The organism is Novosphingobium sp. ES2-1 (genome assembly GCF_015169775.1).
Lineage (GTDB): Bacteria > Pseudomonadota > Alphaproteobacteria > Sphingomonadales > Sphingomonadaceae > Novosphingobium > Novosphingobium subterraneum.
In genome coordinates, this window is sequence record NZ_CP063449.1 from 169682 (window position 1) to 227352 (window position 57671).

At 63.3% G+C, this 57671-nt stretch carries 47 protein-coding genes and 2 riboswitches (2 of these 49 running past the window's edge); of the genes, 15 read left to right on the forward strand and 32 right to left on the reverse strand.

Features of this window, described 5'->3' with window-relative positions; genetic code table 11:
• The 7 genes from cobI to IM701_RS21515 form a co-directional block, all read right to left on the reverse strand.
• Positions 1-244, reverse strand: the beginning of a protein-coding gene (gene cobI, locus IM701_RS21485) for a precorrin-2 C(20)-methyltransferase (RefSeq protein ID WP_193829216.1). It extends 494 nt beyond the left edge of the window; the window shows 244 of its 738 coding nt (coding positions 1-244); the start codon lies at positions 242-244; its stop codon lies beyond the left edge, outside the window.
• Positions 241-870, reverse strand: a complete 630-nt coding sequence (locus IM701_RS21490; protein ID WP_193829217.1) for a precorrin-8X methylmutase — start codon at positions 868-870, stop codon at positions 241-243. The genes cobI and IM701_RS21490 overlap by 4 nt, the downstream gene beginning before the upstream one ends.
• Positions 870-2000 (reverse strand): cobalamin biosynthesis protein CobG, encoded by a 1131-nt coding sequence (locus tag IM701_RS21495; RefSeq protein ID WP_230487989.1) that lies wholly within the window; start codon positions 1998-2000, stop codon positions 870-872. The genes IM701_RS21490 and IM701_RS21495 overlap by 1 nt, the downstream gene beginning before the upstream one ends.
• Positions 1997-5278, reverse strand: coding sequence for a cobaltochelatase subunit CobN (gene cobN / locus IM701_RS21500; RefSeq protein ID WP_193829218.1), 3282 nt, complete (start codon positions 5276-5278; stop codon positions 1997-1999). The genes IM701_RS21495 and cobN overlap by 4 nt, the downstream gene beginning before the upstream one ends.
• A gap of 9 nt (positions 5279-5287) precedes the next feature.
• Complete coding sequence (gene cobW, locus IM701_RS21505) at positions 5288-6325, reverse strand: cobalamin biosynthesis protein CobW (RefSeq protein ID WP_193829219.1); 1038 nt, start codon at positions 6323-6325, stop codon at positions 5288-5290.
• A gap of 183 nt (positions 6326-6508) precedes the next feature.
• A riboswitch (cobalamin riboswitch) is annotated at positions 6509-6734 on the reverse strand.
• Between the two features lie 68 nt (positions 6735-6802).
• Positions 6803-7831 (reverse strand): HoxN/HupN/NixA family nickel/cobalt transporter, encoded by a 1029-nt coding sequence (locus tag IM701_RS21510; protein ID WP_193829269.1) that lies wholly within the window; start codon positions 7829-7831, stop codon positions 6803-6805.
• A gap of 35 nt (positions 7832-7866) precedes the next feature.
• Positions 7867-9900 (reverse strand): TonB-dependent receptor, encoded by a 2034-nt coding sequence (locus IM701_RS21515; RefSeq protein ID WP_193829220.1) that lies wholly within the window; start codon positions 9898-9900, stop codon positions 7867-7869.
• Between the two features lie 111 nt (positions 9901-10011).
• A riboswitch (cobalamin riboswitch) is annotated at positions 10012-10256 on the reverse strand.
• Between the two features lie 398 nt (positions 10257-10654).
• Between IM701_RS21515 and IM701_RS21520 the strand changes: the two genes are divergently transcribed.
• From IM701_RS21520 to IM701_RS21530, 3 genes are all read left to right on the forward strand, one after another.
• A complete protein-coding gene (locus tag IM701_RS21520) occupies positions 10655-11479 on the forward strand; it encodes a transporter (protein WP_193829221.1) in 825 nt (274 codons plus the stop codon).
• Between the two features lie 374 nt (positions 11480-11853).
• A complete protein-coding gene (locus IM701_RS21525) occupies positions 11854-12153 on the forward strand; it encodes a DUF1153 domain-containing protein (RefSeq protein ID WP_169494929.1) in 300 nt (99 codons plus the stop codon).
• A 208-nt stretch (positions 12154-12361) separates the two neighbouring features.
• Positions 12362-13306, forward strand: coding sequence for a sensor histidine kinase (locus IM701_RS21530; RefSeq protein WP_193829222.1), 945 nt, complete (start codon positions 12362-12364; stop codon positions 13304-13306).
• A 142-nt stretch (positions 13307-13448) separates the two neighbouring features.
• Here the strand turns inward: IM701_RS21530 and IM701_RS21535 are convergent, their stop codons facing one another.
• The 15 genes from IM701_RS21535 to IM701_RS21605 form a co-directional block, all read right to left on the reverse strand.
• Positions 13449-13820: a copper-binding protein gene (locus tag IM701_RS21535; protein WP_193829223.1), complete on the reverse strand. Its 372-nt coding sequence runs from the start codon at positions 13818-13820 to the stop codon at positions 13449-13451.
• The gene (locus IM701_RS21540) at positions 13817-16951 is read right to left on the reverse strand and encodes an efflux RND transporter permease subunit (RefSeq protein WP_193829224.1); all 3135 of its coding nucleotides are present in this window, start codon (positions 16949-16951) and stop codon (positions 13817-13819) included. The genes IM701_RS21535 and IM701_RS21540 overlap by 4 nt, the downstream gene beginning before the upstream one ends.
• Positions 16948-18177 carry an efflux RND transporter periplasmic adaptor subunit gene (locus IM701_RS21545; RefSeq protein WP_230487990.1) on the reverse strand — a complete coding sequence of 410 codons (1230 nt, stop codon included), beginning with the start codon at positions 18175-18177 and terminating at the stop codon, positions 16948-16950. The genes IM701_RS21540 and IM701_RS21545 overlap by 4 nt, the downstream gene beginning before the upstream one ends.
• On the reverse strand, positions 18174-19403 hold the full coding sequence (locus IM701_RS21550) for a TolC family protein (RefSeq protein ID WP_193829225.1): 1230 nt from the start codon (positions 19401-19403) through the stop codon (positions 18174-18176). The genes IM701_RS21545 and IM701_RS21550 overlap by 4 nt, the downstream gene beginning before the upstream one ends.
• Before the next feature lie 134 nt (positions 19404-19537).
• Positions 19538-19804: a hypothetical protein gene (locus tag IM701_RS21555; protein WP_193829226.1), complete on the reverse strand. Its 267-nt coding sequence runs from the start codon at positions 19802-19804 to the stop codon at positions 19538-19540.
• 72 nt (positions 19805-19876) lie between these two features.
• Positions 19877-20260, reverse strand: coding sequence for a hypothetical protein (locus IM701_RS21560; RefSeq protein ID WP_193829227.1), 384 nt, complete (start codon positions 20258-20260; stop codon positions 19877-19879).
• 205 nt (positions 20261-20465) lie between these two features.
• The gene (locus IM701_RS22190) at positions 20466-20612 is read right to left on the reverse strand and encodes an OmpA family protein (RefSeq protein WP_193829228.1); all 147 of its coding nucleotides are present in this window, start codon (positions 20610-20612) and stop codon (positions 20466-20468) included.
• Between the two features lie 869 nt (positions 20613-21481).
• Positions 21482-23017, reverse strand: coding sequence for a SpoVR family protein (locus tag IM701_RS21570; protein ID WP_193829229.1), 1536 nt, complete (start codon positions 23015-23017; stop codon positions 21482-21484).
• Entirely contained in the window at positions 23014-24330 is a 1317-nt protein-coding gene (locus IM701_RS21575; RefSeq protein WP_193829230.1) for a YeaH/YhbH family protein, read from the reverse strand. The genes IM701_RS21570 and IM701_RS21575 overlap by 4 nt, the downstream gene beginning before the upstream one ends.
• Before the next feature lie 21 nt (positions 24331-24351).
• Positions 24352-26295 carry a PrkA family serine protein kinase gene (locus IM701_RS21580; protein ID WP_193829231.1) on the reverse strand — a complete coding sequence of 648 codons (1944 nt, stop codon included), beginning with the start codon at positions 26293-26295 and terminating at the stop codon, positions 24352-24354.
• A gap of 744 nt (positions 26296-27039) precedes the next feature.
• On the reverse strand, positions 27040-27819 hold the full coding sequence (locus tag IM701_RS21585; protein ID WP_193829232.1) for a ThuA domain-containing protein: 780 nt from the start codon (positions 27817-27819) through the stop codon (positions 27040-27042).
• A complete protein-coding gene (locus IM701_RS21590; RefSeq protein ID WP_193829233.1) occupies positions 27816-28349 on the reverse strand; it encodes a VOC family protein in 534 nt (177 codons plus the stop codon). Before IM701_RS21590 ends, IM701_RS21585 begins: the two co-directional genes overlap by 4 nt.
• A 5-nt stretch (positions 28350-28354) precedes the next feature.
• Complete coding sequence (locus IM701_RS21595) at positions 28355-29026, reverse strand: glutathione S-transferase family protein (protein ID WP_193829234.1); 672 nt, start codon at positions 29024-29026, stop codon at positions 28355-28357.
• 34 nt (positions 29027-29060) lie between these two features.
• Positions 29061-31253 carry a TonB-dependent receptor gene (locus IM701_RS21600; protein WP_193829235.1) on the reverse strand — a complete coding sequence of 731 codons (2193 nt, stop codon included), beginning with the start codon at positions 31251-31253 and terminating at the stop codon, positions 29061-29063.
• Positions 31254-31311: 58 nt separating this feature from the next.
• A complete protein-coding gene (locus IM701_RS21605) occupies positions 31312-32694 on the reverse strand; it encodes an aromatic ring-hydroxylating dioxygenase subunit alpha (protein ID WP_193829236.1) in 1383 nt (460 codons plus the stop codon).
• Positions 32695-32925: 231 nt separating this feature from the next.
• On the opposite strand from IM701_RS21605, the gene IM701_RS21610 reads away from it, so the two are divergent.
• The 3 genes from IM701_RS21610 to IM701_RS21620 all read left to right on the forward strand — a co-directional run bounded on the left by IM701_RS21610 (position 32926) and on the right by IM701_RS21620 (position 35819).
• Positions 32926-33957 (forward strand): IS110 family transposase, encoded by a 1032-nt coding sequence (locus tag IM701_RS21610; protein WP_062345709.1) that lies wholly within the window; start codon positions 32926-32928, stop codon positions 33955-33957.
• 414 nt (positions 33958-34371) lie between these two features.
• Positions 34372-35043: a TetR/AcrR family transcriptional regulator gene (locus IM701_RS21615; protein WP_193829237.1), complete on the forward strand. Its 672-nt coding sequence runs from the start codon at positions 34372-34374 to the stop codon at positions 35041-35043.
• Positions 35044-35078: 35 nt separating this feature from the next.
• Complete coding sequence (locus tag IM701_RS21620; RefSeq protein WP_193829238.1) at positions 35079-35819, forward strand: SDR family oxidoreductase; 741 nt, start codon at positions 35079-35081, stop codon at positions 35817-35819.
• Positions 35820-36023: 204 nt separating this feature from the next.
• On the opposite strand, the gene IM701_RS21625 is transcribed toward IM701_RS21620, so the two are convergent.
• From IM701_RS21625 to chrA, 3 genes are read right to left on the reverse strand one after another with little or no spacing between them, the layout of a single operon-like run.
• Positions 36024-36470, reverse strand: coding sequence for a chromate resistance protein ChrB domain-containing protein (locus IM701_RS21625; RefSeq protein WP_193829239.1), 447 nt, complete (start codon positions 36468-36470; stop codon positions 36024-36026).
• 11 nt (positions 36471-36481) lie between these two features.
• The gene (locus tag IM701_RS21630) at positions 36482-37216 is read right to left on the reverse strand and encodes a superoxide dismutase (protein WP_193829240.1); all 735 of its coding nucleotides are present in this window, start codon (positions 37214-37216) and stop codon (positions 36482-36484) included.
• 16 nt (positions 37217-37232) lie between these two features.
• Positions 37233-38558: a chromate efflux transporter gene (chrA, locus tag IM701_RS21635; RefSeq protein ID WP_193829241.1), complete on the reverse strand. Its 1326-nt coding sequence runs from the start codon at positions 38556-38558 to the stop codon at positions 37233-37235.
• A 498-nt stretch (positions 38559-39056) separates the two neighbouring features.
• On the opposite strand from chrA, the gene IM701_RS21640 reads away from it, so the two are divergent.
• The 5 genes from IM701_RS21640 (at position 39057) to mobF (ending at position 46908) form a co-directional block, all read left to right on the forward strand.
• Complete coding sequence (locus IM701_RS21640) at positions 39057-39968, forward strand: HEPN domain-containing protein (protein WP_193829242.1); 912 nt, start codon at positions 39057-39059, stop codon at positions 39966-39968.
• 282 nt (positions 39969-40250) lie between these two features.
• On the forward strand, positions 40251-40664 hold the full coding sequence (locus tag IM701_RS21645; RefSeq protein WP_193829243.1) for a single-stranded DNA-binding protein: 414 nt from the start codon (positions 40251-40253) through the stop codon (positions 40662-40664).
• Between the two features lie 588 nt (positions 40665-41252).
• Positions 41253-41546 carry a hypothetical protein gene (locus IM701_RS21650; protein WP_230487991.1) on the forward strand — a complete coding sequence of 98 codons (294 nt, stop codon included), beginning with the start codon at positions 41253-41255 and terminating at the stop codon, positions 41544-41546.
• Complete coding sequence (locus IM701_RS21655) at positions 41539-43938, forward strand: type IV secretion system DNA-binding domain-containing protein (protein ID WP_062348157.1); 2400 nt, start codon at positions 41539-41541, stop codon at positions 43936-43938. The genes IM701_RS21650 and IM701_RS21655 overlap by 8 nt, the downstream gene beginning before the upstream one ends.
• A 3-nt stretch (positions 43939-43941) precedes the next feature.
• Positions 43942-46908 (forward strand): MobF family relaxase, encoded by a 2967-nt coding sequence (gene mobF, locus IM701_RS21660; RefSeq protein ID WP_062348160.1) that lies wholly within the window; start codon positions 43942-43944, stop codon positions 46906-46908.
• A gap of 18 nt (positions 46909-46926) precedes the next feature.
• Here the strand turns inward: mobF and IM701_RS22340 are convergent, their stop codons facing one another.
• A complete protein-coding gene (locus IM701_RS22340; RefSeq protein ID WP_370584395.1) occupies positions 46927-47757 on the reverse strand; it encodes a hypothetical protein in 831 nt (276 codons plus the stop codon).
• 155 nt (positions 47758-47912) lie between these two features.
• On the opposite strand from IM701_RS22340, the gene IM701_RS21670 reads away from it, so the two are divergent.
• The 3 genes from IM701_RS21670 (at position 47913) to IM701_RS21680 (ending at position 50479) form a co-directional block, all read left to right on the forward strand.
• Positions 47913-48515, forward strand: a complete 603-nt coding sequence (locus tag IM701_RS21670; protein WP_193829244.1) for a MucR family transcriptional regulator — start codon at positions 47913-47915, stop codon at positions 48513-48515.
• A gap of 193 nt (positions 48516-48708) precedes the next feature.
• A complete protein-coding gene (locus tag IM701_RS21675; RefSeq protein ID WP_062348163.1) occupies positions 48709-50046 on the forward strand; it encodes an anti-phage deoxyguanosine triphosphatase in 1338 nt (445 codons plus the stop codon).
• 70 nt (positions 50047-50116) lie between these two features.
• The gene (locus tag IM701_RS21680; protein ID WP_062348165.1) at positions 50117-50479 is read left to right on the forward strand and encodes a hypothetical protein; all 363 of its coding nucleotides are present in this window, start codon (positions 50117-50119) and stop codon (positions 50477-50479) included.
• Positions 50480-50488: 9 nt separating this feature from the next.
• Here IM701_RS21680 and IM701_RS21685 read toward each other — a convergent pair whose 3' ends face one another.
• The 6 genes from IM701_RS21685 to IM701_RS21710 form a co-directional block, all read right to left on the reverse strand.
• Positions 50489-50686: an AbrB family transcriptional regulator gene (locus IM701_RS21685; protein ID WP_231735700.1), complete on the reverse strand. Its 198-nt coding sequence runs from the start codon at positions 50684-50686 to the stop codon at positions 50489-50491.
• Between the two features lie 699 nt (positions 50687-51385).
• Positions 51386-52714, reverse strand: coding sequence for a type II toxin-antitoxin system HipA family toxin (locus IM701_RS21690; RefSeq protein WP_062348169.1), 1329 nt, complete (start codon positions 52712-52714; stop codon positions 51386-51388).
• A 2-nt stretch (positions 52715-52716) separates the two neighbouring features.
• On the reverse strand, positions 52717-52965 hold the full coding sequence (locus IM701_RS21695) for a helix-turn-helix transcriptional regulator (protein WP_062348171.1): 249 nt from the start codon (positions 52963-52965) through the stop codon (positions 52717-52719).
• Between the two features lie 442 nt (positions 52966-53407).
• On the reverse strand, positions 53408-53887 hold the full coding sequence (locus IM701_RS21700; RefSeq protein ID WP_011445585.1) for a hypothetical protein: 480 nt from the start codon (positions 53885-53887) through the stop codon (positions 53408-53410).
• Complete coding sequence (locus tag IM701_RS21705) at positions 53884-56016, reverse strand: tyrosine-type recombinase/integrase (RefSeq protein WP_010890943.1); 2133 nt, start codon at positions 56014-56016, stop codon at positions 53884-53886. Before IM701_RS21705 ends, IM701_RS21700 begins: the two co-directional genes overlap by 4 nt.
• The gene (locus IM701_RS21710; RefSeq protein ID WP_010890944.1) at positions 56007-57221 is read right to left on the reverse strand and encodes a tyrosine-type recombinase/integrase; all 1215 of its coding nucleotides are present in this window, start codon (positions 57219-57221) and stop codon (positions 56007-56009) included. The genes IM701_RS21705 and IM701_RS21710 overlap by 10 nt, the downstream gene beginning before the upstream one ends.
• 232 nt (positions 57222-57453) lie before the next feature.
• Here IM701_RS21710 and IM701_RS21715 point away from each other — a divergent pair, with 232 nt between their 5' ends.
• On the forward strand, positions 57454-57671 hold the 5' portion of the coding sequence (locus IM701_RS21715; RefSeq protein WP_193829245.1) for an ISNCY family transposase. 1177 nt of this gene lie beyond the right edge of the window; only the first 218 of its 1395 coding nucleotides appear in the window; its start codon is at positions 57454-57456; its stop codon lies beyond the right edge, outside the window.

A 57671-nucleotide genomic window follows, 5' to 3' on the forward strand; every position in this document is an offset into this window, starting at 1 on the left:
TGTAGCGCGGGTCGGAGACCGGGATCTCGGTCGTCACCGGATATTCCATGGCGATCTCGATGGCATCGTCGCGCAACATGCCCTCGGCAATGCGCCGTGCCTGTCCGGGGCGGCCCGCCTTGCGGAAATAGGCGATGTGGCGGGTGCCGCGCACCAGCCGGTCGGCGCGCACGCTCAGCAGGTCGGGCGCGCCGGGACCAAGGCCGACGCCGTGGATCGTGCCTGCGGTGAGGGCGGCGCTCATTCCGCGCGGCTCGCAAGGGCGTTGACTGCCGCCACGGTGATGGCGCTGCCGCCGAGGCGCCCCTCCACGATGCAGCAGGGCACGGGCTGCGCGTCCCACAACGCGGCTTTGGATTCCACCGCGCCCACGAACCCGACAGGACAGCCGATGATCGCGGCCGGGCGCGGGCAGTCCGGATCCTCCAGCATGTTCAGCAGGTGGAACAGGGCGGTGGGGGCGTTGCCGATGGCCACCACCGCGCCCGCCAGATGGGGCCGCCACAGTTCCAGCGCGGCGGCCGAGCGGGTGTTGGCCATGGTGCGCGCCAGATCGGGCACTTGCGGATCGTGCAGGGTGCACAGCACCGCGTTATCGGCGGGGAGGCGCGGGCGGGTGACCCCTTCGGAGACCATCCGGGCATCGCACAGGATGGGTGCGCCTGCCGCCAGCGCGCCGCGGGCGGCATCGGCAAAGCCGGGCGACAAGCGGATATGCCGGGCGAGGTCCACCATCCCGGCGGCATGGATCATGCGCACGGCCACCGGTTCTTCCTCGGCGGAAAAGCGCGCCAGATCAGCCTCGGCACGGATCATGGCGAAGGACTGGCGATAGATCGCCGCGCCACAGGTTTCATAGGCATGGGGCATCAGGCGACTCCAAAATGCGCAAGGACCGCTGCGGGGCCGAGATCGGTCACGGCGGCGGGCGATCCGGCGCGGTCGTTGTGGGCAAGGTCGAACCGGCCATCGCGGCCGGTCAGGACGACGGCGGCGGGCTGCGGGCAGGCACAGCCCTTGGCGCAGCCGGAAACGTGCAGGTTGCCCGAAACGGCGGGCGCCAGCCGCCGCGCCAGCTCGCGCGTGGCCACGTTCGCCTGAGGGCAGAACGGGGCACCGGGGCAGGCATAAGCGCGCAGGAGCGGGTCGGCGGCATCGGCGATCAGGCCGGGGATGGCACCGCTCTGCGTCCCTTCGAGCAGCAACACGCGCCATGGCGTGATCCGCAGGCCCTCGACGGCAGGATCGGCAACGGCGCGGGCCAGAACGGCCGCTTCCACCTGCCCGAACGGCGCGCCATGCGCTGTGCCTTGCGGCGTGCTGCCCGGCACCATCGGAGAAACGGGCGGTGCGGGCGGCACTTTTCCCGTCGCCCAATCCGGCAAGGGCGCATCGTGGCGAGCCATGCGGCCTGCCAGCGTGCCGCCGCTCTCGTGGAACCAGTGTGCGAGCGCGATCAGCATGCCTGCTTCGCTGCCTGCGGCGAGTTCAACGCCCGTGGACCGCCCGGCGGCGCGCAGGATCAAGCCGCCTGTGGCACCGCGTTCGACGCGGAAATCGCCCGGTTCGTCGAGCAGGGCCGGAGCGGCACCGGCGTCGACCACGAAGCCGACCTTGCCAGGCAGGTCGGGCAACTGGCCCAGCCGCGCCAGCAGGTCGCAGGCAATACGATGGCTGTCGTCGCCCAGCGTCCAATCGGGCGCCACCAGCAGGTTGCTCCGGGTTTCGATACGGCGATCGGCGTCCACCAACCCCAACCCGACCAGTTCACGCACCAGATCGCGCCAGCCGGTTTCGTGGACGCCGCGGACCTGGAGATTGGCGCGACGCGTGACGTCGATGATGCCGTTGCCGAAGCGGTCGGCCAGCGCGCACAGGGCGCGTGCTTGTCCACGGGTCAGGCGCGCGAGACGTGGCTTGATCCGCACCAGCAGGCCGTCGCCCGTTTCCATCGGTCGCCACGCATCGGGGCACCAGCCCTTGATCTCGAAGCCGCTCACGCCTCGGTTTCCGGCGCGGACGACAGGGGCAGGGTGGCGAGGATCGAATTTCGCCGTGTAGGCCAAAGTCCTGCGGCATGGAGTGCGGCAAAGCGCGCTTCCATTGCTGCCAGCGCCTGCGGGTTTTCCCGTTCCAGAAAGGCGCGCACCTCGCTCTGCCCCAGCGTAGCCTCGTGATAGAGGTCGAACAGTTGTGGCGGCACGCTGCCGGAAAGATGCGCAATTGCGCCCAGATGATCCAGCGTTGCGGCCAGTTCCGCGCCTCCGCGAAAGCCGTGGCGCATCATCCCGGCGATCCATCCCGGATGCGCGGCGCGGGCGCGCACCACGCGCGCGATTTCCTCGGTCAGCGCGCGCGCGACCGGGCGTTCGGGGTTGCGGCTGTCGAGGTGATAGAGCGCCGCATTGCCGCCGGTGACGGCCTGCGCAGCGGCAAAGCCAGCCTCGTGCGCGGCATAGTCCGCCGCCAGCAACAGGTCTGTTTCGGCAAGATCCTGCAAATGCACAAAGGCATCGGCTCCGGCCACCCGTTCACGCAGGCCCCGGCTGTCCGCCTGCGCATCGGCGGTGTCGAGTGCGTGGCCGGATGCTGCCAGCCAGGCTTCCCCCGCCGCGCGGCGTGCCGCGTCGGTATAGGTTTCCGCTGCTGCCCCCATGTCCAGGCCATAGCGACCGGGCTGCGGACCATAGACGCGCGGGGTTGCCTGTGTATTGGCAAAAGGGTTCCATTCCGGCTCTTCGTCCCGTTCGCACAGCGCGCGCACCGCTTGCCCGAACAGCATGGGCAACGCAGGGAAGGCATCGCGAAACAGCCCCGACACGCGCAGCGTCACGTCGATGCGTGGTCGGTCGAGCAGGGCAAGGGGCAGGATCTCGATCCCGGTCACGCGCTCGGACGCCGGATCCCACAGCGGCTTTGCGCCCAGCAGATGCAGCGCCATGGCGAATTCCTCGCCCGCTGTGCGCATCGTGGCCGAACCCCACAGGTCCACCACCAGACCGTGGGGGTAGTCGCCGTGATCCTGCAAGTGCCGGCGCAGCAGTTCCTCGGCCAGCGTCACGCCCTGCGCATGGGCGGCGCGCGAGGGCACCGCGCGCGGATCGATGGTGTAAAGGTTGCGCCCCGTCGGCAGCACGTCGCTGCGCCCGCGATGGGGCGATCCCGAAGGTCCGGCAGGCACGCGCCGTCCCGCCAGCGCCGCAAGGAGGCCCGCACGCTCGGACGCACCCTGTTCGCCACGGCCGAACACATGCAGGCCGTCGCCGAACTGGCTCTCCTTCACATCGCACACGAAGCGGTCGATGCGCGTGATCGCTTCGCCCAGCGTGGTTGCGGCATCAAGACCCAGTTCCGCCTCCAGCCCCAGCGCCTGCGCCTCGGCGCGGATGGCGCCTTGCAGGCGATCGCGGCGGGCAGGATCGAGGCCATCGGCGTTGGAAAACTCGTCGAGCAGCGTCTCAATCCGTTCCAGCCCGGCGCCATGCCGGGTTGGTGCCAGCGGTGGCGGGGCATGGCCCAGCGTGACTGCACCGATGCGGCGCTTGGCTTGCGCGGCTTCGCCCGGATCGTTGACGATGAACGGGTAGATCACCGGCAGGGCGCCAACCAGCGCTTCGGGCCAGCAGGCTTCCGACAGCGCCACCGATTTGCCCGGCAGCCATTCCAGCGTGCCGTGCGCGCCGACGTGCACCAGCGCATCGATTCCCAGTGCGCGCAGCCAGAGGTAGAAGGCTACATAGGCATGGCGAGGGCATCGTGTCGTATCGTGATAGGCCTCGTCCCGGTCGGCCAGATTGCCGCGTTCGGGTTGCAGCGCGACCAGCGCCTGGCCCGTCGTCACGGCGGCAAACCGGAACGCGCCATCCACCACGGCAGGGTCGCTCTCCGGATCGCCCCAGGTCTCGGCCAGCGCGGCGCGCAAGGGCGCGGGCAGGGTGGTCAACGCCGCCCGATACGCGGCCAGTGGCCAGTGAAGGGTCTCCTGCCCCAGCGCGGTCGCCAGATCGGGAACGGCGCCCGTCGCATAGCCCGCATCGGCCAGATCATGGAGGATCGCCTCGGCCGAGGCGAGCGCATCCAGCCCCACGGCGTGCGCCATCTGGTGCGCCTTGCCCGGATAGGTCGACAGGACCAGCGCTACACGGCGTTCGCGGGCGGGCTTCCTTGCCAACGCGATTGCGCCCGCCACGCGCGCCGCGATGGCCGCGATGCGATCCGGGTCGGCGCGGTGCCGGTTCTGGGCAAACTCCAGCGCGGGGTCTGCCACATCGGCTTGCTTGAAGCTGGCCACGCCCGCGAACACGCGACCATCGATTTCAGGCAGAACCACGTGCATCGCCAGATCCGCGGGCGACAGCCCGCGCGCGGCATTCGTCCACGCTTCACGCGCTCCGGTGGCCAGCGCCAATTGGAACACGGGCACGCCAGCGCCATCCAGCGGGCTGTGGCCCTGATCATCCCGCGCGGAAAAGGCGGTCGCATTGACGATCGCAGCGGGGGCCAGCTGCCGCACCCAGCGATCGACTTGCGCGCGCGATTGCGGCTCCTTCAGCGACGTGACGTAGAGCGACAGCGTGGCAAAGCCCGCCGCCTCGAACGCCCGATGCAGAGCCTCGAACGGGTCGAGATCGTGGGCCGCAAGATAGGACCTGTAGAACACGATCAGCACCAGCGGGCGTGTTGCGTCGGGGATCAGCGCCAGCGGATCGCACAGGCCATGGAGCGGGTGCCAGCCACCGGCCATGGGCAGCGCCGTGCTCGGGATTTCTGTGGCCGTGACAAGCCGGGCTGCGCGTGCCAGCTCGCCCAGCGCCGCGCGCGCCGCATCCGCTCCACCAGAATCGCAAAGCTGGCCCAGCGTGCGCAGCACCGCGGGCGGAACCGTGGAGGCTTCGTCCAGCCTGTGATCCGGCCGCCCATCGCCGGACAACACCGCCAGCGCGATCCCGCGCGAGCGCGCCAGCAACGCCACCTGTTGCAGCCCATAGCTCCAATAGGGCGTGCCGCCGATCAGCCGGATCAGGATCGCCCGCGCCCCGCCCAGCGTGCGTTCGATATACGTATCGACGGAAAGCGGGTGCATCAGCGCCGCCAGATTGGCGAGGCGCAGCGACGGAAACGCCGGGTTCGCCAGTCTCGCCTGATGCCAGCCGCCCGCGAACGCGCCAAGGTCGCTGTCGGAAAAAGACAGCACCACGAGATCCGCAGGCGTCTGCCCCAGATCCTGCGGGACGGCGGTTTCCTCCATCCCGTGCGTTTCGCGGAAGATGACGTGCATTGCGCTGGCTCAGCCGGCGAGAACCGCCTTGATCGCAGGCGCATCCACGTGCTCGCGCTCGGCAATGGCGACCAGCGTGGTATGGCGGGTTTCCCCTGCGCGCCATGGTCGGTCGTAGTGATGGCGCACGCGCGATCCCACCGCCTGCACCAGCAGTCGCATCGGCTTGCCGGTCACGGCGGCATAGCCCTTGACGCGCAGGATCCGGTGCTCGCGCGCCAGTGTCTCGATCCGTGCGACAAGTGCGGAGGGATCGGCAATTTCGCCCAGCGTCACCACGGTGCTGTCGAAATCGTCGTGCTCGTGATCGTCTTCGCCGTCATGGTGCGAAGGACGCGCCGCGATGTCGTCCTCGGCCGCGGCGTCGAGTCCCAGGATCACGCGCGGATCGACCGCGCCATCGACGAGTTCGATCACCGGCACGGGGCGAGGGGATTCCGCCGCGATCACCGCCCGCGCAGCGGCCACGCCATCGGCTCCGGCAAGGTCGACCTTGGTCAGCAGCACCATGTCGGCGCAGGCCAGCTGGTCCTCGAACACTTCGGACAAGGGCGTTTCGTGGTCGATGCCGGGATCGGCGGCGCGCTGCGCGTCGAGCGCCGCCACGTCGGGGGCGAAGCGCCCGGCCGCAACGGCTTCGGCATCCGCCAGCGCCAGCACCCCGTCCACCGTGATCCGGCTGCGGATCGCGGGCCAGTCGAACGCTTTCAGCAGCGGCTTGGGCAGGGCAAGGCCCGAGGTCTCGATCAGGATGTGGTCGGGCCGAGGGTCGAGCGCGAGCAGCTTTTCCACCGTGGGGATGAAGTCGTCGGCCACGGTGCAGCAGATGCAGCCATTGGCCAGTTCCACGATGTTTTCCGCCGGGCAATCGGGAATGGCGCAGGATTGCAGGATGTCGCCGTCCACGCCCAGTGTGCCGAACTCGTTGACCACGACCGCCAGCCGGCGGCCACCGGCATTGCGGATCAGGTGGCTGATCAGCGTGGTCTTCCCCGCGCCAAGAAAGCCGGTGACGATGGTGACGGGCACCTTCGAAAGGTCGGACACGTGCAACTCTCCCGCGCGCCAGAGCGAGACCGGGCGGGGCTTGCCGGACAAGTCCGGTCGGCGCGCGACGACGGGCGGGCGCGACGTTGCGCCCGTAACCACGCGACCCGTGCAGCCCCAGCCACACAGCTTCGTCGCTCAGACGGAGAGATACCGTGCCATGACCATCCCCTGGACCAAGGCAAGAGCGACCGGTGCGCCGGCAGGTCTCCTGGCTCGCGGGTCACAGCTTGATGCACGCCTTCCCAACACGGCGCATGCACCGCCCAGTGGCTGCCCCTCGAAGGGGCCAGTGCATCGCGCTATCCGCTTACAGTTGCAGGGACAGCCGCGGATTTGGGAAGACATGCTTCCCGCACCGCATTCCCGATTAAGCCCGTTCCCGGGCACCGGCGCGATCATGTGAAAGACGGGCCGAAGCCAGACCTTCGCGCGGCGACCTAGCGGGAGATCGCCACCGATGCAATCGCCTCTTGGCTAAGCCTTTGTCGAAACCTCGATTTCGTCCAGCCGCTTCCAGCGATAGATGGCGAAACTCGCCACCCAGCAGGCCACGAACAAGGCGATGATGGCAAAGCCCAGGCTGTTGAAATGCGCCCCCAGATCGGCGGCGAAGGTCCATGGCCAGCCGGTCAGTGCAAACCGGCTGCCGATCAGCGCGATCGTCTCGATTCCGCCGATGACGATGGCGACCACCGCGGAAATCAGGGTGATCGTGATGTTGTAGTACAGCTTGCGGATTGGCTTCACGAAGGCCCATTCGTAAGCCCCGAGCATCACCACGCCATCCACGGTGTCGATCAGCGCCATTCCGGCAGCGAACAGGGCCGGCAGCACCAGCACGGTTGCGATCGAAAGGCCATTGGCGGCCTGGCTTGCCGACATGCCAAGGATGGCGACTTCGGTCGCGGTGTCGAAGCCCAGGCCGAACAGGAATCCCAGCGGCGCCATGTGCCACGGCCTTGAGACCAGCCGGAACAGCTTGCCGAAGATGCGCGACAGCGGCCCCCGCGATCCGGTCAGGATGTCGAGGTCTTCCTCGACATAGGCACCGCCCGCGCGCACGTGCCGGAACGTCCGCCAGACCGACCGCAGGATCACCAGGTTCATCGCCGCGATGGTGAACAGGAACAGGGCCGAAGCTGCCGTGGCGATCAGCGCCCCGATCTGGCGAAAGGCGTCGAACCGTACAAGCGCGCTCGCCGTCAGTGCGATCGTGGTCGATGCCAGCGCGATGATCGTCGAATGCCCGATGGCGAACCAGCAGCCGACCGAGATCGGGCGCTGGCCTTCCTGCATCAGCTTGCGTGTCACGTTGTCGATGGCCGCGATGTGGTCTGCGTCCACCGCATGGCGCAAGCCCAGCCCCCAGGCGAGCAGCGCTGTGCCCAGCATCAGCGGCTGGGCATGAAACAGGCTCAGCGCCCAGGCCCAGGCCAGCAGGTTGGCGCCGATGAGCGCGGCGAACAGCCAGCCGATCCTGCGACGAAGGGGCAGGGCAGGCATGGGCGCGCTGTCATGCGCATCATGAAGCGCCGTCATCAGAAGTTGACCTTTGCGCCAAAGCGCAGGGTTCGCGGCTCCACCACGCGGCTCAATCGGCCGGAAACAGGACCATCGGTATCGAAGGCGGGGATATAGGACTCGTAGTAATACGCGATGTCCTTGTCCTTGCTGGCAAGCAGGTTGAGGATCTCGCCGTAAAGCTCGATCCGCTTGTCGGACCACGCGGCGCGGGCGTTGACCACGGTGCTGCCGCGATCGCGGATGCTGTTGTCCTCGATCAGCGGCGACGGGCCAAGGTGACGCACCCGCACGCTGGCTTTCCAGCGGTTCAGGATCAAGGCCGCACCCGCCGAAGCGGCGCTTTCGAAGGCGTTGGGGATGTGATCGCCATTGTCGTAGCGGGCATGGCTGACGGTGTAGTTCCCATCCAGCACGAGCCATGGCAGCGCCCGCCAGAAGGCCGTCGCCTCGTATCCGTTCCGGCGGCTCGCGCCTGACGGTTCCACCGAATTGGAATCGCCGACGAAGCGCAATTCGCTGTCGACGTTCAGCCACCAGCGCGTCAGCGTCAGCGTTACGCCGGAAAACTGCGTCCGCGCGCCCAGTTCGTGGCCCGCTCCGCGAACCAGCGCCGGCACCGGCGTGGCCGCGTTGACGGCGCCGCGCATGTCATTGGAATGGAAGCCACGGCCCCAATTGCCGTAGAATTCGATTTGCGGTGTCGCGGCCCAGGACACCGACGCCTTGGGCGAGGCGAGGAAGGCCGAGCCATCCCCCTGGCCCAACGCCGCGGCGGCGGCATCGCGCGCCCTGACCACGTAGCGGTAGTAGTCCCCCCGCAGTCCGCCCGTCAGCCGCAGTCCGGTAAGGGGCGCCCACGTCGCCTCGCCATAGAGCGCGGTCGATAGTTCCTTGACCTGGTAATGGCCGAGCGAGGCGAGGAAGCGCCGTTGGGCCGTCCGGTTCACGCCGATATTGCCGATTGCATCGTACCGGCTCTCGATGCCGGTCGAAAGCGCCAGCGCAGGCCCGACGGCCCAGTTTTTCTGCGCGGTCAGCCCCAGGACCCAGCGTCGGTCAAATTGTGCGATCTGCGCGCTGGTCCCGTCGGGATCGGCGTAAGTCGGGTTGGAGAACATCGACCAGTCGTAGAACTGGGCATAGGCGTTGGCGTGCCATGTCGGCTGCTTCACCGCCATGTTGCCGATCAGGCGCGTGGTCTGGCCCCGCGCGGATGGATCGGGCGAGCAGAAGACGTCGGGGCAGAGCGACGTTCCGATGATCCGTTCGGGGATCTGCTCTGTCGGTCGCCAAGTGGCGCGGTAGGCGTGCAGCGATGCTTCGAGCGTTTCCCTGCCTGTCGGTGCTCGGTACTTGGCGAACCCGGCATAGTGCCGCAGCCGCTCGGGCTCCTGCCACGGGCCGTCATAGAGCTTGGCCTGTCCCACGAGCGTGAGGTCGCCCCCGGCCAGATTGTGGACGGTTCCGCCCGCTGCCAAGCGTCGCCAGCCATACGAGCCGCCTTCAAGCGAGGCCCAGGGGCGATCATACCCATCGACCGTGGCCATGTACGCGGCACCGGCCAGAGCCAGGTCGCCGCCGTCGGCGCGATAGGGGCCTTTGCGGAAGTCCTCGCGGGCCACCACTTCCGGGATCAGGCCGTTGAGGTCGAGATAGCCTTGCCCATGCCCATGCGTGCGAAAGTTCATCTGCACGCCGTCGATGTAGGTGGTAAAGTCCGATCCGTGGTCGAGGTTGAAGCCGCGCAGGAAGTACTGGTTGGCCTTGCCGCTGCCTGAATGCTGCGCTGTGACCATGCCCGGCACGGCCTCCAGAAGTTCGGCCACCCTCAGCAATGGGCGCACCAGCAGGTCGGCTCCACCGACGCTGCCTTCGCTGGCGGCGTGGGCCGTGCCGATCTTGGTTTCTCCCCGCCCGAACACGACGATGTCGGCCGTTGCGGCCCCGTCGTCGGCCGCGTCGGCATGGCAGGGCTGTGGGGTCAGGGAAAGTGCCAGCACGCTGGCAGGAAGAATGGTCTTGATCACGATACGGGGGTACTCCGGCATCTTGCGACAGGGCCGGACGCGCGCGCGACATCACTGTCGCCCGACGCGTGTCGGCGGCTAGGCGTCGCTCAGACGGAGTTCACCGTGCCTCGGCCAACCCCTGGGCCATGGCAAGAGCGACCAGACGCCGGCAGGTCTCCTGGCTCGCGGGTCAATGCTTGATGCAAGCCTTCCCAGGCCTCGCATGATTCTGCGTCCGGCCCAGTGGCTGCTTCCCCTGCGTTGGGGGGGAAGCGGTTGCATCGCGCTCGCCGCTTACAGTTGCAGGGACAGCCTCGGCTTCGGATCGGCGCGATGCCGATCCTCACCGCGTTCCCGTTTAAGCCCTTTCGGGCACCGACGCGATCATTTGCCACCTGGATTGCTCCGGATGGCGTGCCGGCCCATTAGGGCGTCCGCAGGCTAAAGGCTAGGGGGGCGCGTAAAACTCAGCTCGCCGTGTTGGCCAGCCAGAATTGACCTCGCCATTGGCAATGCTCTTGCGCAGAAGATGGCCGTACCGTCGCAGGGGACCGAGTTTCGCTGAACTGTGCATCGGTATCACACGCCGACGCGGTAGCATAAAGTAGAAGCCAGCAGGGAACGCGCGGAGCCCTTGCGGTTTGCGGCAAGAAGCATGGTGCCACTCCCCCGAGTGCCAAGCATATGGCAAGGGCGCATCCGGCGCGCGTGGCTCCATGGATTAAGCGAGCTCCCTAATTCGTTCTTCATGGGACAGCCGGCTCCGATCGCCAAGGCTGACGGGAGCCATTCCATGCGCAGTATTTCCAAACTTCCGTTGCTTCTCATTGCCATAGTACTCCCACCAACCGTTGCGGCTGCGCAGGAACTGGTGCTTCGTCCACGCCCTTCTGCATCCCCCGATGGATCAGGTGAAGTGTTCGGTGGAGCGGAATACCGACGGGGCGACTATGGTACTGGAGCGAAGGTCGAGACAGTTGCGACAACGGTCGGGGTTTCGGTACGAAAAGGGCGGGTACGGTTCGGCGTTGCCGTGCCGTATGTACAAACGACCGCACCTGTCGACGTTGTGTTAAGCCAAGGCGGGCTTTTCGGCACTCCGCTTCTGGCCAGCGGCCGTACCGATACGCGACGGACCAAACGGGAGGGGCTAGGCGATGCAAATGTGCAGATGGCCTACGGTCTACCCATAGCGGGTTTCGCTGCATCGCTGGGGGCAGGGCTGAAAATCCCGACTGCTTCTCGCTCCAAGGGACTTGGTACCGGCAAGGCCGACTATTTCGTGAATGCCCAGGTGTCGCGCGCAATCGGTGGCAGAGTCGCACCGTTTGCCAGCGTCGGCTATAAAATTATTGGCAAGCCTGATGATGTCGCGGTGCATAACGTTCTGTCAGGCAGCGCTGGTGCGCGTGTTGGATTGGGACATGGGGTAGATGGGATTTTGTCCTATTCCTACGAGCAATCGGCAACGCGAGCACTGACCGACAGTCAGAGCGTTGCAGTGGGCCTTGGTGTAACTCTGAGGCCCAAGTTGCGCGTGGGCATTCAAGGAGAAGCAGGATTGAGTCGAGGAGCGGCGGACACGACCCTCGGCTTAATGATCGGCGCGGGCTTTTAGTTAGCCACATCGCGTGAATTCCATCAGCTTAGTACGCCTTGCTTCTTCCATGTCCGGAAGGTGGCTTGCGATCAAGGAAGACCTTTGGTGATTGGTCATCTTCGGGCGAGGTCATATCTTCCGCCTTGCACAGGCGGAAGGCGGTCACGGGCGTCGGACAGCGTGGAAGGGGCAGGCGGTGCTTTCGCGGCCCATCTTCTATGCGCCGCGGACGCTGAGTGCTCTGGGGATGGGTAGCGTACCGCGTAGATTGGGCGATGTCGCATGCACCGGCCTGACACGGAATTTCGGACGGGCCGCCATGGGGTGCTGGGGGACGCAATCCCATTACATTAGTATGTAAACAATTAACTTTTGGCATATAAAATGTTGACATGCTTGAGAACCAGAAAATTCGCCCAGAATCGGTGATCGGTCCGGTAGGAGAGCCTTTGACGCTCGCGTCTCTTCCCCCAATCGACACCCGGCGCTGGGTTATCCGGCGCAAGGCTGAAGTCGTGGCTGCAGTAAAGGGCGGGCTTCTGACGATCGATGAGGCGTGCACGCGATATCGCCTAACGCTTGAAGAGTATATTGGCTGGGAGCGAGCGGTCGATCGCTCCGGATTGGCCGGCCTTCGAGTTACTAGAATACAACACTACCGGAAACTGTACGATCGTATCAACAGATACTAAACAAATCTGCCGGGTCGAGCGATGGCTGTCGGCGCGCCATATTCGCATTGATTGCAGAGGCAGATCGCATAATGCCCACCGAAGATTACCTGTTGACGGCTCGCCTGAAGGCAGCGGGGGGATCGGACTCGTGCTCCCGCCTCAGTCGCATTAGGCCCAAGTAAGATTTGCGAGATTCATGCGGCGGTGAAGCCAGGGGGCTTAGGGTATGGCTTTGGCAAAATTAGTTAGCAACGCGGTATCCAATCCCCGAAGTCGTTGGCTTCAGGTGCTTTATGCGACTGGCCTGATCTTGCTGCCCCCCCTTTTCCGGTGGACAATCGATGGTGGAAGGCTGGGGATGCACTTTGCGACATGCTTCCCGGCGATTCTCGTCGCTTCCTTGCTGCTAGATCTCTTTTTGGCATCCCTAGTGGCGTTCGGATCGGCTGCGGTTACCCAGTGGCTTTTTGTTGGCGAGCCTTGGTTCAAGCACCCGGACCAAGCGCATTTTTCCTTATTTACGGTTTTCGCTCTAACCTCGGCAAGCATCATTGTCATTGGAGATCGATTGAAAGTCGCCATCCGCCGTGCCGATGAATACTCTAGAAAGCAGGAGCAATACAACGAGGAGCTAAAGGCCCGTGTCCAAGGTGTTTTAGCCGTGATTCAGGCGCTTTCTGTGCGCGGAATAAACGAAGATTCACCACTAGATTTTTATTCGGTTTTCTCAGAACGCTTGAATGCGTTGGGGAGGGCAAGCGATTTATTGCAAATTGGCTCAAGTTCCGACCGTAAACTGCCGACGATGTTCCAAAAGGCAATCGCGCCATTTTGTTCGGAAGGACAGATCTACCTCGCGGGGGAGCCCATTGAGGTCCCAACTGACAGCTGTATTCCATTGATCATGGCCATTCACGAGCTCTGTACGAATGCGATGCGGTACGGGGCGTTGTCGGTGCCGGAAGGGCGAGTGTCACTACGATGGTTTCTCCGTCCGGACGGTAAATGCCTGACTGTCCTGTGGGAAGAGCGACTGGGGCCTTGTGTGAAACCCCCAAAAAAGCAAGGTCTGGGCCACAAGTTGCTTTCGGCCCAGCCTGGGCTGGCCGCAGTTGACCTGAATTTCCCCCCCAGTGGTGCATGGTGCGAGATATCAATAAATTGCACTTAATCACGTATGTACTTTAGAATATATGGGTGGATTATAATTTATAATATTAATATGTGACAATATTTCCCAATAAGGACAAATAGCACCCAAAAATTCAGTCACGACCGGCAAGGGGCGTGAATCCATCACCGGTCGCGCTGCTTCAGTTGACCTTGCGAACTTTCGTGATCATTCCGGCCTTGCCATCCCAGTCGATCTCGAAGTCCACCTTGTCCCCGATCTTCAGGCCGGCCAGTTGCTCCGGCTTTGCCGTGAAGCCCATCTTCATGGCTGGCCAGTTCAGACCCATCATCGGACCGTGGTCGAGCGTGATCCTGCCCTTGGCGGCATCGATCGCGGTCACGGTGCCAGTAGCCTGACCGCGCTTCATCGCTCCGGCCATTGGCATGGTGCCCATGCTGCCCGACATCATCGAACCGCTTGGTGCCGGGGCCGGGGCTTCGGCCTGCTTCTGGCAACCGGCAAGTGCGGCAGCGAGCGCGAGGCCCGCGGCAACGGTCATGGTTCTGATCATTTCAATTCTCCTTGGGGGTGATTGGTTGGATGAGTTCGGCGGCGCAACAGGAGGTACGCCGCCGGAATGACGAGCATGGACAGCAAGGGCGCGGTAAGCATGCCGCCCACCATGGGAGCGGCAATCCGGCTCATGACTTCCGATCCCGCCCCGCTGCCGACGAGAACCGGGAGCAGGCCCGCGAGGATCACCGCGACGGTCATCGCCTTGGGCCGCACGCGCAGCAGCGCACCTTCGCGGACGGCAGCAGCGACATCACCATCGGTGCGTTCATCCAGCGCGTGCTTGAGATAGATAAGCATGACCACGCCAAACTCGGCTGCGACGCCTGCGACCGCGATGAAGCCAACCGCGGTTGCAACCGATTGATCGTAGCCGAGCCAGTAAAGCAGCCACAATCCACCGGTGAGTGCGAACGGCAGCGTGCCCATGATCAGCAGTGCCTCGTCCCATCGCCGGAAAGTCAGGTATAGCAGCGCAAAGATGATCGCGAGGGTCACTGGGATAACCAGCTTCATCCGCTCCTTCGCCCGGACCAGAAATTCGTACTGCCCGGTGTAGGATATGCTCACACCCGGCGGCAGTTGCACCCTGGCGGTTATGGCCTGGTTGATGGATTCGACCAGCGAGGCCATGTCGCTGTCGCGCCCATCGACGTAGATCCAGGTGACTGGACGGCCGTTCTCGCTGCGAAGCATGGGTGGCCCATCGCTGACGCGGATCGAGGCGACGGTGCCCAGCGTTATTTGCTGACGCGAGGGCGTCAGCACCGGCAGGTTTACGAGCTTGTCCGTGCTGTCGCGCAATTCGCGGGGATAGCGCACGCTGATCGGATAGCGGCCGAGGCCCTCTACCGTTTCGCCGATGCGCTCGCCGCCGATGGCACCAGAAACCACTGCCTGCACATCGGCCACATTGAGGCCATAGCGCGCGGCGACCGCACGGTTCACATCGACGTCGATGTAACGGCCACCGGTCAACCGCTCGGCCAGCGCGGAGGTCACGCCGGGCACCGTTTTCACCACGCCCTCGATGGTCTGCGCGGTCCGGTCGATATCGGATAGGTTCGAACCGGCAACCTTGATACCGATGGGACTTTTCACGCCTGTCGCCAACATGTCGATCCGGTTGCGGATCGGCGGGATCCAGAAGTTGGCAAGACCGGGCACCTTTACCCGCGCGTCGAGTTCCTCGATCAGCTTGGCCGGTGTCATGCCGGGCCGCCACTGGTCGCGGGGCTTGAAGCGGATGGTGGTCTCGAACATCTCAAATGGTGCAGGGTCGGTCGCACTGTCTGCCCGCCCGGCTTTACCGAACACGCTTTCCACCTCGGGCACCGTCTTGATCAGCCGGTCGGTCTGCTGGAGCAAGTGCCCCGCCTGCGCCGCGGACAGACCCGGCAGGGCCGATGGCATGTAAAGCAGGTCGCCCTCGTTCATCTGCGGCAGGAACTCCCCGCCGATCCGCGAAAGCGGCCAAAGGCTGGTGGCAAAGACCAGCAAAGCGATGAACAGCGTCTGTTTCGGACGTTCGAGCACTCGGTCGATGATCGGACGATATAGCCGTGTCAGCGTCCGGTTGAGCGGATTGGCCTCCTCGCTCGGAATCCTTCCCTTGATCAGCAGCCCCATCAGCACCGGGATCAGCGTGATCGAAAGCAGCGCTGCTGCCGCCATCGCATAAGTCTTGGTGAAGGCAAGCGGCGAAAACAGCCGGCCTTCCTGTCCCTGAAGCGTGAAGATGGGCAGGAACGAGAACGTGATGATCAGCAGGCTGAGAAACAGCGCCGGTCCGACTTCGGCGGCGGCGGCCGTCACCAGGGCCCAGCGCGTGGCTGGGTCGGCCTCCGCATCCGCATGGTCATGCCGCCAGCGTTCGAGATGCTTGTGCGCATTCTCGATCATGACCACGGCCGCGTCGACCATGGCCCCGATGGCAATGGCGATCCCGCCCAGCGAGAGGATATTGGCGTTTAGGCCCTGCAGCCGCATCGCGACGAACGCGATGAGGATTCCGAGCGGCAGTGTGAGGATCGCAACGAGCGCCGAGCGCGCGTGCCACAGGAACAGCGCGCAGACGGCCGCAACGATCAGGAACTCTTCGAACAGCTTGCCGGTGAGGTTCTCGACCGCGCGATCGATTAACCCCGAGCGATCATAGGTGGTAACCACCTCGACCCCGGGTGGAAGGCTGTTCTTCAGCTCCTCCAGCTTCCCGCGCACACCGGCAATGACGTCCCGGGCATTCTGGCCCTGCCGCATGACGATGACACCGCCTGCGACCTCGCCTTGCCCGTTCAGTTCCGCAATGCCGCGCCGCATCTCCGGACCAAGCTGGATCGTTGCCACATCGCCGACCATGACCGGCACGCCTCCCGCAGTGGTGCGGATCGGAACGGAGCGAAAGTCATCAAGCGACTTCAGGTAGCCACTTGCCCGCACGGTATATTCGGCCCCGGCCATCTCCACGCTCGAACCGCCGACTTCCTGGTTCGCGCGGCGGATCGCTTCGGCCACCTCGTCGCCGGTGACGCCATAGGCGGCAAGCTTCGCCGGATCGACGAGGATCTGGTATTCCTTGACCATCCCGCCAATGCTGGCGACCTCGGCCACACCGGGAACGGTCTTCAGCTCATAACGCAGGAACCAGTCCTGCAACGAGCGCAGCTGCGACAGGTCATGCCGTCTGGTCCGGTCAACCAGCGCATATTCGTAGACCCAGCCAACCCCTGTCGCGTCGGGACCGAGCGAGGGCCTGGCCCCTTCCGGCAGGCGGCTCTGCACCTGGCTGAGATATTCAAGAACGCGGCTGCGTGCCCAGTAGAGGTCCGTGCTGTCGTCGAACAGAACATAGACGAAGCTGTCTCCGGTGAACGAATAGCCACGCACCACGCGCGCACCGGGGACCGACAGCATCATCGAGGCGACCGGGGTTGTGACCTGGTTCTCGACGATCTGCGGCGCCTGGCCCGGCCAGCTGGTGCGGATGATGACCTGCACGTCGGACAGGTCGGGCAAAGCATCGACCGGCGTCGTGCGAACCGCGGCGATGCCAAGCATGGTCAGCACCAGCGCCGCACCAAGCACGAGATTGCGCGCCCTGACCGATGCGCGAATGATCGCGGCGATCATCGACCGCCTCCGAGGGGGCGCGCTTCGACCCCCGACAGGCTGGCTTCGGAATCGAGCAGGAACTGGCCCGAGGCCACGACTTTCTCGCCGGCGGCAAGCCCCGCCAGCACTTCGGCCTTGCCGTTGCTGTCACGCCCGATCCGCACCTCGGCCGGACGGTAGCGACCATCCGGCAAGGCCAGCATCACCAGCGTCCGGGCCCCGGTGCGGATGACCGCCTCGCTAGGGATGAGAAGCGCTGGCCCGCCGTCTCCGGCAAACGCCACCGCAGCAAACATGCCCGGACGCAGCCTGCCGCCGCGATTGGCCAGTTCGATGCGAGCGGTCAGGGTCCGGCTTTCGGTCTGGGCGGCCGGCAGGATCGCGATGACGCGTCCGATAAAGGTTTCCCCGGGGAACGCGGCAAGCGTCATGCTCGCGGCCTGACCAACGCGAACCATGCCGGCCTGTGTTTCAGGGACCGCCGCATTAAGCCACACCGTGCCGATCCCGCTTACCTGCGCGAGGCTTTGCCCAGCCGCAACGGTCATCCCGGCGCGGACATCGAGCGCCTGGATCACCCCGCCGACTGGCGTGCGGATCGTCACCGTGCCGTTGGGGCGCCCGGTGCGTTCCACCGCGCCAATCAGCGAATCGGACATGCCCAGCAGCCGCAACCGCTGACGGGCCGCGGTGGTCAGGTCGGCTCGGCCGAGCTTGCGGACCGCGAGGTATTCGCCCTGCGCGCCGCCCCATTCCGGCAGTTGCAGATCGGCAATCGGGGCTCCGGCAGCGATCACATCACCCGGCGCCCGCCCATAAACGCGCGTAACGAAGCCGCCCGAACGCGCTTGCACATTGGCGACGCTTCGCTGGTTGAAGTCGATGGTTCCGGTGACGGTCAGCCCAGACGGCAAGGTGCCGGCCTCCGCCGTGGCAACGCGCAGGCCAAGACTCTGGCTGGCGCCGGCATCGACGGCAATGCCGGGTCCCGTGTCCGGGGCTTCATCGGCATACTTGGGTATGGTCTTCATGCCCATCGACGAGAGCGAATTGGGATTATCGTAGTGCTCGGCCGGCACCATCGGGTCGTACCAGTAGAGTATCTTGCGGCCCGTTAGCGTGGGCTGGGCGCCCTCCTGCGCGGGAGACAGTCGCCCCAGCCAATAACCGCCGCCACCCGCAACCAGCGCGATGGCCAGCACGCCGGCGCCAAGGCGCGCCGCATTCATATTGTTCAGCATCATGGCCGAACTCCCCCATAGGTATAGGCAATGCGCACGGCATCGCGCGCGACGTCCGCTTCGCGGGACAGTGCATCGACTTCAGCTTCGGCCAACGCCAGCGACGACAGCAGGGCGCTGCCGAGATCGAGCTTTCCGGCGGCATAGCTGGCCATGTCCAGTTCCGCGCGCCGCCTTGCGAGTGGCACCAGCACCTGGCGTGCGTTGTCGAGGCGTGCCATGTGCATCTCCTGGTCGGCCAGGTCGCTGTCGAGCGAGGCGACCAGTTCCCGTTCCGCTGCGACGCGGTTGAACCGCGCTTGCGTCTCCTCGCTCGCCGCCGCGGCAATCTTCGGATCCTGCCGTTTTCTGCCGAACACCGGCAGGTCGATACTCACGCCCAGCGAAACCATGTCGCCATAGGCGGGATTGCGGCGGCCATAGCTTGCGCTCACCCGCCAGTCCGGCCGTTTCGCGGCACGTGCCATCGACGAGTCAGCTTTCATCCCGCCCACGGCCGCGTCGAGGGCCTGCAGCTTCGGAAGCGCTGCCAACCCCGTTACCAGCGCGGCCCTGTCGACGGTCGGCACAGGCGGCAGTCCCAAGACATCTGCGTCCTGCACCCCGGTGTAGCGTGTCAACCGCGCCCTGGCTCGCCCGATATCTGCCGTCAGCTCGCTACGCCGATCATTCACCGCCGCGCGCAGCTGATCGGGTTCGAGCGCCATTGCGGGACGGGACGAACCCGAAGCCAGCCTTGCCGAGACAGTCGCCTGAAGATCATGCAGGCTCGAATCCAGGGCCTGCAACTGGGCGAGCCGCCGCGTCCCGTAGTAGAGGTCGATCCACGCGAGCGCCGTTTCCAGACGGACGTTTTGTTGCTCCATGGCAAGGCCGCTTTCGGCGAACGCCATGTCGGCCGCCGCGCGCGAGCGCTCGGCCGCACGCTTTGCCGGATTGGGGAAAGCCTGCTCGATGCCCACCCGCGCCATCGTCATGCTTTCGCGAGTGAGGCTGAACGCGGGAGGCCCTGTAACGGGAAAGTTGTCGAAGCCCGCATTCAGCGTGGGATCGGGCAATTGACCGGCGGCTACAGCAGCCGACCGCCGGGCCTGAACGCTGGCTTGTTGGGCCTGCACCGATGGGGCAGCCTGCATCGCGCGTTGCACAGCCGCTTCGAACGTCAAAGGCTCGGCCGCGGCAACGCCCGGTACCAGCGCCAGCAAGGGCGCGATGAATTTTTTTCGCATGGGGAGCCCCGAATACGATGGCCGGTTCGACGTCCAATGAGGGCTTGCAGCTAACACGGCACCGGCGAAGGGGATGACCCTGCCGGTGCCGTGCGCCTGGCCCTCATTTTCTCGTTTTCGGCCAGGCGATAGTGCTAGCTGGCCGACGGCGAATGGCTCTTGCCGGACATGCCCATCATGCGTTTGGCGCTATCCGCCTTCATCATGGAGCAGTTGCAGCTAGCCATCGCGGGGGCGGTGTCCTTCACCCAGACCGGATTGGGCGGGTAGGCAATCGACCGGGGGCCGAAAGATGACTGATCACGCCAATCCCAATGACCGTTGCTGGCGTCATGGGCGGAAGCCACCGATGCGGTGGAGAGCGCCGCCGCGACAGCGGCGAGCGTCAGAATCGTCTTCATGTCGAATATCCTTGATTGAATTTGCAGATGGCACCGCGAGCAGTCAGCAGAACTCGCGGCGTTCATTAGAATTCAGCCAAGGTGTGCGGGTGGTTCAGGTTCAGGAGCGATGTCGCGGCCAATCATCACCGCAACGGGCATTACCCGCGGTACGGTCGTGCGGAACTGGGAGGACGTATCGAAGGGAAGCGGAGGAAGCAGTGCCAGAGGCGCCGCGCATCCCATCTTTGCCATGCAGTCGAGATTCTTGCCCTCACAGGGTTTTTCCGATGATTGCGACTGGCGCTTGGCCAAGCCCCTCATTTCTACGCAATCAACGCGCCTTGCAGTTTGCGATGCCGAAGTCTGCGACTGATTTGCCATCGCATCAGGTATCGCCCGGGCAAATACGGCCTCTTGGCCGAGAAGGCCAAAAATCACTCCAAAAAGGAGCAGCCAGGAGCGCCATGCGTTCACGAGGTTCTTCTCGCTGTCTGGCGCTCTCGTGTCAAACTTTTGCGGACCGTACGGGGTGTGTCCCCGTCAATATATTTCTGGACGGAAAATACCGAGATCCGGTCGCAGCCTACGCTCAGGAGATATAGGTCGTCAGCACGATCTCGACCCGGCGGTTTGCAGCGCGCCCCAAAGTCGTTGCGTTGGAGGCAATTGGCTCGGTCTTTCAAAATCCTTCGACATGCAGACGTCCGGACATGACGGAGCGGTCTGCCAGATAGTCGGCGACCGCTCCTGCGCGTCTTTCCGAAAGTGCCTGGTAATACCCGTAGGAGCCGATCGCATCTGTGTGACCGTTTACATCTACATACATCGCGGGATAGCGATTGAGCGTCCGCGCAGTTCATCTTCGAACGCCCAATATTGACGGTCGACGTAGGCTGACGCGTCGCAAATCCTTCCCGAAGCAAACGACATCCACTGATCAGTGGCTCGTAGGAAGAACGGATTACGTGGCCGATTTAATGCGTTTTCCGGCGGATAATATCGATGAAAACCCGGAAATATAACAAGTTATTGATAGTAATAAATTTATTAAGGATAACGCTCTGCTCTTCGCGGTTGATTGTGTGAGCGACCAAGATTTGCGCAAGTTTTAAATCAGGCGCCCGTCTTACTGACGATATCATTGCCGCCGTCAGTAGTAGTTCTTCGAAGAAGCGATCCGGAGCAGCAGAAACTTTACCCGAAAGGCTTCGCCGCCAGCAATAGGCTCTGGCCGCAAATCGATCGGTCTCACGCGCAACCGACCAAGCAACGCCCGCTCCTCCGTGGACGCCGCCCCACCAAGCCAGACAGATCCACCGGCACGGACGGCCAGTGTTAATGTTGGCTTGGATACATCTCGAGTATTGGCCCACGGGAGGGCGGTTGCATGGGGTCGCCCTCTCCGGGCCAGCTGGCACGGCGCCGGAATTCCGCCGCCATTGCCTGATGCATCTGGCGCGCGGCCGTATCGTTTGTGCTGGCCGCCAGTCTATCGTGCATGCGTGCCCGTTCCAGACAATGGGCTTGATGGTCCGCTTGGTCCATGCGGCAAACTCCAGCTTGGCCTGGCCTCGTGCTGCCGCAGCATCGGGAAACGGCGGCCGCGCCAGCGCGATTCATCCGGCCGCGAACAATACGCTTCTTTTCCGGGGAAGGAAACGGGATTCCCGGCGGGCCTTGCGCTCAAGGCCAAGGTCATTGCAGGAGCGCGGGCTTCAGCCGATGGGTTTTCAGAACCTTGCGATCCTGTGCGTCCAGTTCGATGAGCACGACCTCGTAACGCCAGAGATTGGCAAGGTTCTGCAACACCATCGCCGCATCGCGTTCGTCCAGCAGCACGCCATCGGCCACGCTGTGTTCCAGCATCAGCGTGCGATCGCCCGCGAGATCGACATCGACAATCTGGATGTCGGGTTCCTGCCGCCCGATGTCGTATTCGCGCGCCAGCGCCCGGCGGATGCGGCGGTAACCGCGTTCGTCGTGGATCGCCGCGACGCTCAATGCGGCTTCCGATTGCCGGTCGGTCACCTGGAAAAGCCGCCATTTGCGGATCATGTGGGGGCTGAGAAACTGCGTGATAAAGCTTTCGTCGCGGTAATTGGCCCAGGCGTCCTGCAAAACGCCGTTCACATCGCCCTTGCCCGCAAAAGCGGGGAACCATTCGCGATCCTCGTCGGTCGGATTCCGGCAAATTCGCGCCATGTCCTCCATGATGCCGAAACCGAGCGTGTAGGGATTGAAGCCCGAGAAATGCCCGGAATCGAAGGTCGGCTGATTGACGACGTTGGTATGCGACTGGAGGAATTCGAGGAACGATCCGTCGGTGATCTGGCCGCGTTCGTGCAGCTTGGTCATGATCTGGTAGTGGCACCAGGTGGCGCAGCCCTCGTTCATCACCTTGGTCTGGCGCTGGGGATAGAAATATTGCGCGATCAGGCGGACGATCCGCAGGATTTCACGTTGCCAGGGCTCTAGCGCGGGGCCGGTCTTTTCGAGAAAATAGAGGATGTTTTCCTGCGGCAGGTTGAGTGCCCTGCGCCGGTGACCGTCGGTGGCCTCGGGCGCCCTGGTGCTGGCTGGCAAGGTGCGCCAGAGATCGTCGTAGATCTTGTCACGATAGGCTTGCCGTTCGGCCTCGCGCGCCGCTTCCAGCTTCAGATCCCGGCTCCGCACGCGGGGATGGCGGTGCACGCCTTGGTGCATCAGGGCGTGCGCGCCATCGAGAAGCCGCTCCACAGCTGCCTCGCCATACCGTTCCTCGCAGTGGGCGATATAGGATTTGGCGAACTCGAGGTAATCGAGAATGCCTGTGGCATCGGTCCATTGCCGGAAGGAGTAGTTGTTCTTGAAGAAGTGGTTGTGACCGAATGCGGCATGCGCGATCACCAGCGTCTGCATGGTCGCGCTGTTTTCCTGCATGATATAGCTGATGCAGGGGTCGGAATTGATCACCAGTTCATACGCCAGCCCGCGCAATCCCTTGCGATAGAGCATCTCGTTGGCGACGAACTGCTTGCCGAACGACCAGTGCTTGTAGAACAGCGGCATGCCGGTGGAGGCATAGGCATCGAGCATCTGTTCGGCGCTGATCACCTCGATCTGGTTCGGATAGACATCCAGGTGAAAATCAGTGAGCGCGATCGTTTCGACCGCGTCGTAGATCCGCTGGATCAGGTCGAAGTTCCAGTCGCTCCCTTCGAACAACGGACGGTCAGCACGCGCCATGGTCATGACCGTCCTTTCGCGCGGTCCCGTTCGTCCGCGCTCCTGCGCTGGAACAGTTCACGCAGCACGGGATATATTTCAGTGCGATGATGGACCTTGCGCATGGCGAAGTGGCGCGATGTGGCCTGAAGTTCCTCGTAAGCCGACCACAGCGAACTCTTGCCTCCATCGTCCACCGGCCGCTCCTCGGCGCCGACCTCGATATAGGCGACGTACTGGGAGATCGGCAGGATATCCTCGCGCATCAGCCGGGCCGTCTTGGGATTATCGTTGTTGATGTTGTCGCCGTCGGACGCCTGGGCAACATAGATATTCCAGTCATCGGGCGGATAACGGGCGGAGACGACCGCCAGCATTTCCTCCAGCGCGCTGGAAACGACCGTCCCGCCAGATACGGTCGAATGGAAGAAGGTCTGTTCGTCCACCTCTGCGGCGTGGTCGGTGTGGTGGATGAACACAACCTCGACGTATTCGTAGCTGCGGGTCAGGAACAGGTGGAGCAGCGCGAAGAACCGCTTGGCCAGATCCTTCATGTGCGCGCTCATCGAACCGGACACGTCCATCAGGCAGAACATCACCGCCTGGGCAATCGGACGCGGCGTGGCCTCGAACCGGCGATAGCGCAAGTCGACGGGGTCTATGTAGGCGATCAGCGCGCGTCGGCGCAGCAGGCGCTGGTGTTCTTCGCGGAGCTGCTCCAGCCGTTCGGCATCCCCATCCTGCGCGGGTTGGTGCGCCTCCACCTGGGCGATTTCCTCCTCTATCCGTTCCAGGTCGGCGCGGCCGGGGCGGCGCAGCGCCAGACGGCGCGACATTGCCTTCTGCATCGTGCGGGGAACCGAGAGGTTCGACGGCGAACCGACCGTGGTATAGCCCGCGCGGCGCGGCGTGCTTGACGCCTCGCCCTTCAGCTTGCGCTTGGCGAGATCGGGCAATTCGAGATCGTCGAGGAACAGTTCGAGAAATTCCTCGCGCGTGAGGACGAAGCGGAAATCGTCCTCGCCATCGCCGGTCCCCGCGCTGGACCCGCCGCCGGATTGCCCCGACGGCCTGGGGATCCTGTCGCCTTCCAGGTAATCGCGGTTGCCCGGCAGAACCCGTTCGCGGTTGCCGCCATGGCTGGTGCGGTGCAGCGTCGGTTCGTGGATGCTGTCGCGCGGGATGCTGATCTGGCCTTCGCGATCGATCTCCTTGATGCTGCGGTCCTTGATGCTCTGGCGGACCGCCTGCTGTACCGCCGCCCGCGCCCGCCGCAGGAACCGCTGGCGGTTGACCAGGCTTTTCCCTCCGGGGTTCAGGCGGCGGTCGACGATGTGCATGGTGCTGCTATCGCGCCTCCATCAGCCTGCCTGCTTCACCCGGATGTACCATTCCACAAGGCGCCTGACCTGCCGTTCGGTGTAGCCGCGCACGATCATCCGCTCCACGAATTCGCTGTGCTTCTTGGCGCTTTCGCCATCCTTCTTGGACCCGAAGCTGATCACCGGCAGCAGGTCTTCCACTTGGCTGAACATGCGCTTTTCGATGACCTCGCGGATCTTCTCGTACGATGTCCAAGCGGGGTTACGGCCTTCGTTGGCGGCGCGCATGCGCAGTGCGAACTTCACTACCTCGTTGCGGAAGTCCTTGGGGTTGGCGATGCCGGCGGGCTTTTCGGTCTTGGACAGTTCCTGGTCGATCACCTCGCGGTTGAGCAGTTGCCCGGTGTCGGGGTCCTTGAAATCGAGATCCTCGATCCAGGCATCGGCATAAGCGACATAGCGGTCGAACAGATTTTGCCCGTAGTCGTTGTAGGATTCGAGATAGGCCTTCTGGATCTCATTGCCGATGAATTCGGCATAGCGCGGGGCAAGTTCGCCCTTCACGAATTCAAGGTAACGGGCCTCGGTTTCGGCCGGGAACTGTTCCTGCCGTATCATCCCTTCCAGCACATACATCAGATGGACGGGGTCCGCCGCGATCTCGATGGTGTCGTGATTGAACGTGGCCGACAGCGCCTTGAAGGCAAAACGCGTGGAGATGCCCGACATGCCTTCGTCCACGCCGGCGGCGTCGCGGTATTCCTGCAAGCTTTTGGCACGCGGGTCGATCTCCCGCAGCATTTCGCCATTGTAGACGCGCATCTTCGAATAAAGGCTGGAATTTTCGTGTTCGCGCAGGCGTGTCAGCACCGAGAAGCGCGCCAGCATGTCGAGCGTGCCCGGTGCGCACGGGGCCGATGCCAGTTCGGATTCGCGCAGCAGCTTTTCATAGACCTGCCGCTCTTCGGTGGTGCGCAGGCAATAGGGCACCTTGATCACGAAGATGCGGTCGATGAAGGCTTCATTGTTCCTGTTGTTCTTGAAATTCTGCCATTCGCTTTCGTTGGAATGGGCCATGATCACCCCGGTGAACGGGATGCCGCCGATGTTCTCGGTGCCGATGTAATTGCCCTCCTGCGTCGCCGTCAGCAGCGGATGCAGCATCTTGATCGGCGCCTTGAACATCTCGACGAATTCGAGAATGCCCTGGTTCGCGCGGTTGAGCCCGCCCGAATAGCTGTAGGCATCGGGGTCGTTCTGCGACAGCATTTCCAGCTTGCGGATATCGACCTTGCCCACCAGCGAGGAAATGTCCTGGTTGTTCTCGTCCCCCGGCTCGGTCTTGGATACGGCGATCTGCCGCATTTGCGAGGGCATCAGCCGCACGACCCGGAACCGCGTGATGTCTCCGCCGAACTCGTCCAGCCGCTTGCGACACCATGGGCTGACCATCCCCGTCAGGCGGCGGCGCGGAATGCCGTACCGGTCCTCGATCATCGGGCCGTGGAGATCACTGTCGAACAGCGAGAGCGGAGCGTCGAAGATCGGGCTGATTTCGTCGCCGGCCTTCAGCGCATAGATGGGATTCTTTTCCATCAGCGACTTCAGCCGTTCGGCCAGCGACGACTTGCCGCCACCCACCGGCCCGAGCAGGTAGAGAATCTGCTTGCGCTCCTCCAACCCCTGCGAGGCATGGCGCAGGAAGCTCACGATCTGCTCGATCGTCTGCTCCATGCCATAAAAGGAGGAGAAGCTGGGATAGATCCTGATGGTCCGGTTCATGAAGATCCGGCCGAGGCGCTGATCCTGTGCCGTATCCACGATCTGCGGTTCCCCGATCGCGGCCAGCAGCCTTTCCGGCGCGCTGGCATACATCAGCGGATCCTTGCGGCACGCGACAAGGTAATCTTCCAGCGACATTTCTGTCTGACGCTGTTGATCGAACTTCCGCATGAAATCGGAAAACAGATCGCTTTCAGCCATCGGTCGCTCCCCTTCTAAAGGTTTGTGAGCGAACATAATATACGCCTTTGTTCGGACCCTCGCCAGCGTTTCAAGTGCTACCGAGCCTTCCGGAAGCGACTGCCAAGTCCATCCCAGCAGTCCCTATTTGCGAGTTATCGTCCTTCCGAGACAACCTTTCGTCCCGGTTCACGAACGAGGCAGACCTGCGTGCTTCGCACCGGCGAATCCCCGCCTATAAAATGCTGACTGGCTGATGCAGTCATTCAACAGTCTGAAACCACGCCGGATATCGACATTCCCACGCACCTATTCTGCGCCGCGACCGCCATTGTCCGTCTGAGCAGCGCGCCCACTGGCCCAATCGGTGAAGTGCGCGTGCTGGTTGGCCCGCAGTTGTCGCTCGACGATGCGGACCCCAAGTTCCGATCGTGCGCGGTTTCGTGCTTCTCAACTGTGCATACCGAATGGCGGGACTCGTCTGTCCCACCTCCGATCCGCTTGCCCGATTCGAGAGCAAGCAATGCTCTGGGTTCTGAACGCGGCACTGGTGGCGATCGCCTCTCGTACAGCGAGGGGCCAGAACAGAAAGGTGCGGGGCGCTGCATATCACGTCGAGCGAGATCGACCAGAACGGGACGGGCTCGCTCCGAAGGTTTCGTTTGAGTGTGCAAAGGCGGTTAGCTGTCGTCCCAATTGGCGCATAGATCTGCAACGATGCACTCCAATCGTGGATTTCCTGACGCAGGTGGGTAAGGGCTCGCACTACCGCGAACCGGCTATCCATCCAATTGCGCGTCGCAACAACTCCTGAAACGGCGCACTGTCCCATGGCCCTCGGACAACCGGCGCCTCGTCCATCAGCGGGCGGGCGTCGAAGCGTCCGCAAGCGTGGCCGAGCGGCGAATAGGCCACTTCGCCTTTGCCATGGGCACGAACGTAAAGCTGCGGCCGCGGCGGGTCGTCGTCCCACTGTCCCAAGAGATAGCCCGGCGCCTCGCCTTTGTAGCGAGCCGAAAGCAGAGTTCTATAATCGCAAATCGGCTGGGCGATGTAGGGCTCGTCGATCACGGTAAAGTCCTGCAGGCCCTGCGTGATCGGATGGGCTGCATCCTCGACGTGGATGTGCATCGGCTGGGCCGCCAAGTGCGCGACAAAGCGGCTGCCCAGCAACTCCATGAACGCGGGGGCAACGGTTTCGGCCGTGGGTTTCACCAGTCCCGGAATGCGGACCCCGCTGGCGACGATCTCTGGCCCATCCGTAAATTCCAGCCCAGCATTGGCGCCGTGGAGCGCGAACAACTTGCCGCCATCTGCGACGAAGTCGGTCAGGGCCCGGGCCTCAGCGTCCGAGGGCATGAGGTCGCAGGTATAGAGTATCACCCCGGCAAACGCTGACAGGTCCGTAATCCCGGAAAAGTCTGCAGCGCAGCGCACCCGGATGCGGTCGTCCTCTGCCATCAGGTCCAACAGGACACGGCGCGCCAGATCGAAATCGTGATACTTGCCGCCGGTGACGAGGTGGATGCGAATAGGATCGCTCATGCGGTGTCTCCCATGGCGGGAAGTGGACGCAGCACTGGGCCGGCGCCGTCCCATCGTTCTGCACCCTGCCGGGCAACGTCAAAGAAGGCGCGCGTGTCGGGCGTGTCCGAGATCACCTCGACCAGCAGGCCCAGCGTGTCGCGGCAATCGTAATAGCGCAATTGGGCGTTGTCGGAGATCTGCCCCGTGGTCACAGGCGCGCCCGCCTCGAGATGCGCTGCGGCGGCATCAAGGTCGGCGACAAGGAACGCATGGTGGTGTGGCCGGCACGCGCCCTTTGCCAGCGGCGCATCGCCATAGACGTTGGGCCAGGGGCCAACCGGCTCGATCAGCTCGACCATGACGCCGGCGAACTGGGCAAAGGCGATATGCAGCACCAGATCCTGAGGCGCGCCATTGAAGGTCCAGCGGTCGAAGGCCATCGACGGTAAGTGGAAGAACGGACCTGCGCCGGTGCGCGCCCGCCAGTTGGCGGCGCTCGTGGCGATATCGCCGACGACGTAGCCGAGTTGCATGATCGGGCCGTGCATGGTCGTCATCCTTTGTTCGCAGGGGCAGGCTCGTGCCAGGTCGTAGGCCGTGCCTTCATCCGCGCGAAGAAATCGCGCGACCAAGGTGCCTCCTCGGGGATCGGCTGGCCGTGGTTCTCGCCGAACTGGAGAAAGCAGTAGAGTACGATGTCGGCCAGCGTGAACCGGTCACCGCAGACATAGGGTTTGCCCTGCATCTGCCGGTCGAGCCACAGCAGCTTGGCACGTGACTTGGCTTTGAGGATGGGCGCAGCATCGGGCGGGAGCAGCGGCTTTGCCAGGACGCCGTCAAGCTGGTGATCGCCTTCGAACAGCGCCCGGCCCTCCTGCGTGGTAAACCCTTCGCCCATCGGCCAGGCGATGTTCTGGTCGATCCTTCGCACCCACATCCGCGTCTGCGCCCGCTCCTCGGGCGTCGAACCGATCAACGGCGGGTCCGGACAGATGTCCTCGAGGTATTCGCAGATCGGCGTGACTTCGGTGATGACCGTTCCGTCGTCGAGTTCAAGCGCAGGAAGTTCGCCTAACGGATTGACCCGCGACACGAACGGCTCGCGCCTGTTCTCACGCGTGAACAGATCGAGAAACCGCCGCTCAAGCACGATTCCTTTCTCCTGCGCGAAGATCCACGCGATCCACGGGTTGGGTGCGAACAGGTCAAAATCGTAGAAGATCATTGGCACCCTCCCAATGGATCAGGCGGTAACAGGATCAGTAGTGGGCTTCGAACGAGATGCCGACTGTCCGCGGATAGACGATTTGGTTCTGGCCGCCCGGCCGGTCGAGCGGGCCGACCGTATTGCCGAGGTTGTCGCTGAAAACGCCCGCTTCCCACCGATCGTTGCCAATGCTCGCCCGCGCGTAGCCGACCCCGTTGTAGGGGGCGTAGGCGCCATTGAAGATACTCTGCTGGCGCGAACGGTAGCTGTAGCGGGCATTCAACCGCAGTTGCAGGCCGTTGCCGCCGATCGGGGTCTGGTACGAACCCGCCAGCGTGAAGGTGGTCTTGGCGGTGCCGGGGAGTTGGTTGCCCTCCTTCAACTGTGGGATATGCGCCACGATCGCGGCAGGCACGTTGTGGATCGTGGTCGAGTTGAAGTTGCCGGCAAAGTTGAGGGTCAGGCCGCGCAACGGAGTGCGCCAGGTGATCGATGGCTCTATGCCGTGGCCGCGCACGTCGCCCACTTGCGCGACGATCGTCTGGAGCGCGGGGCTCAACTCGATCTGCGCCTTTGCCCAGTCGACATAGTAGCCGGCCAGTTCGAGTTGCACTGCGTTGTCGAACAGACCCACCTTGAGCCCGCCTTCGTAGTTCCACAGCGTGTCGGGCGGCGAGACGTTCGACAGGCTGGTGCCGAGCACCGCGTTCGATGCGCCGATGATCGAGGCTGAAGTGATCGAGCCGCTGCGGAAGCCCTTGGCGACTTCGGCGTAGATCATCGCATTGGGGGCAGGGTGATAGGCAATGTTGACGCGCGGATTGAAGGTATCGTGGCTGGCGCGGGTGGTGCTGCGGTTGGGGATGACGGAGCCGGCGATCTCGAGCTGGCTGTCTTCCTCGAAGCGGCGCTGCTCCTTGTAGTAGCGCCCGCCCACGGTCAGGTCGAGCTTGCGGTCGAAAGTCGAGTAAGTTGCCTCGCCGTAGACCGCCCAGCCCTTGCTGAAGAGCCGGTTGCGGTCGTTGACGGTGTTGAAGCCGATGACGCCAGGCGCGACCGGGAAGTCAGGCAACTGCACGGTCTGGCCGCCTGCAGTGTTGCCGTTCTGGTAGAAAAAACCGACGATATACTGCAGCGGGCCGTCGCCGTTCGAGGTCAGCCTCAGATCCTCGTTAAAGTTGTTGGTGACCAGCGGCCACAGCGAGGTGAAGTTGCCGATGCCCGGAATGAACCCGCCGTTGTTCGAAATAACGGTGTTCTTGATGTGCCCGGTCGAGCTCTGGATCGTGGCGAACCCCATGTCGTATTCGACGTCGCCGGCAAACAGCCAGTAGTCCGACAGCGCTTCGCCGAACTGCTGATCGATGCTGGCGGGCTCGGAGAAGGTGATGCGGTTCGACCAGCGCTGTTTGGTGTTGTTGCGCCAGGCGGAAAGGCGGATCGTCAGGTTGTCGGTCGGCTTGGCCAGCAGCTTGAGCCTGCCGGTGAAGCTGGTCGATGGGTTGTCGTTCTTGACCCCGGTCGGGATGATGTCGGCATAGCCGCCGACCCGCTTGTAGCTGATCACTCCGCGCAACGCGACCTTACCGTCTACGATCGGCAGGTTAAGCATCTGGTCGCCCGACCAGCCCGGCTTGCCCCCGGTGGTGAGACTGCCGGTTCCGCGTAGTGAACCGCTGACTCCGTCGAGCTCGGGGTCCTTGGTCAGCACCTTGATGGTGCCGCCGATCGAGCCGAGGCCATAAAGCGTGCCCGATGGCCCGCGCAGCACTTCGACGCGCTCGAGGTCGTAGAAGTCGGCGGCCGGCGCGTATGGTCGGCCGGGCATGGTGAAGGCGAAATTGTCGAGATAGTAGCCGACCGCCGGATCGCCGTCAGTCTCCGACGCAGCAATCGCGCGAATCTGGTAGGTGGTGCTGCCTGCGCCGATGGTCGAGCCGGTGGTCGCGCTCGGCACCAGCGAGATCGCCGACTGGATGTCGGTCACCCCCATGCGGACGAGGCTCTCACCCGACAGGCCTTGGACCGCCTGCGGCACTTTCATCAGCGTCTGTTCGCGGCGCTGCGCGGTGACGATGATCTCGGCATCGTCGGGGTTCGCCGGCGTGTCGGCCCGTGCCGGCTGCGCCGCCTGCTGGGCGTAGGCCGGGTTGGCCGCGAGCAACAGCGCGAGCACGCTGGCGCAACCTGTCAGCGCCGGTTCCGCGCGCCGATCTAATGCCTTGGGCTTCAAAGGCTTCATCATCACTCTCCCCTTTTTTGTCGTTATGCGATGTTTGTATAAGTTGGTTGTCAGGGTCCGCTCAGGTCGCGTGCAGCCATGGATAATCGCCCATCAGGCAGCGATCGATCTGCTGGTGGAAATGACGGATGCGCACTTCCTGGTCGCCCAGGATCATGCCGCGGAAGCCCAATGAGCCGGTGCCCTGCTGCATCGTCGGCATGTTCGAGCCATCCTGCTTGAGCACGTTGGCAAGGAACGGGTCGAACGTGTCGGGAAAGGCGTCGGCGTAGTCGTCGAGTTCGTCGTGGCGGAAGAACCGCGGCGTCACCAAGGGTGGCTTGCTGCCGGGCGCGCGGTGCTCGGTGATCAGGAAGTCGTAGTAGCAGAACGCCGGGTCGGTCGGGTGCGGGCGATAGCGGAAAACGATCGATCCCTCGGGCGTCTGAGTGAAGGTGGTGCCGGGGAAGAACGTGTAGTGGTACTGGTGGACCAGCTGTTCGTCGTTCATCCGGCGATAGGGCAAGTGGGTCTGGTCCTGGATCGCGCGCTTGGCCTTGATCACTTCGAGGTGAATGTCGCGCAAGCTGCCCTGGTAGTCCGCCGGGACTTGTGTGCCGATGCCGAGAAACTTCTCGCGCAGCGGCGTCATCTCCTCGGCATTGCCGAGCAGTTCGCTGACCGTCAGGTTGAAATTGATCATCCGGCTGTGCATGCCCACCAATTCGATCGGCACATCGTAGCCTTCGGTGATGTTCATGAAGTCGGCGTGCAGCGTCTCAAAATGGTAGGATTCATTGAAAGCATCGTGCGCATGCTTCCAGTTGCCGTTCCATTCGAATGTGGCCTGGTCGATCAGCTGGAATTTCTCGAGCTCGTAGCTTTCGAGGTGCCGGCCCGCCTCACCTAGGAAATTGCGCAAGTCGATCGCGTACGGATCGAGGTTGAACCAGACCCAGCCACCCCAAGTGTCTGTGCGGACCGGCGGCAGGTCGAGTTCGCCCTTCGGTACCCCGTCCTTGAACTGGCCGAACAGTTCGGGCCGCGACAGCAGGTGAAGGCTGCCATCATTGTTCCACTGCCATCCGTGATAGGGGCAGGTGAATCGCTCGACCATGCCCGACTGAACCTGGCAAAGCACGTTCCCACGGTGCTGGCAGACGTTGAAGAAGCCGCGAATTTCACCGTCCTCGCCGCGCACGAACAGCAGCGATTCCTTGCCCAGCGTATGGACACGAAATTCGCCGGGTTCGCCGAGTTCCGAGACATGGCAAGCGACGTTCCAGGTCTTGGTCCAGACGTGGTCCCATTCGGCCTGCATGAACTCGGGCGAATGGAAACGCGCGCCGTCGATGCGCTGGTAGCCCAACATCGGGATGGGCTTTCGCGGGACGAACGCTGGCGCCTGAGTCTGCTGGCGCTCGGCACCCAGCACCTCGATCATCCGGTCTTCTATCTTGGCCATACTCGGGCAATCCTTTCATGGACGGCCCGGCGGCAGCATCGTGGGAAGTGGCTTTGGCCGGGCATGCTGCGCCCGTCGCCGCGCAAGCAGTGTACGCTCGCGCAGTGCCTTTCGATTTCTCCGCAATGCGCCGCCGGATTAAAACATGCCAGCCAGCTTTATGGGATGGCCCGCCCCTTTTCCCCGGCATCGGATATGATGCTGGTGCTTGAAGAGGAAAGGAGCGGACCGATGTCTATTGTGATCCTTGGCGTTGATTTGGGCAAGAATGCCTGCAGTGTGGTGGGCGTGGATGCGGCGGGAGCTGTCGTCGTACGCAGGTCGATGCGCCGCCAGACGCTGGTCGACTACGTTGCCAAGCTTCCTGTGTGCGTGGTCGCGATGGAGGCATGTTGCGGTGCCCATTATCTGGGGCGCCTGTTCGCCGCGCACGGACATGAGATCCGGCTGATGTCGCCGGAGTACGTACGGCCGTATGTCAAAGCACAGAAGAACGATGACCGCGACGCCGAGGGGATCGCCGAGGCCGCCTCGCGTCCAACGATGCGCTTCGTCGAACTCAAGACCCAGGAGCAGTTGGACATCCAGACGCTCCACCGGGTTCGCTCGCGCCTGGTGGCTGAGCGCAGGAGCCTGACCAACCAGTTGCGGGCGATCCTGCTGGAGCGCGGGACCATTTTCCCGGTTGGGCGGCGCAAGCTGGAACTCGGCATCGATGCCCTGCTGGCCGATGAGGATACGACCTTGTCACCGCGTCTGCGCCAGTTGGTGGCCGAACTGCGTGCCGAATGGCGCGAACTCGATACCAGGGTGGAAACGCTGAACGGCGAGTTTGTCGAGCTGGCGCGCAATGACGCGGCTGCCCGGCGGCTCACATCCATCCCCGGCGTCGGGGTGCTGAACGCAACTGCCCTGATTGCAGCCGTGGGCGATGCCAGCAGCTTTGCCAAAGCCCGAGACCTGGGTGCCTGGCTCGGTCTGGTGCCCCGTCAGCATACTACCGGCGGCAAGCCGCGGCTGCTCGGCATCTCCAAGCGAGGCAACACCTACTTGCGCACCTTGCTCATCCACGGTGCCCGAGCAGCATTGCCGTCGCTGGCGCGAAGCGAGACCCCGTTGGGGCGCTGGTTGACAGGAATGATCGAGCGAGGAGTCCACCGCAATGCTATCGTCGTCGCGCTGGCCAACAAGCTGGCGCGGATCGCATGGGCGGCCTTGCGCAAGGACGCGACGTTCGAACGCGGCTACCCAGTCGCGGCATAACCGGATCGGCCGCACGCATCTTCGTGCATAGGCCAACGATGTTTGCAGGAAGGATCGTGAAGATGGCCTGACAGTCGATCGGCGTCTGGAAAGCCCGGCCAAAAAAATGGCACTCGTTGCCGGCGTCTTTATTGTGGCTCCAGACGTGCGGATGTCCATCTTGGCCATGGGGTCACCCATGAGACCGCATACGTTGACGCAGACTGATCAGAACACTTCAAAATCCCCCTTGCAGACGGGGCGGGCCATACGTTTTTTGAGAAACTATGCGCATTTCGGCGGCTGTCAACAAAACCTGTTAGGTCGCTCGTTTTTTAGATAGGGCCGTGGCGACGGCTTGACTTGCGCCCCTGCGACAGGCGACGCACAGATGCCCCGCGAGCGCAGCAAGGCCGCGGAAGGGGAAGGACGGGCGTGACTTCGAACGGCGGTGTGATCGGTGAGGCGAATTCTTCTCCGCGTCCGCGCGCGCCGCGGCGCCGCAGCGAGGGACCTTCCGCGCGCCAGCTCGCCAAAAGCGAGACGATGCGGCTGAGGGTCCTCGAAGCAACGGTCGATTGCCTGCTCGAAGGGACCGCGCACGAGCTGTCGTTTGCCGTGATTGCAGACCGCGCGGGAATTTCACGCGGGGGCGCGCAATACCACTTCGCAACCCGTCGCGACCTGCTGTGCGCGGTGATCGAGTACATCAACGTGCGCCGCCTGAACCAGTTCAAGGCGGATGTCGAGGCGATCGGGCCGGACGAGGACGTCGCCAGCCAGATCATCGATGCACACTGGAAGCACCTCAACGAGCGCGATTTCCGCGCCTACCAGGAACTCGTTCTGCTGGCCCGCAGCGATGCCGAACTGACCGAGGAATTCGCGCCCCGCTATCAGGCCTTCCTCCGCGACTGGTACGAGACCGCACGACAGGCGTTCGGCTGGCGCTACGCCGATCCCCAGGTCATGCAGGCGGGCAATATCGCGCACTATGTGCTCGAGGGCATGGCCTACGGACAACTCGCGGGTCAGGTGCAGCCCGAGGTCGTCGCGGACCTGCTCGGCTATGCCAAGACCGTGCTGCGGAATGCGCTGCAGGACTGAAGTTCCAGAAAAACAAGCAAAGACAGGAGAGCGGGATGGACGGGCGTTTCGGAGGCAAAGTCGTGATCGTGACCGGAGCCTCGTCTGGAATCGGCAAGCGCACCGCTGAGCGGCTGGTCGCGCAAGGCGCGGTCGTTCATGGGGCCGACCTGACTTCCTGCGGCCTTGCAGGCATGGTCGACCACATTTGCGACGTCACAAGTGAGGACGACTGGATCGCGCTGGTTGAAGCGGTGACTGCCTCCGACGGCCGGATCGACGGACTGGTCAACGCGGCCGGCGTGATCCGCATGGGCACGACTATTGAAACCACGATCGAGGATTTCCGGTTAGTGATGCGCGTCAACGTCGAAGGAACGTTCCTCGGCTGCAAGCACGTGATGCGCGCGATGCAGGTTGCCGGCACCGGATCGATCGTCAATTTGTCCTCGACCGCAGGCCTGCGCGGCTCGCCCGGTGCAGCCGCTTATACCGCGAGCAAGGGCGCGGTCCGACTGCTGACCAAGACCGCCGCGCTCGAAGCGATCGCCATGCCCAGCCGTATCCGCGTCAACTCCGTCCACCCCGCGCTCACCCAGACACCAATGGCCGACGCGATCGTCGACCAGCTCGGAGGCTCGGACGAAATTCGCGGCGCGCTCAACAGTCTGCTTCCGGCAGGCAGGCTTGCCGAACCCGACGAAATTGCAGCTGGCATCCTCTTCCTGCTGTCCGACGACGCCAGTTACATGAGCGGCGCAGAGCTCGTGATCGACAATGGTTTTACAGCCCGATAATGTCGGAATCCGACCTATCCTTCGACATTATGCTTTAGGCGGTCGTGATTCTGAAGATATTAGAGGGAAACCTGGTAGAATAATTGAAATGAACCCTAGGGTCTAGATTGCAGACGCCGACAAAGCCGCCATCTAGGGAACCCATTGAGCGAAATGGAGCCTGCACTTCTATCGTTTTGCTTTGCTCGCTTGTCCGCTAAATGCCTAAGGTGGCCAATTGTGCGCCTCATTCTGGCAAGACCGGCACCAGGCATAAAGCGCGTCGTACATCACCATACCCTGTTCGAGCATATCATGATCGTTGGCGTAATTGGCCGACAGGCCCAGTGACATCGCCAGCAAGCCCGCCGATTGCGGGGCCAGGTCGAGCCGCGAGGTGTCTGCACCACGAACGATCACGGCCAGTTGAAGGAGTGCCGGATCGGTCAGCGCATATTTCTCGATGATGGCATCAAAGCTGCATTTCTCCCCGACATGGCTGAATTCCACGCCGGGGATGTCGTATGGAATGGCTCCCTCAGTCTCGGCGGTGTCGAGCACCTGATCTGCCGGAACGTAGAGGAACTCGGCCTCGGGTTCGATGAAGCGCCGGATCAGCCACGGGCAGGCAATCCGGTCAATCTTCGGCCGCTCACGGGTGACCCATTTCATCGCTGTGCGCCTCAGGTACGAGATGCGGAGCGGTAACGCGCATCGACCACTGCCCAATCGAGATTGTGCATGAAGGAGTCGACGTATTTCGCAGCGGCCGTGCCATAATCCATGGCGAAGGCATGTTCGTACATGTCGAGCACGAGCAAGGGCACTCCAGCGACCGGCCCGTTGGTATGATCCCAGGCCCAGTAGTTATGCAATGAGCGGGTGTACTGGTTCCAGGCGAGAATGGCCCAGCCAGAGCCGCCCGCCAGCGCCATCGCCGTGCGCCGGAACTCGGTTTCCCACGCTTCGAACGAACCGTGGCTGGCAGCCAGTGCATCCCGGATGCTTCCTGCCGCCAGACCATTGCCGCCAAACTGCTCGAAGTAGAGTTCGTGGAGGATCACCGAGCCGGTGCGGTGCAGTTCCTCGCGTTTGAGACCGCCATAGACGACCGGTGGAAGATCCTTGTCAGCCATCGCGGCGGCAAGCCGACCCTCGATCATGTTGAGGGTCTTTACCGAGCCTTGGTAGTTGTTTTCCCAGTGCGAGCGGATCAGCTTTTCGGAGAGACCCGTAAGGTTGGTGGGATCGAACCCGAGCGGTTTGACGGTATGGCCGCCGGCAAAGGCGGGAGCGGGGCTGGTCATGGGAGCACCTCCGGAAGTGGGTGTGACGGCAGCAGCGGGACCTGGGGCTGCTGCGGCTGCGACGCCAAGCGCAATGCTGCCAATGGCGTTGCGGCGAGAGACGTCGTTCATGGTGTGAGGCTCCTGTTCAAGCGATCTGACCGAGGATAAGGCCGCCTGCTGCGCTCAAGGCGAGCACGCGGATGATGTTCCATTTGCGGCCGAAGATGAGGAACGCGGCAAGTGCTCCCAAGACGGCTGCGCGCCAGTCAAAGCTGGCGAGTTCGGGCGCCGAGATCGTGAGCGACCCGAGCTCAACCGATCCGACCCGCTTGAAAAGCACATGGAGTGCGAACCACAGGCTGAGGTTGGCGATCACTCCGACGATCGCCGCAGTCACGGCGGCTAGTCCACCCTTGAGTTTATGGGCATGTTCGAGCCGTTCGATCCACGGTGCCAGCGCGAAGATCCAGAGGAAGCAGGGGGCAAAAGTCACCCAGGTCGTCAACGCCGCACCGATGACTCCAGCAACGAGCGGTGTGAACGGTTCAGGCGCGCGGAACGCCGCGAGGTAGCCGACGTACTGCGTCACCATGATCAGCGGCCCTGGCGTGGTCTCGGCCAGGCCGAGCCCGTCGGCCATTTCCCCAGCGCTCAGCCAGCCAAAGCCCTGCACGGCCTGCTGCGCCATGTAGGCGAGCACCGCATAGGCGCCGCCGAAGGTCACGATTGCCAGCTTCGAGAAGAATGCGCCGACCTGCCAAAGCACATGGTCGGGGCCGAGCGTCATGAACACCATCACCATCGGTGCGACCCAGATCAGCGATCCAACTACGATAGCGCGAATGCTGGCCCCCCAGGGGCGCGGGGCGAGCTCCGGTGCCTTGTCGGTCTGCTTCAGCGCCAGCAGGTCCGGGCGTGTTGCCGCGGCAATCGTCCCAGCAGCCCCGGCGGCGAGCACGACAAGCGGAAACGGGAGATTCAGTACGAACAGCGCAGCAAACGCTGCGAGCGCGATGCCTCGCTTGAACCCGGTATTAAGCGCCCGTCCTGCAACTCGCAGCAGCGCTTGCACCACGATCGCGAGCACCGCGGCCTTGATCCCGAGGAAAAGCGCAGCGAACCAGGTGAGGTGCGCCGCGTAGCCATAGAGGATCGACAACGCGAGGATCACAAGTGCGCCCGGAATGACAAAGAGCAGACCCGCAGCAAGGCCGCCTCTAAGGCCATGCAGCTTCCATCCGATCCAGATCGCAAGCTGCTGTGCCTCGGGACCCGGCAGCAGATGGCAGAAGTTCAAGGCGTGGAGGTATTGATCTTCGGTGACCCATTGCCGCTCTTCGACTAGTTCGCGGTGCATCAGCGCGATCTGTCCGACCGGCCCGCCGAAGCTCAGGCAACCGATTCGCACGGAGACCCTCACGAGTTCACGAAAAGTAGGAATTTGCAGGGAATTTAGGTTACCGCGCGCCATTGCCCTCGATACGCCTTTCCGCCCGCCAAAGAGCGGACCAGTGAAAGGCAACGCTTGGGCTGACGCCTGACCGGGAGGTTGCTCGATCCCGACACGAACACTGTGACACCGGTTCTGTTAGCGGTCAAGCTTGGGTCCAACTGGGATGGAGGTCGCTCGCGGGTCCAAGTGATCGACTTGTACTTGTCGCAAGTCGGCGGGTTAGAGCGACCTCCACGGGAAAATGAACGCCTGGTTGCGACGGAGCCGCAGCCCAGACCTACCGTTCCGTACTCACTCCAGGCCTTGAAATAGGAGAGCGGGCCTTGGTGGACCGGCGAATGGCCGGTTTCGGCGCAGCCCGACGTTCACAGTCGCTCCGCTCAAGGGCGAGTTTGTTCCATCCTCTGCCATTAAGCCCTACCCTCCCATATCGCCAGTTCATGTCCTTCCACGCTTGCCGCAGGGCGCTTACACTTTTTCCTTGGCAAGAGATGGAATCCGCCGATTCCAAATTTGATGAAATCCGGCCTCGATCATCTCCCCGAAGGCAAGCGGCGCGAACTCGGGCACGTCGTCGCGACGGTCCGCGCTGGCTGTGCCGAGGCAATCGCGCATCGCACGCAGCCACGCTATCGCGCAGGCAAGTTGCTGAAGATCGTGCTGATCGGTTCCTATGCCCGCGGAGATTGGGTCGAAGAACCGGTCGGCCGCTACTTTTCCGATTACGACCTGTTGGTGGTCGTGAACCACGACGATCTCACTGACATCGCCCAGTTCTGGGAAGCGACCGAAAGCAGGCTGCTTGCCGACCTGTCGGCAGGCACTGTCCTGCGCACTCCAGTCAGCCTGATCTACCACAGCCTCGAGGATGTGAACGACAAGCTGCGGCTCGGCCGGTACTTCTTTATGGACATTCTGAATGATGGAGTGGTGCTGTTCGAGGAGGCAGAATCCGCTTTCGTCCAGCCCATGCCACTGTCCTGCCAGCAGGCTCTCGAGGCGACGCAGGACTATTTCAAGGAATGGTTTGAGAGTGCCCGGGATTCGGTCGAGCGCGCCTACACCAGTATGGCCGATCAGCAGCTAAAGTTCGCTGCCTTCGACCTCCACCAAGCAACCGAGCGCCTTTACCACTGCCTGTTCCTCGTTCGAACGCTCTACTCGCCCAAGACTCATAACCTCAACCGCTTGCGGGACATGGCCGAGGAACTTGAGCCCGTGCTGAAGGATGTCTGGCCGCGAACCGGGCGCTTCGAGAAGCGATGCTATGCCTTGCTGCGCGATGCCTATGTGAAGGCAAGGTACGCGCCATCTTACCGAATTTCGGCAGACGAACTCGCCTGGATCGCGGGGCGGGTGGAGGTGCTCCAGGGGCTGGTGAAGAGCGCCTGCGAGGCGCGCATCGAGGTTCTTGCCAAGGCTGCCTGAGGCAGGATTGGTTCTTCGCGACAGGCCATCGTGAACGCTCGCCCGCGCCCAAAAACCATCCCCTTCCGAGACTGAAATACGCCCCTGTCCGAAGCCGGACAGGACACGCAACCCGCGCCGGCGCGGACCGTGTTGCCGCGCTTTGCGCGGCTGCCCGCCCCACTCCTTCCTGCGGGGTTTCCTCGCGTCGCTCGTGCGGTCCTCTCCGCCCCCGGACCTTTCGGGGCTCAGTCGAAGGGATGGTCCCTTGGACACTCAAATGAGCTTCAAAAGGAATTCGCCATGAAGAACACCGTCATCCTCGCAGGCTTCGTCGGCAACACCCCGGAAGTGCGCAACCTCCAGAGCGGAGCCTCGGTCACCAGCCTCTCCCTCGCCACCACGCGCCACTACAAGGACGGCGAGGGACATCGTCAGACCGAGACCGAATGGCATCGCGTCACTTGCTTCAACGGCGTCGGCAAGCAGGTCGCAGAACACGTCGCCAAGGGCGCCTTGGTCATGGTCACGGGCCGCATCCACTACACTCGCTGGACCGACAAGGACGGCCAGGTCCGCTACGGTTGCGAGATCATCGCCGAGCAGGTCGACTTCCTCGCGAAGGCGAAGGAAAAGGCGGCAGCCGATGCCGAACTCCCGCTGGAGGAAACCGCAGAACCAGTTCCTGCCAAGACCACCCGGCGGCGCTCGAAGTAGCGCCGCCTATCATCACCAGGATCATCCTCGATAATGCCTCTGCGGACGATCCGCAGGGGCCTTTTGTCGTCAGGTTTTGTACTCACCCGTGGACCCTTGGCCCCGGCCGTCGAAGACCATCTGCATGGCCAAATGGTCGTTCGGAAGGGTCAGGCAGTTTGGGCACGCCTGATGGCTATTTGTACCCGCAAACGGAACAAATGGTGAATTTCGTCCCAGTCGCTTCGACGTGGTCGCGGCCACCGCCACGGCCCTAACGGGCCGCAATCCCGCAGGAATCCGGGAGAAACCAGAGATTTCCATCAAGCCGCCAGTACCGGTCCAAGGGGCCTGAATCCTGCCTATTGACAGGCACACCGTACACGGCGGGGCCGTCCTCAAGAAGGGCAGAATTCTGCCAGTTTGAGCCGATTGCGCGCGTGTGCAGCCCGCTGCACCATGATGTGGTTTCGGTCTAAATATATAATTTATCGATGTTTTCGGACTGCAGCCGACTGCACCAGGCTTTGCGTTCGACAGGCTGATCCGCGAAGCGTAGTATGTCCCATGCGATGACCGAACCCACGTTCCTGCGAAGGGCAGAGAACGATGGGAAGAGAGTTCAGGAACGTTGGCGTTGCGCTATCTGACGCGCAGTTGCTTCGGATCGATGCGCTGGCCAGTGCGGTGGGCACATCGCGTTCGGCACTGACCCGCCAGCTGATCGATGTGGCGCTGCCTTTCGTGGAGGCGGGGCACGGGGTGAACCTCACCCGGCTGATCGCGATCATCGAGAGCACGCAGGCGGCGACCGACCGGCTGCTGACACTCGCCGATCCGGACTTCGCCGAACGGCTTCCAGGCCTCACCATCGAGCGCTTGAAGGCCTACCACGATGCGTGAGCGCGGCATCCGCTTCGACGGCCGGCCAGCGACGGTCCGCCATCATTCGGCGCGCGGCAAGGTGGTGCGCAATGCCGGGCACTTCACCCGCGGGTCGCAGCTGCTGACACACGAAGTGCTGATGACCTGGCAAGGGGTTAAGCTGCCGCTGGTGATCGGCTTCTTTGTCTTCTCGATCCTCGCTTCGCTGATCCTCACCTTCCACATGGAGGATCACGAGATCCAGCTCGTGCTGATGAAGCTCTATGCGCTTGCCTGGGAAGCGGTCGATTTTGACCCGCATCATGCGATCAACCTGACGCTGCCATCGGATCGGATGATCTGTATTCCGATGGGGGCGGTGCCGTACAACGGCGCGGTCCGCGTCGCTTGGGATAAAGCTTTGCGCTGCCTTATGGCGGCCGGGATCGGGGCGACCTTCCTCACCGTGCCGCTAACGATCTGGTTCGTGGACATATCGCGCCGGCGGGGCCTCGAAATTCTCAAGGAGCGGCACGAGCGCGGCGCGATGCTGGTTGACCGCGCGGTGCTCCTTCGCGAAATCGCCGACCACAACCACGCCGAACTGGTGCGCGAACTTGCCGCAATCGATCCGTCGCTCGATGCGCACCGAGTGGCAAAGATTGCGCCCGCCCGGCGGATCGCGCTGGGTGTGCCTGCGCCATACGACATGGCGGGCCTACCGTACCCCTGGCGGCTCGAGCAAAGCCACGCGATGCTGATCGGCACGACGGGCGCGGGCAAGACCACGCAACTGCGCGATCTTGTCCGGCAGGCACGCCTGCGCGGCCATCGCTGCGTGATCTTCGACCTTACGGGCGCCTTCGTCGAGGCATTCTACGATCAAGCGCGCGATCATATCCTCAATCCAATGGACGAGCGCTGCCCACCCTGGACAGTCTTCAACGACTGCGAGAACTACGCCGACTTCACTGCAGCAGCAGCGGCGCTGATCCCGAGCGATGGTGCTAGTGCCGAGCCGTTCTGGGCAATGGCCGCGCGTACGCTGTTCGTTGAGATGTGCGTGCGCCTTGCCGCAGACGGTCTGACCTCGAACGGCGCCATCGCGCACCACCTGATGCACGCCGACCTCTCGGCGGTGCATCGCATGCTCGAGAACACGATCGCCGATCCGCTGACCGCGACGCAGGCGGCGCGCATGGCGGAATCGATCCGCGCGGTGTTCAACACCAATGCTCAGGTCCTGCGCTTTCTCCCCGATCCGACCGAGGACGGCCTGCCGCCGTTCTCGATCAACCGCTGGATGCGCGAGGAGCGGCGGGACGGCTCGATCCTGTTCATTACCTCGACCCACACCGACCTTACGCTCAACAGGGCATTGCTGACATTGTGGATGGACATGGCGGTCAACGCGCTGATGCGGCTCGATCGCACGCGCGACTTGCGCACCTGGTTCCTGTTCGACGAAGTCCATGCGCTTCATCGCCTGCCCGCGATTGAGCATGGTCTGCAGACCGCGCGCGCGTTCGGCGGCGCCTTCGTGCTCGGCATGCACAGCTTCGACAAGCTCGCCGAGACTTATGGGGAACAGGGTGCGATCAACCTTGCGGGGCTTGCGCGCACCAAGCTCATTCTCACCACCGGCGATCCCGAGACAGCGCGGGTTTGCTCGGAGTTCATCGGTGATCGCGAGGTCCGCGAAATGGATGAGGCCTATTCCTACGGCTACAACAACACCCGCGATGCCTCGACGCTGACCCCGCGCACCGATGTGAAACCGCTGGTCCTCCCCGCCGACATCATGAACCTGCCTACGCTGTATGGCTTCCTCAAGTTCCCCGACGGTTTCCCGGCGACGCGGGTACGGCTCGAATGGCGTCATTATCCGGAGGTCGCCGAGCCCTATCGGCGCCGGATGACGCTGACGCCGGTCGCATGGGTTCCGCCGGGTGGTCAGAAAGAAGCAGTCGAAGGAGAAGGGAGCACCGAAAATGTCGCGCGCGCCGATCCGACAATCGAGGAGGCTGGATCGGACCGAAGGCCATCGGCTCTCCCACGCGGCGCGAACGAAGATTTGTTCACCACGGGCGACCGCGGCGACGTCGGGGCCCATGAGCGGGAGGCGGATACGCGTGCTCCGGGCGAGGGGGCTCGTCAAGAGCCCTCACCCACGGCGGCTTCCGGGCTTGTCGGCCGGATTGGTGCGATGCGCACGCAGGCGGGTGCCGAAGCGCGCGCCGTGGGCGGCCAGCGTCTAACAGGACAATCGCGCCCGGGCGGGGCGTCTGTACCGCGTAAAGCCACCAACCCAACGTCAGGCGAGCGCGAGGACCAGCTCGGGTTTGGGTACGACGAGCGGCAGGGGCCGCGCGGGGGCAACGAGCAACCGCCGTCGCCCGATCGCGACGACGGTCCCCAACTGGGCGAGTGAACCATGTTGTCGGTCGCGCCGGTGCGCTCGGCGGGCGGTGCCGCGAGCTATTTTGCCAAGGACGACTACTACACTGGCGAGCACGCGTCCGAGATGAGCGAGTGGGGCGGGGAGGGAGCCTCGGCTCTCGGTCTGTCCGGTGACGTGGACAAGGCCACCTTCGAGACCTTGCTCAATGGTGCGCTTCCCGACGGGAGCGTAGTCAATGCGCACGAACACCGCCGCGCCGGGATCGACCTCACCTTCTCGATGCCCAAGGCGGCGAGCGTGCTCGCCTATGTCGCGGGGGACGAACGCCTGCTCACCGCGCACCACATGGCGGTGCGCCAGACCATGACCTGGGTCGAAAAGACCTTCGCCGAGGCACGCACCTACGATCACAACCGCAATGGCGATGCGGTGCGCACCGGCAATCTTGTCTATGCGATGTTCCAGCACGACACGAGCCGCAAGCTCGATCCGCAGGCGCATATCCATGTCGTGGTCGCAGCGATCACGCGGATGGCCTCGGGCCAGTGGCGCGCGTTGTGGAACGGCGAACTCTGGAAGAATAATGCCGCGATCGGCAGCGCCTACCATGCGGCATTGCGCGCCGAGGTCGAAAAGCTCGGTTACGACACGCGCATCACCGGCAAGCACGGCCAGTTTGAAATCGAGGGTGTCCCCAGGGGGGTGATTGAGGCGTTCAGCCAGCGGCGTCAGGACATCCTCGCCAAGGCGGCCGAGTTGGGGCGCGGCGCGGACGAGCCGCGCTCGCTCCGCGAAATCACCAAGCGCACGCGCGACGACAAGATCGACCTCGAGGATCGTACCGCCTTGCGCGCGGCATGGCTCGAACGGGCCGACGGCCTGGGCTTTACAGGCAGCGCGCTGGTCGCGGCCGCGCGCGAACGCAGCGCTGCCGGTCCCCCGCGCGAAGGGTTGGTCGGGACGCTGCATCAGGCCGGCATGATCCTGCGCACCATTCGCGAGAGCGTCGGCGCCTACCTTCTCCCCGACGATCCGCTGGTGACCAATGGTCTCGCGCGCCTGAAACTGTCTCCGGTGCAGATGCGGACCGAGCTTGCCGTAGCTTCGGCACTGCGCATCCTTGCGCAACGCGAGGCCGCCTTTGCCTTGCGCGATCTCGCCAGCACGGCGCTCAATCTCGGCATCAGAGGCGTGACCATCGACAGGGTCGAGGCGCGGCTTGGCGTTTTGCGCGAGGAGGGGCAGTTGATCCCCGGGCGCTCGATGCGCGCCGATGGCCTGGTCACGCATGTGACGACGCCGACGCATATCGCGGGTGAGCGACGTCTGCTCGACGGCATCGATGCCGGCCGGGGGCAAGGGCGCATGATCGTGGCTGCGGGCGAGGCTCTTGAGCGCCTTCAACGAGGCGTCGGCGATCACCCCCTCACAGGCGAGCAACTGGCGGCAGGGGTGCTGGCGCTATCGAGCGCCGACCGGTTCGTCGTGGTGCAGGGTGTGGCGGGGGCGGGCAAGACCACGCTGATCCGCAGCATCGCGACGCTGGCGGCGGAAGAGGGGAGGGGCGTGACCGGCCTCGCCATGGCCAACAAGATGGTCGACATGTTGCGCGACGAGGCCGCCATCCCTGCCGGGACGGTTGCGGCCTTTGTCCAGGAGCATCGCGCGGTTCTGCGCGGCGAGACGGGTGCGCGCTTCGAGGAATCGCGCGCGCGCCTTGCCGAGCAGATCCTGCTGCTGGATGAAGCCTCGCTGGTCCCGACCGAGGCAATGAACGATCTGGTCACGATTGCCAACCGGGTGGGCATCGAGCGCATGGTGCTGATTGGCGACCGTCAGCAGTTGCAGCCGGTCGATGCCGGCAAGGCCTTCAGCCTGGTCCAGGCGCACGAGCCTGCCATCGCGCAGCTCGAGCAGAGCCAGCGGCAGCGCACCGAGGCGATGAAGGTCGTGGCCTCGCTGACCCGCGCGGGCGCATTCCGCGAGGCGTTCGATGTGCTGGGCGAGCGCGTGGCCAGTGCGGGCGACGACTATCGCGCAGTCGCGGCCCGACGCTGGCTGGCGTTGGGACCCGACGACCGGGCACGGACCGCCTTGTACGCCTCGGGCCGTGAAACGCGCAGCGAGTTGAACGTGCTGGTCCAGCAAGGTCTCAAGGCCGAGGGCGCGCTGACAGGCGAGGGGCTGACGCTCGCCACGCTGGAAAAGGTCAATGCGACGCGCGAGGAGCTGCGTCTGGCAGCGACCTACCGCAGGGGGCAGGTCGTCGAGGTGTTCCGGCGCGATCGGCCCGCGGGGCTCGAGGCTGGGAGATACGACGTCGCCTTCGTGAATGCCAAAGGGCAGGTGACGCTGCGCGATGCGCAAGGTCGCCGTGTGCGCTTCAGCCCAGGCGAAATCATGCCAGGCGAGACGCGCGATGCGCTGACGCTCCATGAGGTCAGCCAGATCCGCCTGCACGATGGCGATCGCATTCGTTGGAGCGCAAACGACAAAGACCGGGGGCTGTTCAATTCCGCGCTGGCGCGCGTAGTCGCGATCGAGCCGGACGGCGTGCGTATCGAAACCGCGCGCGGTGAGGTGCTTGCACTGGCGCGCAATGATCCGATGCTCGAGCGCATCGGGCTCGCTTATGCCATCAACATGCACCAAGCCCAGGGCATGACCACCGATCGCGGCATTGGGGTAATGCACAGCGGAGAGCGGCACCTCTCGAGCCAGCGGCTTACCTATGTGATGGCGACGCGGGTGCGCGATGAGCTAGAAGTCGTAACTAACGATCGCGATGCGCTGCTGCGGACCATCGAGGGCAATCGCGGTGACAAGGCCAGTGCGCTCGAAGCGATCGGGGAGAAGCAGGTCGACCAGGCAGCCACGCCACATTCGGAATCCGCTTCCCGACGCGCGAGCGTCACGCCGTCATCGCTGCGGGCCGAACCGGACAAGCACAAGGGAATAGAGGCGCGCGTTCCAGAAAAGCGCCTCGATCTGGGTCTCTAGAGGGACGCAGGCCCAAAATCAGTTGAAAACGAACTCGCTCTGCCGTTCCAACCGCTGCGGCTTGGCGGGCGCAGGGTGCAGCAGGCACCGTGCCTGGCCCGCCAATGTATAAACGACGTGACGATGACCGCCCCGGTTCTGATGGTCGACGCGGAAGCCGGCATAGTGCCGCCGCACGAGGCCGGCACGGACGAGTTCAGACACCGCGCGGCTGAGATTGGTCTTGGTGGAAATGCGGATGCGGTCGCGCACTTCCTGCTCGAGGAGCAGGGCGGCTTCGGCAGAATCACGCGCTAGTTTGCCTTGGCGTTGCAGTTCGTCGCGGACCCGTTCGGCGAGCGCAAGACGGCGAGGGTCGCGCGCGCCCATCGGCGTAAGGCTGTCGCTGAGCCAGTCGCGCAAGCTGTAGTGATGATTGCCGCGCCGCACAAACGGGCCTGCCTTGCCGTCGCTGTCTGCGGCTTCGGCAATCAGGGTCAGGACCATGAACGCATAGCGCGGACGCAAACTGGCCTCGGCGATCGCATGGAGCAAAGCCGCCATGTCGTTGCCGCCCTGGGCGGAAGCAGAGAACGAAGCCTGAAACATACCGGGGAAGAAAGAAGCACAAATGTTGAATCTTGTGAATCCCCCGAGGCTTGGCGCATGTTGTTTTGTCAGTCCTGACACATTGCCCGGGGGTGAAGTGTCATTTGCCAATTCCCATCCGATTGCAGGGTGCCTTCGATGATCTTCTCGTCGATTGCGATCGCTCTGGGGAGCATCGTGGAAGTGAGCGGCTTCGGCTTCATTCGCCTGAGCGCGCTCGGGCAAAGTGTCAGACCTGACAGCGCCGAAAGCGTTGGCCATCGCAGGATGTGGGGCAGAGCATCTAGGTCGTTCCAAAGTCTGCCTGTACGGCGCGACAATGCTTATCGGATGGATGTGCAACCTGCCGATCCTCGGTTGCGCACACGTGCGCAAACCGGCAGCAGAATGCCGAAGTTCACAAAGTGAAAGTAGTTATGTTGGTCGATGAAACCCTGCTTTCGCAAGTTGCCGATATCGTGACTGCCCACGTCAGCAACAATGCTGTTGCGCCGAATGATTTGGCGGGACTGATCCAGTCGGTCCATGGGGCGCTGGCAGGACTTGGCGCGCCGGTCGAACCGGTGGAAGAAAAGCGCACGCCTGCAGTTTCTGTGCGCGCATCGGTCAAGTCCGATGCCATCACGTGCCTTGATTGCGGCACCAAAATCAAGGTGCTCAAGCGGCATCTGTCGAGCGAGCATGGTTTGACGCCGGATGACTATCGCGCGCGCTGGAACCTGCCGCGCGATTACCCGATGGTGGCACCGGAATACACGGCACGCCGCAAGGAACTCGCACTGAGCCTGGGTCTGGGGCGCAAGCCCAAGGCCGTGGATGCTGTGCCTGCACCCAAGGTGGCGGCCCCTGCAAAGCCTGCCGCAAAGCGCAAGGCCGCGCCGGTCAAAGCCATGGCCGTTCTTACTGGAGATCAGGCGGCCGCCACTAGACCCAAGGCCAGGCCGCGCAAGAAGCTCAAGGTGGCGTTGGGTGATAGCGCGCCAGCCACTGCGGCAACGGATGTGCCTGCAAAGGGCTGACCTCTCACTTGCAAGCTGCGCGGGCCGCCTTGCGCGTTTCCCATCTAGGCACGTCAAGGGTGGTACTGCTTCTTGCGATGAAGCGATGCCAGCCGCTCTGTCGGCGGCCTCCTTCCGCCGGAATTGCGCCGATGGGGTTTGAATGCTCCGCGCGGGCGTGCCAACTGCACCGGAAGTTCGATACGGAGACACTATGAGTTGGCATGCGCGGCGCGAAGGTTGGAACCCGCAGAGCGAGGACGCGCGCGACGATGGTGACGTCGATTATTCGCGCGTCATCCATTCCGCCTCGTTCCGACGGCTGCAGGGCAAGACCCAGATACTGAATCTTGGCGACAGCGACTTCTACCGGACGCGCCTGACCCATTCGCTGGAAGTGGCGCAAATCGCCGGTGGTATCGCGCGCCAGCTCGAAAAGTTGTTCCCGGATCACCCGGCCAGCGCCATCCTGCCCGATCGCGGTACTATCCATTCGATCGGTTGCACCCACGACTTTGGCCACCCGCCCTTCGGGCATGGCGGCGAAATCGCCCTCAACTACTGCATGCGGGACCATGGCGGCTTCGAAGGCAATGGCCAGACCTTGCGGATCCTGGGCCGCCTTGAAAACTTTTCAGCGAATGCGGGCGCCAATCTCACCCGCCGTACCATGCTTGGCGTGCTCAAGTATCCTGTCGCTTACAGCCTGGTACGCGACCGAGCCCGGATACCCGGCCTGATCGAAGGACCGACCACGATCAAGGTGCTCGATGGGCAGGCCTGCAAGCCGCCCAAATGCTACCACGACAGCGAGCAGGAAGTGGTCGACTGGATCCTCGAGACCCTGTCGGATACCGACCGCGCAGAGTTCCAGTCGTTTGCGCTATTGCCATACAAGCACGGCAAACCGCTGCACAAGTCGCTCGACTGTTCGATCATGGATGCAGCAGATGACATTGCCTACGGCGTGCATGACCTCGAGGATGCAATTGCGCTTGATCTTGTCACGCGAGAGGGCTTTGCCGCCGCGGTCCAAGACCGCTGTCCGACTTTCCTCGATGCGCTCAAGGCCAAGTATCCCGGCGAGAGCGCCAATGACGTTTTCTCGCACATGGTCGACGGCCTGTTCGGTGGGCCTGCCACGCGCAAGCGCTTCATCGGGCGCCTTGTTCATCACTTCCTGACGGCGGTTGAATATGTCGAGCACGGGGCGTTCGTCGAGCCGCTGCTGCGTTATCGGGTCCGCGTGCGCGATGGCGAGCGCCAGTTCCTCGATGTTTTGCAGGATTTCGTGGTGCGCGAGGTTATCGCCTCGCCCGCCGTGCAGCACCTCGAGTTCAAGGGGCAGGGAATGGTCGTGGCGGTGTTCGAGGCGATGCAGGCGGACCCTGCCCGCCTCCTGCCGCGCGAGGAGTTCGGCAAGTTTGACGCTGCGCACGGCGATGTCAGGATCATCTGCGATTACGTCGCGGCGATGACCGACACGCACCTGCTCAAGACCTACGAGCGCCTGTTTTCCCCGCGTATGGGCTCGGTGTTCGACCGCCTTTGACCGTGGTGCCTACACAACAGCATCGCGCGCCCCACATGTTGTGGCACCATCCAGCAATCTGGTGAGGCACGTGGCGTCTGCGACATTTCTCAACGAGGTAACCGGCGCCGCAGGCGTTTCGGCGGATAAGCTGGCGGCTGCGCTCCATATTACCAAATCGGAACTGGCGATTGCGGCCGGGTTGTCGCGTGATGCCGTATCGAAAGCTACCCGTAGCCATAGCGTGACGACACAGTCGCGCCTGCGCGAGATGAGCGAAATTATCAACCGGGTGATCCCTTGGGCTGGAAGCGTGCTGGCTGCCTATGCCTGGTACCGATCGCAGTCCCTTCCTTCGTTTGGCGATGCCACCGCCGAAGAGCTGGTCCGTCAAGGGCAGGGGGCAAAAATCCGCGCTTATCTCAGCCGGATCGCCGCTGGTGGCTTTGCTTGACCTTCCCATTCACCCGTTTTGATGGGGTGGTCGGTCGTGCGCACGGCGCTTTACTTCCTTGGCGATGGCGGCATCCATCTCGTCAAGGAAGAGTGCCTTGCCGCCATGGCGCATCGAGCCGAACACGTTATCAATCGAGGTGTCCGTGAAGGCCGGCATAGCCTTGAGAAGCACGCCATTGGTTGTTTCCTCAACCGTCAGGCGCATGCCAGGCGTCCAATTACGGTGCTAGCGGATCGCCTTGGGTAATGTGACCCGACCCGTTGTCGAGATTACGGTCGTGATCCGCTTTTGCATCGCCATAGCGATCTCCATCGGTAAGAATTCGGTCAGATGCAGCTTGGTGGTGCCAAATTCCATCTTGCTGTTGAACTCTCTAAATCAACGCCCCCGTGAGAGCGGCGGCGGCGTGATCTTGCCTCGTCATCAGCGTCGCTTTGTTCGGGCTGAATTGGACACAGAGGCCACCATGAGCTGGGAAACGCGCAGCAAGCCAATCAGCCATGTCATGCCCACCGTGCCCAGACGATTCGCGACAATGTCGGGCCGACGCCACCGTTGAAGGATACCCCGGGCGGCGAAGCCAACGCGGTTCCGGAAGACGTGGCGAGTGATGCCAAAGCGCCTGAGCTTTTTGGCACTGCTGCGGCATGGCAAGCCATGCGCCACGCTGGCGCGGCGGGGGGAAGGGGTGTCCGTTCCTCTCACAGCGCCTGCCGCGCCTCAGGATGTCGCCTTGCGACGAAACAGGGACGTTAGTCGGTGTAGCATCCATGATCCTTCTTGGCTGAGGGTGCTGGCGGCGTTGCAGGCCGAAGGGCGCAAGATCTTCGCAAGCGCATAAGCGTTGCAACAGGAAGCCTTGCGCAGTCTTGCCGTTTCGGCAAAAAGCGGCGAGGCCCTGACCTAAAGGTCCTCCAGAGCACTCGCCAGATGCGGTAGCCGCCGCTCGATAGCGGGGGCGATACTGTCGTGAACGGAGATGGCAAAATCCTCAGGCATCGCGGCGCGCGCGCGGGTCGCCGCTTCGCTCGCCCGGTCGAGCAGCTCGGTGATCGCCTTGGCCATGGTGGCAGGGCCAAGGCCCGCCGCCTTGCCCGTCTGTACGAAATGCCGTCCCATCACCTCGCCTACGCGATAGTGTCGGTTCCGGCCCGCCGACATGGCCAGGCGAAACCGGGCAGGCGCGATCTGGCCCTTGTCGGCGGCGGGCTGCGCGGACAGCACGTCATAGAACGGCGTCAGGCGGTAGCGCCCGCCCGGATCGAGGAAGATGCTGAAGTTCTTGGCATGACCGTCGGTCGCTCCGATGAGCCAGAACAGGATCTGGCTCTTGAAGAGGGCGGCCTGATCAGCCTGTGGATCGTCGGCGCCTTTCAGCAGGCCTAGAAGGTCGCGCATGGTCGGCCCGCCATCGCTCTGGTACTTGAGCGTCGAGGGAAGGCCGAGCGCCTGACAACAATCTTCCTGCGGCAGGCGCAAGAGGCGCCCGTCACTGCGCCACCGCCGGTCGAAGCGTTCGACCACCAGCACCCGCCGCGTCCCGAACGTGGCGATCTGCGTATGCGCTACGGAAAGGCCGAAGGCCGCCATCAGGTTCAGGCAGTAATGTTCGTTGTCCACGCTGTCGGACATGTCAATCATGCCATCGGCGCTGGGAATCTGTCCGAGCTGTGGTTTGAGGATATGCGTCGTGGGCGTGGTGCCGACCGGACGCAGCCACTGTCCGTTCATGTGCAGCAGCGCGGTCTTTTCCTGCGCACCCGCCAGCGAAATCCGGAACTCGTGATCGCGATCGACGCCGAGCGGTGCGCGAGCCAAATCGGCTAGCATGGCCTCGATCTCCGTTTCGCTGACCGGCTCACCCTTCACATCCAGCGAATCGGCTTGCGTGTCGCCTTCGGGAAGGAACTGCATCGCCCCCACGCAATCGCGACCGATCGCTTCCAGCAGGCTGTAGAAATCCGTGCCCTGCGCCCCCATGCGTTCGGCCACGCGGTGGCGCACGGTATCCCGATCCGGCAGAAGGTTGTCGAACACAGCGGCCACTTGCGCGCCGCGATAGGCCGTCGGGACCAGCGGCAGCGAGAGCGAGATGGCGAAGCGATGTTCCCAGCCCAGCCACGCGCGCGCATACTGAAAGCTGGTCGCGCCACTGGCCGCCTTTTCCAGGCGACCGACGAGACGACCGTTGATCAGCACATCCAGCGGAGCATGGATCTTTCTGCGCGCCATGGCTAGAACACGTTCTCGATGGATGTGCTATTGCGAGCGCGCGGCACGATCTCCAGCTCCAGATCGAGCTGCGCGATCACGCTCAGCAGCGTGTCAAGCTTGGTGCCGGGGCTGCCGTTCTCGATGGCCGAGATGGTCTTTTGCTGTTTGCCGACCAGGCTCGCCAGTTCCTGCTGGGTCATATTGCGGCGCAGGCGCTCGCTTTGAAGGATCGCTCCAAGCTGGCGCGGCAGTCGGACTATCTGGCGCATGAAAACCTCCGCGTTCGCTATACCTTGAAGGGTATTTATGTGCAATATACCTCACGGGGTATAATGCACATAAATACCTCGTAGGGTATGAATCTGTCCGCAGGCGACGCCTGTGTTACGCCTCGCCCAGACTCTCGGACAGCACGTCGCAATAGCGCACGGCGATGGCAACAATTTGGGCGAATTGCTGCAATCTGTGGAAGAGCAACCAGCAATCGAGGCATCGTACTCGCCGATCACATCTGGCATCAAGTGGCACGCAAATTTACATATATCAACACCAATTCGTGTCTTGTGTCCTAGTTTCAATGGTTTGCAGGCGATAAACCTGTCCATTGTGTTTCGCTCATAATTTGGACGATCAAGGGAGTTGGAAGTGCAAGACGCCGTAGGCGGCTCACTTCCTACTCGCTTGATCGTAACCCGATCGCAGCGTGACGGTTCAGTCTTCAGAGGAGGGCAGCGGCTCGGGCGACTGTCCCGGTGATACGCGAGCTAGGACAGCCGTGTAGAGCTGACGCCAGTGTTCCGCCTTACCGCGCTCACGCTCGGCCGTTCGGTCCGCCTTAGCCCTTTCGGCACGGGCATCCCGGAGCTCGGTCTCAAGGCGCTCGATCTTGTTGCGGAGTGCCGCTTCGATGTGCCGATATTCCTCGGGCGTTCGCAGCGGGACCTTCTTGCCGTCTATCACCTCGGTTTCCGCGCGGGTTTCGACGCGTTCCTCGCCGATCTCGTCGGCGAAGTTGTTGTAGAGGTACTGGCGGCTGACCTTTGCTTCACGTGCCACCGAGACGAACGTCACAGCCTGCCTGGTGTCGCGCAGCCGCATGATCGCATCCTCGACTGCAGCGCGCTTCTCTGCGCTACGACGGCTGCGGGCATCGTTGAGTGTTGCGATCCGCAGATCCGGTCCCATGGTCATGACGTCGCTTCCTCTCGAGCAGTGGCCGGCCTGTAGCGCTGCTTTTCACCCTTGTAGAGGCCGTGCTCCTCGATGGAGCGGATGATGGTGTCGGTGTTGTGGACCGCATCCTTATTGCGTTGCAGGCGCTTGCGCGTGATGTCGGCCATGCGGGTCTGTCCGCCTTCCTCGTAGTTCTGCGCTTCCTGCTCGAGCCCTTCGATCGCGGCGTAAAGTCCGGCCCGTTCACAGCGGAAGTGCTCCACGTCGCCGCCATCGGCGCGGAAGAACCGGCAGGTCAGGCAGGCGTGGGCGTGCTCGCACCATTCGCCGAGTTGCCCTGGCAGCGTGCAGGCGCCGCCGCAGACCCGCGTGGCCAGCATGGTTTCCTTGCGCAGCAGGAGATCGCCGACCGCTTCGTCGACCTTGCCCGCGATTGTGAAGAACTGGCCGCCACCCTTTCGCAGCAAGGCGTTCTTCTTGAGATCGAGACGCTTGTTGACGTACATCGACGCCATATCCGGCGAGGCATGGCCGAGCTCGAACATGATGCTCAGGATGTCGTGGCCTTCGGCCGCCATTTGTGTCCCTCGATGGTGGCGCAACGGATGCCATGAGAAGTCGAACGGCTTGCCTTCGCCATCGACGATCCCGTGCCTGAGGCACAGCATCCTGAGCTCCTGCAAGGTCCAGTTGTAGCCGAGGAACGATTCCCGCTTGCCGTAAAAGACGGGGAACAGGTATTTCGTGGCGCGCCCGTAACGCTGCCGGACGCGATCCTGCTGGGCTTCGATCAACTCGATCATGGCCCGGTGCGCGGGATCGGTCGCCAGCAAGGGCTTGGTGTTCCAGCGGCTGACCTTGTTCTGCCAGAACGTGAACAGCATGAACCGCTTGTCGTGCGGATCGGGCCGCAGGCAGTCGAAGAGCAAGGCATGCAGGTCTTCGGCTCGCGCACCGGTGGTGATCCCGATCATGAAGATTACCGGGATAGGGGCAGGCAGTTCATCGAGCCTGGCCATCATCGCGGCCAAGGCCTCAGGAGGCGCCGCCCGGTTGGCGCCCTCTCGCGAAGCGTAGAGCCGGTTGCGCGGGTCATCCGGTGCCTGCTTGTAACGGATGCGCCGCGCCGCGCGCTTGTCGAGCGCGATCCGCGGCCATTCCCCCGGCAGTAGCACCGGTGCTGCCCGCATCAGTTGGACGATGTCGGTGTACCAGTTCTTGCCGGCGGCATTGCGCGCGTTTCCCCATGCAAGATAGCGCTCCATCGTTAGTTCGTTGATCTTCGCAGGACCAGCGACGGATTCTTCGTGGAGGAACTGCGCAAACAGCCGTAACCGAGATCGCATCGCGATCACCGTTCTTGGCGCAAATTCCCCATGTGCGACCTTGTCGAGCAGGAAGCCGCGCATCAGCGGGCGCAGCCACGGCTCGAAGTTCAGGAAGTTGATATAGGTGTCGCTTCGCCGTTGCCGATCGCGGAAGCGTGTGTCCTCCTCGCTGTAGAGATCGTTGAGCAGGATGATGTCGCGGTCATGCATCGGTGCCATCTGCGCCCGGTTGATGATCGCGAAGCGATGGATATCACCGAACAGCTGCACTTCCGGTGAGCGGAACTCGCTGGTGACGATCTTGCCGCCCCGGATCCACTGGCGGGTCTGGCTTTGCCTGCGCCGTCCATAATTCGCGCCATACCAGGCGGCGTAGCACTCCAGCACTGCATCGTTGTGGTGGTTCCGTTTGCGCGCACCCTCGTCATCTGATGGCGCGAAGCCGGGGTGAGGGATGTCGGCAAGGCAGCCCGCCTCAAAGTGACCAAGCAGGTCCGCGCCTTCCTCTACCAGATAGCGGATCACCGGGATCCGGCGCTGGAACCAGTGGGCGTCCGCCTTGCGATCGTCGAGAACGGATACCGCCAGGTAAGCCTTGATCTCGTTGGTGAGTACCGGAACCGCAGCCTGAAGCGGCAAGCTTGCGTATGTCTGGCTCAGCCAGGGATGGCCGAACACCTCACCCATCATGGCGTCCGACCAAATGGGATTGGCGACGAGGAGGGGGGATATCTCCGCGAGGCGCCCCTCAAGCCAGTTGTTGTAGCGATCGGTATCGTGCGGCGTGCCGCCGACGAGCGCCAGCGGCGTCAGGCCCATCGCAGATCCTTTCCGAGCAGCTCAGCCTCGCGAAGTTTCTCAAGCCTTTCATGCACCTCGTCGGGTCCTGTGAGGTAAAGCCTGCGGATTTCCGAGGCGAACAGGTGCTGATAGAACGCCGCTGTCGTTTGCGGGCTGGCATGCCCGAGCCGGTCGGCCACTTCGAGCAGGCTGTATCCCGCCGCGATCGCCTCGGATGCATGGCTGTGGCGGAACATGTGCCAGCTGAAGGCGATATGGGTGCGCTGCTCCAGCAGGCCCGCGAGCTTCTGCGCGTAGGACAGGCTCATGGCGTGCCCGATGACGCCGGCTTTGACATTGGTGAAGACGTACTCGGCGCCGGACTCGAAGGCTGGCAGATATTCGTCGCTGGTGATGTAATCGACGTACATGTTGAGCACGTAGTCGTGCACCGGCACACCGCGCGTCCGGCCCGATTTCGCACGGGCCTCATTGGCATTGTCTTCGCGCGGAACGACCCAGATGACCTTTTCGGCGAGATCGATATCGACATGGCGCAGGCCCAGCGCTTCACCGATCCTAAGGCCGGTGTTGTAGAGCAGCACGACCAGGAAGGCGTCGCGCGCGAGCCCGCAGGCCTCGATCAGCCGCAGAACCTCGCTCGGCGTCAGCCGCTTCTTGAGCACCTGCTGCTGGACCCGGCCGGGATCGCCCGAGAGATAACGGTCTTTGCGCCGTGTCGTCCGTCGCTGGCTGATATGCTCAAGGAACGGCTTGTAGATCCGATGGCCGTCATAGGCCTTTGTGACCTCGGTCGTATCGACCGCGAAGTCGTCAGTGCCGTTGTAAAAGCGGTAGAACGATTTGACCGCGAGCTGGATCTGGTTGCGCGTCGATGGTGCCAGAATCCGCGTTTCCTGCTTGCGTAGCAGGATCAGCCGAGGACTTGGCAGCGCATCCTTTCGGCGGGCAAGCCGCCAGGCAAGGAAGCTGTCATACAGCGCAACCGTGGCTTCATGGATGCCGGCGCCGTTTGCGCCGAGGAAGCTAGCGAAGTCCACAACGTGGCGAACATAAGCGCGGATCGTGTTTGGTGACGCATGGGTCTGTTCGAGATGGACGATCCAGTGACGAAGGCACTCGACGACATCGCCGTCATCATCCAATACCGTCCACGACCGGCGACCGCCGGGCATTTCGATGCGCGCAGCCTGCCAGGGCGTCGTAGCGAACGGAGTGGACACGGTCGCTGATACTGTTGAAAGACCCCCGTGACTGCAAGCCTTTCGCCATCACACTGGACACAGTTTACATGGACAGTTATGGTATCGGTATTAACATAAGATATATTATCAATCCGGACGATTGTAAGCGCCAGATAGAAATGGCACCCTGCGCTAGATAGAGATGACACCCCAGGCGTCGTCCCGCGGATATTGGTGGCATGGCTTTCCTGCGGGTCAGGAGAGCACGCATATGACGGTGCTGACGATGAGCCATGGCGAACTTTCGCGATATGATACGCTGTTGCGCGTGGAGCGCGGCGAGCTTCGGGTTGAGGACGCGGCCGGATTGCTGGGATTGAAGCGGAGGCAGATATTCCGATTGCTCAATCGACTGCGATCTGAAGGCGTATCCGGTCTGGTCTCGCGCAAGCGCGGCCGGCCCAGTAACCGGCGGTACAGCGATGCCAT

Coding starts and splice junctions, on each gene's coding strand:
- IM701_RS22340 (WP_370584395.1), bottom strand. CDS start 47,757: ATGGCCAACGCTTTCGGCGCTGTCAGGTCTGACACTTTGCCCGAGCGC.
- IM701_RS21555 (WP_193829226.1), bottom strand. CDS start 19,804: ATGAAGACGATTCTGACGCTCGCCGCTGTCGCGGCGGCGCTCTCCACC.
- IM701_RS21695 (WP_062348171.1), bottom strand. CDS start 52,965: ATGCGCCAGATAGTCCGACTGCCGCGCCAGCTTGGAGCGATCCTTCAA.
- cobN (WP_193829218.1), bottom strand. CDS start 5,278: ATGCACGTCATCTTCCGCGAAACGCACGGGATGGAGGAAACCGCCGTC.
- IM701_RS21595 (WP_193829234.1), bottom strand. CDS start 29,026: ATGATCTTCTACGATTTTGACCTGTTCGCACCCAACCCGTGGATCGCG.
- IM701_RS21685 (WP_231735700.1), bottom strand. CDS start 50,686: ATGCGCCTGACGGTTGAGGAAACAACCAATGGCGTGCTTCTCAAGGCT.
- IM701_RS21530 (WP_193829222.1), top strand. CDS start 12,362: ATGGCTTTGGCAAAATTAGTTAGCAACGCGGTATCCAATCCCCGAAGT.
- IM701_RS21540 (WP_193829224.1), bottom strand. CDS start 16,951: ATGATCGCCGCGATCATTCGCGCATCGGTCAGGGCGCGCAATCTCGTG.
- IM701_RS21580 (WP_193829231.1), bottom strand. CDS start 26,295: ATGGCTGAAAGCGATCTGTTTTCCGATTTCATGCGGAAGTTCGATCAA.
- IM701_RS21610 (WP_062345709.1), top strand. CDS start 32,926: ATGTCTATTGTGATCCTTGGCGTTGATTTGGGCAAGAATGCCTGCAGT.
- IM701_RS21550 (WP_193829225.1), bottom strand. CDS start 19,403: ATGCGAAAAAAATTCATCGCGCCCTTGCTGGCGCTGGTACCGGGCGTT.
- IM701_RS21520 (WP_193829221.1), top strand. CDS start 10,655: ATGCGCAGTATTTCCAAACTTCCGTTGCTTCTCATTGCCATAGTACTC.
- IM701_RS21590 (WP_193829233.1), bottom strand. CDS start 28,349: ATGCACGGCCCGATCATGCAACTCGGCTACGTCGTCGGCGATATCGCC.
- IM701_RS21705 (WP_010890943.1), bottom strand. CDS start 56,016: ATGGGCCTGACGCCGCTGGCGCTCGTCGGCGGCACGCCGCACGATACC.
- IM701_RS21675 (WP_062348163.1), top strand. CDS start 48,709: ATGAGTTGGCATGCGCGGCGCGAAGGTTGGAACCCGCAGAGCGAGGAC.
- IM701_RS21600 (WP_193829235.1), bottom strand. CDS start 31,253: ATGATGAAGCCTTTGAAGCCCAAGGCATTAGATCGGCGCGCGGAACCG.
- IM701_RS21585 (WP_193829232.1), bottom strand. CDS start 27,819: ATGAGCGATCCTATTCGCATCCACCTCGTCACCGGCGGCAAGTATCAC.
- IM701_RS21525 (WP_169494929.1), top strand. CDS start 11,854: ATGCTTGAGAACCAGAAAATTCGCCCAGAATCGGTGATCGGTCCGGTA.
- IM701_RS21700 (WP_011445585.1), bottom strand. CDS start 53,887: ATGACCATGGGACCGGATCTGCGGATCGCAACACTCAACGATGCCCGC.
- IM701_RS21690 (WP_062348169.1), bottom strand. CDS start 52,714: ATGGCGCGCAGAAAGATCCATGCTCCGCTGGATGTGCTGATCAACGGT.
- IM701_RS21570 (WP_193829229.1), bottom strand. CDS start 23,017: ATGACCATGGCGCGTGCTGACCGTCCGTTGTTCGAAGGGAGCGACTGG.
- IM701_RS21655 (WP_062348157.1), top strand. CDS start 41,539: ATGCGTGAGCGCGGCATCCGCTTCGACGGCCGGCCAGCGACGGTCCGC.
- IM701_RS22190 (WP_193829228.1), bottom strand. CDS start 20,612: ATGTATGTAGATGTAAACGGTCACACAGATGCGATCGGCTCCTACGGG.
- mobF (WP_062348160.1), top strand. CDS start 43,942: ATGTTGTCGGTCGCGCCGGTGCGCTCGGCGGGCGGTGCCGCGAGCTAT.
- IM701_RS21620 (WP_193829238.1), top strand. CDS start 35,079: ATGGACGGGCGTTTCGGAGGCAAAGTCGTGATCGTGACCGGAGCCTCG.
- IM701_RS21640 (WP_193829242.1), top strand. CDS start 39,057: ATGAAATCCGGCCTCGATCATCTCCCCGAAGGCAAGCGGCGCGAACTC.
- IM701_RS21515 (WP_193829220.1), bottom strand. CDS start 9,900: ATGCCGGAGTACCCCCGTATCGTGATCAAGACCATTCTTCCTGCCAGC.
- IM701_RS21575 (WP_193829230.1), bottom strand. CDS start 24,330: ATGCACATCGTCGACCGCCGCCTGAACCCCGGAGGGAAAAGCCTGGTC.
- IM701_RS21670 (WP_193829244.1), top strand. CDS start 47,913: ATGTTGGTCGATGAAACCCTGCTTTCGCAAGTTGCCGATATCGTGACT.
- IM701_RS21625 (WP_193829239.1), bottom strand. CDS start 36,470: ATGAAATGGGTCACCCGTGAGCGGCCGAAGATTGACCGGATTGCCTGC.
- IM701_RS21645 (WP_193829243.1), top strand. CDS start 40,251: ATGAAGAACACCGTCATCCTCGCAGGCTTCGTCGGCAACACCCCGGAA.
- IM701_RS21630 (WP_193829240.1), bottom strand. CDS start 37,216: ATGAACGACGTCTCTCGCCGCAACGCCATTGGCAGCATTGCGCTTGGC.
- chrA (WP_193829241.1), bottom strand. CDS start 38,558: ATGGCGCGCGGTAACCTAAATTCCCTGCAAATTCCTACTTTTCGTGAA.
- IM701_RS21510 (WP_193829269.1), bottom strand. CDS start 7,831: ATGCCTGCCCTGCCCCTTCGTCGCAGGATCGGCTGGCTGTTCGCCGCG.
- IM701_RS21650 (WP_230487991.1), top strand. CDS start 41,253: ATGGGAAGAGAGTTCAGGAACGTTGGCGTTGCGCTATCTGACGCGCAG.
- IM701_RS21545 (WP_230487990.1), bottom strand. CDS start 18,177: ATGATGCTGAACAATATGAATGCGGCGCGCCTTGGCGCCGGCGTGCTG.
- IM701_RS21490 (WP_193829217.1), bottom strand. CDS start 870: ATGCCCCATGCCTATGAAACCTGTGGCGCGGCGATCTATCGCCAGTCC.
- IM701_RS21605 (WP_193829236.1), bottom strand. CDS start 32,694: ATGGCCAAGATAGAAGACCGGATGATCGAGGTGCTGGGTGCCGAGCGC.
- IM701_RS21535 (WP_193829223.1), bottom strand. CDS start 13,820: ATGATCAGAACCATGACCGTTGCCGCGGGCCTCGCGCTCGCTGCCGCA.